The sequence below is a fragment of the Lysobacter sp. Hz25 genome (assembly GCF_046097045.1).
GTDB classification, from domain to species: domain Bacteria; phylum Pseudomonadota; class Gammaproteobacteria; order Xanthomonadales; family Xanthomonadaceae; genus Lysobacter; species Lysobacter antibioticus_B.
On the sequence record NZ_CP175666.1, the window covers coordinates 728,741 to 784,201 of the forward strand.

Below are 55,461 nucleotides of genomic sequence, written 5' to 3' on the forward strand. Positions count from 1 at the left end.
TTCTTTGGTTACCTTTGACCGAAGGGAATCCAGACGGACTTTTGTTGCTTATGACAAAAGAAAGTAACCCGCCGCTTTAGTGGCGGAAGCTCTTGGCGTTTGATCTAGATATTGACCTTGCTTGAGAGAAGCGCCGCGAGACCATCGCAGCGCGGTCGCGGCTTGCGCCGCTCCTACCCAGAGAAGCAGCCGCGGCCCGGTGCCCCCTCCTTGGTCACTAGACGACCGGTCTAATTGAGGCTATCGTGCCGCCCATGAACGCTACCCCCGCCGCCACCGACGTCCGCCGGCACATCCTCGAGGTGGCCCACCCGCTGTTCCTGCGCAAGGGCTTCACCGCGGTCGGGCTGTCGGAGGTGTTGGCCGCGGCGCAGGTGCCGAAGGGCTCGTTCTATCACTACTTCGGTTCCAAGGAAGCCTTCGGCGAAGCGGTGCTCGAGGTCTATTTCGCCGAATACCTGGGGCGGATGGACGCGTTGTTGTCGCAGCCCGGCACCGGGGCGCAGCGGACGATGGCCTTCTTCGAGGACTGGCTCGATTCGCAGGCCGGCGAGGAAAGCCAAAGCCGCTGCCCGGTGGTCAAGCTCGGCGCCGAGGTCTGCGATCTGTCGGAAAGCATGCGTGCGGCGCTGGCGCGCGGCACGCGTGGGGTCGTCGATCGTCTGGCCCAGTGCATCGAGGCAGGGCGTGTGGACGGCTCGCTCGCAGGTATCGCCGATGCCTCGGATTCGCAAGCGACCGCGGTCGCGCTCTACCAAAGCTGGCTCGGCGCCAGTCTGCTGGCCAAGATCGCCCGCGACTGCAGCGGCCTGGACATGGTCATGGCCGGCACGCGTGAGCGGCTGGGCCTGACCCAGGACGCCTAAGCCGAGGCGGGAGCGTGCCTGCGTTCCCGCCTTTGTTTTGCCTGTTTTATAGACGACCGGTCTATTTGTTGTGTCGGCCGATCGCCACCACCCTGCTTATGAGCCATCCAACCCACCCCAGCGCTAAAGGAATGCACTCATGTCGCAACGCGATACCGTCAACCGCCGCATCGTCCTGGCCAACCGCCCGCGCGGTTTGCCGACGGCCCAGGATGTCCGCATCGAAGAAACTGCCGTGCCGACGCCCGACGAAGGCCAGGTGCTGCTGCGCACCCTGTACCTGTCGCTCGATCCCTACATGCGCAATCTGATGGACGAAGCCGGGACCAGTTACGCGCCGCCGGTGGCACTGGGCGCGCCGATGGTCGGCGGCACGGTCAGCCGCGTCGCCGCCTCGCGGCACCCGCAGTTCCGCGTCGGCGAGGTGGTGCTCGGCAATGCCGGCTGGCAGGACTACGCCCTGTCCGATGGCAAGGATCTGCAGGCGCTCGGCGACATGCCGCAGCCCTCGTTCGCCCTCGGCGGCCTCGGCATGCCGGCGTTCACCGCCTACGTCGGCCTGCTCGACATCGGCCAGCCGCAAGCCGGCGAAACCGTGGTCGTGGCCGCGGCGACCGGTGCGGTCGGCTCGGTGGTCGGGCAGATCGCCAAGCTCAAGGGCGCGCGCGTGGTCGGCATCGCCGGCGGCGCCGACAAATGCCGCCATGCGGTCGAGGAACTCGGCTTCGACGTGTGCCTGGACCGCCACGACCCCCGACTGGCCGAACACCTTGCCGCGGCCTGCCCGGACGGCATCGACGTCTATTTCGAGAACGTCGGCGGCGCCGTGTTCGACGCGGTGTTGCCGCTGCTCAACATCGGCGCACGCGTGCCGGTGTGCGGCGTGATCGCGCACTACAACGGCGCTGAGCATGCATCGGGCCCGGACCGTTTGGCGCAGACGATGACCGCGCTGCTGCAGAAGCGCATCCGCATGCAGGGTTTCATCATCCTCGACCATTACGGCGACCGCTTCGAAACGTTCAGCCGCGACATGAGCCAGTGGGTCGCCGAAGGCCGGGTCAAGTTGCTCGAGGATGTCGTCGACGGCCTGGAGAATGCGCCGACGGCTTTCATCGGCCTGCTCGAAGGGCAGAACCTCGGCAAGCGCGTGGTGCGAGTCGCCGCGGCCTGAGGCGAGGTTCGGCCCGGACTGCGCGGGTAAGGTTCGGGCCGGACGCCCGGCGCGCATGCGAGCGGCGTCCTCGTGGCTTGCATGCGTGCGACGGATTCAATCCACGTCGGCGCCGGGCCGTTGCGCGATCGCGTACACCGCCTGCACCACCTTGGCCATGCGTGCGTAGTCGAGCTTGTCGTAGGTGTCGCTGGCTTGATGGTAGGTCGTGCTGCGCAGGAAGGCGGTGTCGCTGACCATGAAGGCCGGATAGCCTTCATGCCAGTAGCTCAGGTGGTCGGAGAAATCGATGCCCTGCAATAGCGGCGGGGCATTGATCGAGTGCACCGGCAGGTCGGTCGCCCCGGCCATGATCGCCTTGAGCCGGCGCAGGTGGCCGAAGTCGCCCAGCCTGCCGACCAGGATCACGAAGTCGCCGCGGTCCGGGTACAAACGGTCCATGCCGCGCAGCGGATAACGCTGGCTACCGGGGCGGTCGCTGAAGCGGCCGATCATCTCCAGCGACAGCATGAACTCCACTTCGCGCCCGCTCGCCTTGAGCGAACGCGCATGCCAGGCGCTGCCCATGTGCTCGCTGCGGAAATGCGGCGGCTCTTCCAAGGTGTAGGCGACCAGTTCGACCGCATGCGCGGGCGGGTTGCGGCCGAGCAGGCGCGCCAGCTCCAGCAGACCGGCGACGCCGCTGGCGTTGTCGTCGGCGCCCGGCGTATGCGTGCGCGGCGAATAGCCGCGGGGATCGTCGTTGTCTATGCCGACATCGGCGAAGGAGTCGTAATGCGCGCCGATCACCCGCACCGGCCCGCTGTCGGGGCCGAAGCGCACGATCACGTTGCGGTAGGTGCTTTCTTCGACCGTTACGTCCTGATAGGAGACGCGGCCGCCGCTGTTGGCGAATTCGCCGCGGATGAAGTTCGCGGAGCGCTCCAGGCTGTCGGGCTGGTCGTAGCTGCGCGGGTACAGATCGACCGAGAGGTGCTTGACGTCGGCCTTCAGCCGCGCCGCGTCGACGATGACCGGCGGCGATGGCAGCGGAGTGACGTAAGGTTGTACGACTGCGGCTACGGTGCCCGCCGCGACCAGCGCCGTTGCGCCGGCAAGAATGAGCAAACGGCGAACCAACATAGAGAGCGACTGCCTTGTCCGTGGGCTGGCCAAGGGCCCGGCCAGGCAGGCAGATATACCAGCGAATGCGGTCGGTTTGCGACTGTGTCCGATGTGCCGTGGACTCCGTGGGCCGGTTCCCGGTGCCGGTCGGCGTTTCCAACGGCAGGCATGGTCGCGATTCTCGGCCTTGCAGGCCTGTATGTGGCGGCAACCGCGAATGCGGCGGTCGCGAGCCTTACAGTTTCAGGCCTTGATTGTCGAACCCGTCCGGACTCTCTTTCATCGTCGACTCGGTGATGCTGGAAGCGCCGCGTCCGGCCAGCGTGTTCGCCACCCCCAGGGCCAGATCGATCGCGACGGCGGTCTGGCCCAGCAACTTACGCGCGCCCTCGGTGGGTTCGAGGAAGTCGTAGCCGGCCATGACCGCTCTGATCGCCACTTCCTGGTTGGCCATGAAGGCCGCGATCGGTACCGCATTCGTCGCTGGCGCTGCGCCCGTGGTACTGGCGAGGGAGCGGTTGTACGTGCGGGCGAGCTCTTCTGCGGCCGCTGCCCTCTCGCTCTCGGGCAGTGTCCAATAGTTGATCACGACACGTGGAGTCGGGGCCGAGGTCGAGCCGGCACTGGAACCGGTACTGGAGATGGAAGCGGTAGTCGGCACGAAGTTGGTGAGGCTGACCGGCGCCGGAGGCGTGTAGTTGGTTGACTGATCGATGAAGTCCCGGTCGGCTTTCACCGCGGCCATCAACGATCCCGTGTCGAAGCGGATCAGCCGCTCCCTGGTCCAGCCGGCGAGCACAAGATAACTGTGGGTGTTGACGAGCGATTCGTCGAGCTGCCGCAGCAAGAGCGCCGGGTGGGCCGGAACATCGCTGCCGCCGATACTGCCGCTGGTGCTGCCGCTATCGCTGTCGCTGCTGTCGTCATTTCTCAGCGATGCCCGGTCTGTGCCCATGTCTTCGTTGTAGTTCAAGACTCTGCGAAACTGCTCCAGGATCTGCGATTGGCGCTCCGTACCCATGCCGATCTGCTTCACCAAATCCCGCACCATCTCGTACCAATGCACGCGATGCAGTATGTCCATCGCCGCCCAATCGTCGGATCGCATCGGGGCTTTGAGGAGATGGCGGATGATGCCGTCCAGGGTCACCGCATCGATGCCGTCCTGGGGATCGACTTTCGAAAGCGCGAACAGATCGCTGATGGCTTTGGCTTTGGCTTTGGCGTCGGCCTGTTCGGCCTCTTTGGGCGGCTTGTTTCCCATGAGGCGGATTCCTGCGGGCCGAATGGCGGGATGTTTAACGAAACGCCGCAAGCGGATCGCCGTGAAACCCGATCGGCGAAGGGTCGGTCGTAGCCGCCGTACGCATTCGCATAAGCCCGACTGCGGCAGGGCGATGGCCCCGGCCTTGCGAGGACGAGGCCATCGGGCCGGCTCAAGGCCCGGTGTAGTCCTGGAGCTTCAACCACTTCTCCGGCTTCTCCTGGGTGCGCAGCTCGATAGAAGGCACCTTCACCGGCGACATGACCAGCAGTTCCTTCGGTCGTGGGGTCCAGATCACTGCGATCTTGGTCGCCCTGTCGAGGTCGTTGTTGTCGAGGTAAAGCTTCATCTTCGCGACGTCGCCCTGTCCCAGTACCGACCAGGGTTGCAGGACCAGTCCTGTGATATCGAAACGATAGAAGTATTGGTAGGTGTCGTAGGCGGTTGCTTCGTCGAGCCCCGAGCTGAAGAACCAGCCGTTCTCGCGTTTCTTGCCCAAGCACCAAAGCTCGGCTTGGACAGCCAGTGTACCGTTGGCGACCAACTGTCTGAGGTTGGCCCGGCTGGTCTCGATGCTGTCCGATTTCCACGGTTTGAAACCGCCGGCCTTTTTGACGTCCCCCGGAGTTCGCCCGGGTTTGCCCCCGATGGGGCCGTCTTCGCCGCGATAGGCATAAGTCATTGCATGTCTCCGTTTCGATGGGGTGAGGGCGGACGCGCGCTGTGTACGCAGCCGCGGTCGACCGCGGGCGCGGCGCCGGCCGTACCCGCATCGGAAACGAACGTTGTCGGAGGAGTCAGTGTGAAAGGCCGCTAGGCAGGCGCATATGCTGCCGCCGCGGGCGTGTGCCCGTTTATGCCCGTCTCGCGACTTCGCTCGATGAAGTCGCGACAAGCTCGGGCTTCGACAGCCAATCGTCTGATTGCACCAAGACCGCCTCTGGATGGCCCCGGCCTTGCGTGGCTGGGAGCATCGCGCCGACTCAATTTCCGTTGTAGTCCTCGAGGGGCAGCCACGCGTCCGGATTCTTGCCGATGCGCAGATCGATCCGGTTCACGCCGACCGGCGACATGACCAGCAACTGCATGGGGCTGGCCATCCAGATCACCGCGATCTTGGTCGCCGTGTCGAGGTCGTCGCTGTCGAGGTACAAGTGCATCTCCGGCGCGCCGATATCGCCCAACACCGTCCATGCCTTCTGGGTCAGGCCGCTGATGTCGAAGCGGTAGAAATAGGGAGAGGCGCGGTAGTCCGTCGGTTCATCCAACTGCGAGCTGAAGAACCAGCCGTCCTTGCGGTCTTTTTCGCCGCACCAGCGCGCGGCTTCCAGAGCCAGGGTACCGTTGTTCACCAACCTGCGCAGGTTGGCGCGGCTGATGGCGAGGCTGTCCGAGTTCCACGGCTTGAAACCGCTGGCCAGCTTGATCTCGGACGGGATCACGCCGGTGGCGCTCTCACTGGGGTTTTCCGGGCAGAAATAGGCGTGGGTCATTGCGGTCTCCGTTTCGGTGGGGGCGGTCGAGCGGTTCCTTGCGCAGCAGCGACCGTGCTCGCATCGGAATCAAGGTTCTGCACAGGAGCTCGCGCTAAGTCGTTGCCGGCAGCGCTACCCGAGTGTTCGACGTGGCGACGAGCCGGTTTGCGATGCGCTTGCCGATGCGGATGCGGGCTCTTTGACGTCGCGATAAGTGAGCGGCCAGGAACCAGGGCTGGGCGGCCAAGGCCAGCGACAGCATCGCGAAGTACGGCCATACCTGATGGATATCGACCATGCGGATTCCGGTGCGCAGCGGGGTGTGTCCGCCGAGACTAGCGGCGTCGCCGACGGGCTTCCGGTCGTTGGATCACGCTTCCTCATGCGCCGCGCGGCGGATGTCGGGACTCGGAACGGGGTTGTCGTTCGAGCGGATATCGGTCGCATGCGCCGTGCTCGTGCGCAGGCATCGGCCTAGCGCGTAATCTCTCGTCGACACCCCGGTATTCAAACCGGGCCGCGATGCGCTGGCGCTGCCGGCAGCGCGCCGCAGGCTCCTTTCGCATGACGGATGATTCGATGACCGCTTTGGACACACGTGAGACGCCTTGGCTGCGCTGGCTGTTGCTGGCGCCGGCGATCGCCTTGTCCGCCGTCTGGGGCGGGCTGGCCTTGTGGTATCGATTGCCGCTGGCGGTGGCGTTCAAGGGCGCGATGGTGGCGGCCTTCGTCGTCAGCGCGCTGGCGGCGTTGTTCGCCGTGCGCCGCCTGCGCAAACCGGCGTTATGGGTCTACCTGGTGGCTTTCGCCGGCGTGCTGCTGTGGTGGAGCACGCTGCGTCCGTCGCAGAACCGGGCGTGGGCCGACGACGTGGCCCGCCACTTGCACGTGCAGGTCGACGGCGACCGGGTTCGGCTCGACAATGTGCGCAATTTCGATTGGCGCAGCGACGACGACTACACGCCGCGTTGGGAGCGCCGCGAATACGACCTCGATCGTCTGCAGTCGGCGGATCTGGTGTTGTCGTACTGGATGGGGCCGGCGATCGCCCACACCCTGGTGTCGTTCGGGTTCGACGACGGCCGCAAGCTGGTGTTCTCGGTGGAGATCCGCAAGGAGCGCGGCGAGCAGTTCTCGACCCTCGGCGGTTTCTTCCGCGAGTTCGAGACCACCCTGGTCGCGGCCGACGAGCGCGACATCCTGCGGGTGCGCAGCAACGTGCGCAACGAGGATGTCTATCTGTATCGGCTGCGCTTGCCGAAGGCGGCGCTGCGTTCGCTGTTTCTCGGCTATGTCGCCGAAGCCGGCAAGCTCGAACGGCAGCCGAGCTTCTACAACACCCTGACCAGCAACTGCACCACCATCGTGTTCGACCTGATGCGCCAGATAGCGCCGGGCCTGCCGCTCGATTACCGATTGCTGCTGTCGGGCTATCTGGCCGAGTACGCCTACGACCAGGACGGCTTAGTGCCGGGTTACGACTACCGCACCCTGCACGATCGCGGACGCGTGACCGATCGCGCGCGCGCAGCGGGCGACTCGTCGGCGTTCTCGGAACTCATTCGCGAAGGCGTGCCGGGCGTGGCGGCCGATCGGGTCGGCGCGCGCTGAGGCCTCCGCGCGCGAATCGAGACGCTGTGGACTGGGCTCACTCTACGCGCGACAAGCCGAAACCCTGCAGGTACTCGTCGGTGACCTTGGGCATGCCGGGGCCGCTCCACACGAACGAGAAGATCGCATCCTCGCGGATGGTGTCGGTGATCTTCGGTGCGGTGACGCCCGGCACGCCGTCCAAGGCGGCCACGCCCAGATCGGACATGGGCACAGGCGACAGCTTCGGATTGCCGTTACGCCTCAATCGGATCGACAGGCGCATGGCCTTCCCCTGGGTGGTGGACGTTGTGTGCGATACAGACTAGGCGGTGGGCCGTGACAGCCCCGTCAGCTCTCGGAGGCTGCGGGCATAGTTCGCATGCGGCGGGATGCGGCAATGCAGGTCGACCCATGAGCGCATGAGTCCGAAGTCGGCCAGATAACGGTCGTTGAGATCCGGCTCGGCGCGCAGACGCCATGCGAAAGACACGCACACGCAGGCCGAGGTTTGCCAACCGATTTCGGGTTCCGCCGAGCCGGGCATAGCGTTGATGGCCTGCAGGGCGAGTTCCTGCAGCGGCACGGCGAGGAACCGCGGATCCAGCGTCCGCCTCAGTGCCGCGACCCAGCGCGATCCCATAGGCCGATCGGTCGCCGCGCGATAGGCGCCGAAGCCATGCGCATGCTTGTCGTCGGGCTGGATGCGGTCGTCGGGCTCGTTGGCACTGCTCATGGCGCGCATGACCAGCGGATACTGCGTGAGGTTGCTGTTGCCTGGCCGTCCGATCGGTAGCTGCATGGTCGTCCCCTGGGCGGAAGTGTGCTTTCCATGGCCAGCATGGGCGCGCCGGGTGACTGCCACCTAACCCCTGCGATGGCGGTTCAGTTTGAGCGTTCGCGCCTGCGCCGCATCGCGGTCGGTTCGGGACGATCACCGCCGTTCGAGCGATGCCGCGCGCCGCTCATTCGGCGGTGGACTCCAGCATCGTCAACAGCTCCGACAAAGCATCGTCGAGCGAGCGCAGGCGGGCCGGCGCCAGGCTCGCCATGATGCGGCGCTCGTTCTCGATGTGCGCCTCGACGGCCCGGTCGATCAGCGCCAGGCCGGCCGGCGTCAGTTGCACCAACAAGCTGCGCGCATCGCTCGGGTTGGCCCGGCGTTCGATCCAGCCGGCCGCTTCCAGCCGTTGCAGGCGGTGGGTCATGGTGCCGGAGGTGATCATCAGCGCCGAGAACAGCGCGGTGGGCGCCAGGCAATGGGGCGCACCGGAACGCCGCAGCGTGGCCAGCACGTCGAACTCCCAACTGGTCATGTCGAAGGTCGAGAAGGTCTTGTCCAGCCGGCGCTGCAGCAGGGCCGCGCAGCGCTTGACCCGGCCGATGGCGCCCATCGGGCTGGCGTCGAGGTCGGGACGCTCGCGGCGCCATTGGTCGAGGATCGCGTCGACCGAGTCGGGCTGTCGTTTGCTCGTGGCCACGAGGGCTCCCTGATTTTGTCTTGACTTCAAGATAAATTGTCTTCAGGCTGGGATCTTATCTTGAATTGAAGATAGTTTCATGAGCGCAGCCTCGCACCGCCCGGTCTGGATCGACATGCTCCTGACTGCCCTGGCCCCCGCCATCTGGGGTTCGACCTACATCGTCGCGTCCGAGCTGTTGCCGCCGGACCGGCCTTTCACTGCCGCCCTCATCCGCACCTTGCCGGCCGGCCTGTTGCTGGTCGCCTTCATGCGGCATTGGCCGGCGCGCGGCGAATGGCTGCGTCTGCTGGTCTTGTCGGGCTTGAACATCGCCGTCTTCCAGGCGCTGCTGTTCGTCGCCGCTTACCGCCTGCCCGGCGGTCTCGCCGCGGTGGTCGGCGCGATCCAGCCCTTGCTGGTGATCGCCCTGACCTGGGCGGTCGACCAACGCCGGCCGCTGCAGTTCACCGTCTGGGCCTGTGTGCTCGGCGTGGTCGGCATGGGCGTGCTGCTGCTGTCGCCGGACACGGTCTGGGAGCCGGTCGGCATCGCCGCGGCCCTGGCCGGCGCCGCCTGCATGGCGACCGGCAACTACCTGACCCGGCGCTGGCGCAGCGACCTGCCGGTGTTCGCCCTCACCGGTTGGCAGTTGCTGCTCGGCGGCCTGATGTTGGCGCCGGTCGCCCTCGCCATCGATGCGCCGCTGCCGCGCCTGAGTCTGTTGCAGGTATCGGCCTATGCGTATCTGTCGATCGCCGGCGCCTTGCTGTCGTACGCCCTGTGGTTCCGCGGCCTGGCGCGTTTGCCGCAGGTGGCGGTGTCCTCGCTCGGCCTGTTGAGCCCACTGACCGCGGTGATCCTCGGTTGGGCCCTGCTGGGGCAAGCCCTTACCGGCGTCTCTCTGCTCGGCCTGCTGGTCGTGCTCGGCAGCGTCCTGGCCGTGCAGTGGCGCAGCAGCCGGCCGGCCTGAACTCGACCGTCTCTGTCCTCCGATCTTTCCCGAGAAGCGCCATGAACCATCCGATCAGACAACTCATCGAATCGCGCGTGTCGGCCAACCGTTACGACCCCGACCGGCAGATTTCCGACGACGACATCGCCGCCCTGGTCGATCAGGCCACGCGCGCGCCGTCGGCGTACCACTTCCAGAACTGGAAATTCATCGCCGTGCGCACGCCGGAGGCGAAAGCGCGCCTGAAAGCGCTGTCCTACGGCCAGCAGAAGATCGCCGACGCCTCGGTGGCCTTCATCGTCTGCGGCACGCTCGCGGCGCACGAACACTTGCACCGGGCGCTGCAACCCTCGGTCGAGGCCGGGATCATGGCGCAGTCGATGGCCGACGGTTGGGTCGCCCAGGCGACGCGTGCGCACGCCGACGATCCGTCCTTGCAACGCGACGAAGCGATTCGTTCCGCGTCGCTGGCGGCGATGACCTTGATCCTCGCCGCCGAAGGCATGGGCTGGGCCACCGGTGCGATGGGCGGGATCGATTTCGCGGGCGTCGCGCGCGAGTTCGCCCTCGCCGCCGACGAAGTGCCGGTGCTGGTCGTCACCGTCGGTCATCCGCTGCCGGGCAACTGGCCGCAAAAACCGCGCAAGCCGGTGCACGAAGTCATCGCGTTCGCCTAAGCGGGGCGTTCGCCTGAGCGGAGCCGGTAGCGGCCCGATGCATGCCGGCGCGGCCTTGCGCATCGCCGCGTCGACCGTCGCCGATCGGGCACCGCCGACGCATTCCCGGTACGCGCCGGGCGGGTACTATCCGAGGCGCAGGGGGCGATATCTGAGGATGACCGCGATGACATCATCGGGGCAGAGCTTGCCGCGCGTGGCCTTGCTGGAAGACGACGCGCTGCTGCGCGAGCGGGTGTTGGTGCCGGGCCTGGCGAACTTCGGTTTCGCGGTGACCGGCATGGACACGGCAGCCGCGCTGCACCTGCATCTGGCCGCGGCGACGTTCGACATCGTCGTGCTGGATGTGGGCCTGCCCGATGCCGACGGCTTCGCAGTCGCGCGCGAGGTGCGCGAGGCGTTTCCCGGCATCGGCATCGTCATGCTGACCGGACGCGGCGACACCTTGGATCGCGTGCGCGGATTGAGCCAGGGCGCCGACGCTTATCTGACCAAGCCGGCCGAGGTCGAAGTGCTGGCGGCGACTTTGCACAGTCTGGCGCGTCGCTTGCGCGGTGCAGCACCGGTGCGCCGCCGCTGGCAGCTCGACGCCGATGGCTGGTGCCTGCTGTCGCCGTCCGGTGGCGCGGTGGCACTGACCCGTACCGAGCGCCGCGTCGTCGAGCGACTCACCGCTGCATCCGGACAGTTGGTGACGCGCGAGCAACTGGTCGCGGCGCTGACCGACAATGTCTACGACTTCGACATGCACCGCCTCGATTCGCTGGTCTATCGCTTGCGTCGCAAGGTCGCCGACGCCTGCGGCGAACCCTTGCCGCTCAACGCCGTGCACGGCGAAGGCTACGTACTCGGCGGCGCGCACTGAACGATCGGTCCGACGCAGTCGTCAGGCCATGGCCTCGGCGTTATCGACCGCCTCGTGGGCCAACGGCAGGCGAATGGTGAACGCGGTGCTTGCACCGGGCGCGCTGTCGACGCGGATGTCGCCCCCCAGGGCCTTGACCAGGTCGTGCACCACCGACAGGCCCAGGCCGGTGCCATGGGCAGCCAGCTTGGTGCTGAAGAACGGTTCGAACACGCGTTCGCGCACGTGCTCGTCCATGCCCAGGCCGTTGTCGGTCAGGCGGATTTCGATCTCGCTGCCTTGCGCCGTCGCGGCGATCGCGAAGCGGCCGCCGTCGGGCATCGCATCGCGCGCGTTCGCGGCGATATTGAGCACCATCAGCTCGAACTCGCTGCGATCCAGACGCACCGGCAATGCGGCGGCGACGGCCGGCAGTTCCAGGCGGACCGCGGCAGGCAGCAGCTGCCGCAGCATGGGCTGCAGGTCGCGCAGCGCGCGCGCCGCATCGAAGGTCTCGATCCGCAGCACGTCGTTGCGGCTGAAGATGAGCAGCTTGCGGGTCACCGCGCAGCCGCGCTCGGCCGCTTCCTCGACGCCCTCGAGGGCGGCGGCCAAGGCCGCGCTGCGTTCGCGCGGGTCCGGCAGGTCGAGCGCGGCATCGCGCTGCGCGGCGAAGCCCTGGATCAGCCCGAGGATGTTGTTGAAATCATGGGCGATGCCGCTGGCCAGGCGTCCGCTGGCCTCCATCTTCTGGGCATGAATGAGCTGGGTCTGGGCGCGTTCGCGCCGGGCCATCTCCAATTGCAGTTCGCGGCCGCGCGCGTTCGATTCGTCCAGGCTTTCGCGCAATGCGGTGACGGCGCGGTCGAGGATCGCGGTGATGATCAGGTAGCTCGCCACCAGCGAGGGCGCGTTGCGCAGGGCATTGCCGATCCATTGCGGGCCCTTGGCGGTGTTGTGGGCATCGGTGGCGAAACCGATGGCGAAGATCGCCAGCAACAACGCGAACACCGTCCACAGCGCGCGCCGGCCCAGCACCACGCCGGCGATGACCAGGGTCAGGATCATCGAGGTCTGGTCGATCAATTGCGCCTGCGTGCCGAGCTTGTGGAAGGCCAGCGCCAGCGAGGTCAACAGCGCGCCGAGGAACAGCATCATCGCCGTGCGGTAACGATCGCGGCGGATCAGCCGCACGCACAACAACGCCAGCGCGGCGGTGGTCAGATCGAGCAACAGGACGATGGCCCAGCCCGCGGGAATCGGCCGCGACGACAGATGCCAGGCCCAGTTGGCCGGCAGGGCGATGCCGTAGAACAACAGCAGCAACTGCATCGCCGGCGCGTTGCGGCGATCGACGGCATCGGCGATGGGGGCGCTGCGCAACCAGTGCGCGAAGGGTTTCCACATGGGCAGGCGGCTCGTCGTGTCGGACGCGGAGGGAGGACGCAGCGGCACGGTCGCACGTCGTCCATGGCGCTGGCGATCCGAACGGCCGCGGCCGTCGGTGAGAACTCGGTGATTATTCGGTGAGATCGCGAGCGTGACAACGCGGAAGCCGGCGTCTTAGGTTCGCACTCAGCCGGTGTCGTCATCCACGCACGCGGCGAATCATGCAGGCGACCGGCCAGGGCGGGGCCGGCCGTTCATCCAACGGCATTCGATGCGACGGCATCGACCGGTCTTCCGGTCGTTCTGGGCCGACGGGCGTCGCATGCCTCCGAAACGACACAGTGGGCGGGAGAGCGATCGATGAACAAGATTTTCAGCCGCGTATGGAGTCACGCCAAGCAGGCCATGGTGGTGACCTCGGAATTGGCCTCGAGCGGCGGCAAGCGCGACGGCCGTCGCCGCCTGGCCGATGCCAGCGCCGGCGTGGCGGCGATGAGCCTGTTGCTGGCATTTGGCGCTCCACCTGCGTGGGCCGATGACGTCGTCGGCACGGCGACGAGCGCCGCGCCGACGGCCCAATCGATCGCCGCCGACGAGACTTGCGCGCGCGCGCAGGCCGACGATGCGGCGGATGGCGACTGCGCCGCGGCCGCACAGGCCGTCGCCGCGGCGAGGCCTATCGTCGATACGCCCTACTTCAAGATCAACGGCCCCGAAGATCTGCCGTGGACGCCGGAAGTCGAAGGTCCGGTCGATGCCATCGCCGACGGCTACAGCGCGATCGCGATGGGCTCCGGCGCCAAGGCCGAAGGCGACTACGCCAGCGCCATCGGCGACAGCAGTTGGGCGGCGAACAATGCCGCCACCGCGGTCGGCGCGCAGAGCGCCGGTGTCGGCATCGGCGCCAGCGCCTTCGGCCAGGGCGCGATGGCCTACGGCGATGCCAGCACCGCCGTGGGCCAGAGTGCGTTCGCCGGCGGTTTCGGCAACACCGCGCTCGGCGCCGGCGCCGAGGCCACCGCCGAACAAGCCGCCACCGCGCTGGGCGCCTTGAGCACCGCCGCCGGCATGGGCTCGGTGGCGATCGGCGGTTATGCCCAGGCCTATGGCAGCGGCAGCCTGGTCGGCGGTTTCAATGCCGGCGCCAACGGCGAAGCCGGTGTGGCGCTGGGCGCGAATTCGCGCGCGGTGGCCGGCGATTTCGGCGTGGCCATCGGCGGCTATGCCAACGCGGTCGGCGGCGGCAGCGTCGGCATCGGCGGCAACAGCCTGGCCTATGGCGCGCGCGCGGTCGCGCTCGGCCATAACGCCGCGGCGAGCGGCGAAGGCAGCATCGCCATCGGCGGCAGCGAATGGGTCGATCTCGATGGCGACGGTGCGCCCGACGTCGGCGAGGCGACCTATGCCGAAGGCCAGAACGCGGTCGCGATCGGCAACGTCGCCAGCGCCAGCGGCATCGGCGCGCAGGCGATCGGCGATCACGCCAGCGCCTTGAACCACAACGCCACCGCCAGCGGCGCGCAGAGCCTGGCTGCGGGCGAGGCGAGCACCGCGACCGGCGCCTACAGCGTCGCCGGCGGCGTCGAGAGCAGTGCTTACGGCTATCAGAGCCAGGCCGCGGGCGATCATGCCACCGCGGCCGGCGGCTCCAGCCTGGCCTTGGGTCAGGGCGCCTCCGCGTTCGGCACCGGCGCCAACGCGATCGGCGACTACAGCATCTCCAGCGGTTATGGCAGCGTCGCCGACGGCGCGAATTCGGTCGCTCACGGCAATGGCGCCCAGGCCCAGGGCGGCGGCGCCATTGCCCTGGGCAACGCCAGCGTCGCGATGCACGGCAACGGCATCGCCATCGGCAACCAGAGCCTCGCCCAGGGCTTGGGCGCGACCGCGATCGGCGGTCTGGCCGAGGCCAGCGGTTTGTTCGCCACCGCTCACGGCATGTTCGCCTGGGCCAACGGACGCGAGAGTTCGGCCTTCGGTGCGGCGGCGACCGCCAACGGTTGGAAGGCGAGCGCGCTCGGCGTGGGGGCCTGGGCCGAGGGGCTGTTCGCCACCGCGCTCGGCGCCGATGCGCAGGCCAAGGACGTATCGGTCGCGGTCGGCCAGGGCACGCTCGCCGACATCGCCTCCACCGCCGTCGGCGTGCAGGCGCGCGCCGGCGAAGGCGGCGTTTCGGTCGGCAACAACACCCTGACCTCGCTCAACAGCGTCGCCGTCGGCCGCGAAAGCTGGGCCACCGGCACCGAAGCCACTTCGGTCGGCTACAACAGCTACGGCAATGGCGACGGCGCCGCGGCCCTGGGCTCGAACGCGTGGGCGATGGCGGGCAACAGCACCGCGGTCGGCTCCTACACTTCGGCAACGGCCGACAACAGCGTCGCTCTCGGCCATGGCTCCAGTACCGGCGAACGTGCCAACACGGTGTCGGTCGGCGCCGCGCAAGCCTGGACCGATCAATACGGCAACACCTTCGCCGCGATCGACCGGCAGATCGCCAACGTCGCCGCCGGCACCGAGGCGACCGACGCGGTCAACAAGGCCCAGCTCGATGCAGTCGCCGACAGCGTCGGCGATGCCAACGATTACCTCGCCGCCGATGGCGCCGGCGACGGCAGCGATGCCGCCATCGCCGATGCCGAACATGCCAGCGCGGTCGGCGCCAACGCCGTCGCCGGTGGCGTCGAGAGCACCGCGGTGGGTTATCAAAGCAATGCGGTCGGCGATCATTCGACCGCGGTCGGCGGTTCAAGCCTGGCCCTGGGGCAGGGCGCATCGGCGTTCGGCACCGGCGCCAACGCGATCGGCGAACAGAGCACCGCCAACGGCTACGGCGCGGTCGCCAACGGCGCGAACAGCGCCGCGGTCGGCAGCGATGCCCTCGCCGACGGCGACGACAGCTTCGCCGGCGGCAACGGCGCGCAAGCCAACGGCGGCGGCGCGGTCGCGCTCGGCGCCGGTTCGGTGTCGAACGGCGCCCTGGGTGTGTCGATCGGTTCGGGCGCGCAGAACAACGGCTTCCTCGCCACCGCAGTCGGCGGCCTGGCGCTCGCCGATGCGCCGTTCTCGACCGCGCTCGGCAGCTTCGCGACCGCGTCGGCCTGGCAATCGACCGCGGTCGGTTCCGGCGCGTATGCGCAGGGTTGGAACTCGACTTCGGTCGGCGCCAACTCCAGCGCGGGCGGCGGTGGCGTCGCCGTCGGCGTCGGCGCCAAATCCGGCTACTGGCAGTTCGACGAGAGCACCGGCGAGAACGTCTACATCGCCACCAGCGGCACTGCGGTCGGTGAGAACGCCGCCGCGACCGGGCAGTACAGCACCGCCCTGGGCGGTTTCTCGGCGGGCTCCTTCAGCTCCGCCGGCGCGAGCGGTCTGTACAGCACCGCGCTCGGCGCCGGTGCGTATGCCGGTTCGTACTGGGACAGCAGCCTGGTCGGCGACTACACCACGGCGGTGGGCGCCGAGAGCTGGGCGATCGGCGGTTCCTCGACCTCGCTGGGCTTCAACAGTTTCGCCCAGGCCGAGCACGCGACCGTGCTCGGCGCCAATGCCTGGACCACGCCGGAGGCGGCCAATGCGGTGGCCTTGGGCGAGGGCTCGCTGGCCGACCGCGCCGACAGCGTATCGGTGGGCGCCGCTCGCGCCTGGACCGATGCCGGCGGCACCGTGCACGCCGCCATCGATCGCCAGATAGCCAACGTCGCGGCCGGCACCGAAGCCACCGATGCGGTCAACAAGGCGCAGCTCGATGCGGTGGCCGGCGGCGTCAGTCAGGCCAATCACTACTTCAAGTCCAGCGGCAAGCAGGACGGCAGCGACGACGCCAGCATCAACGGGCAGGGCGCGTTGGCCGCAGGCGCGAGTGCGGTCGCCAACGCCAACGGCAGCACCGCGGTCGGCGCCAGCGCTCGCGCCAACAAGGTCAGCGCGTCGGCATTCGGCAGCAATGCCCAGGCCGCCGAAACCAACGCCACCGCCCTGGGTGCGAACAGCCAGGCGATCGCCGCGACGGCGACGGCGGCCGGTTCCAATGCACAGGCGCGAGCCCAAGCGTCCACCGCGATCGGTTACGACGCGCGTGTCGCCGACGCCGCGCAGGACGGCACCGCGCTCGGTGCGCGTGCGCGGGTCACGGCCGCCAATGCGGTGGCGGTGGGTGCGGGCTCGGTCGCCGACCGTGCCGGCACGGTCGCTGTCGGCGCCGCCGGCAAGGAACGCCAGATCGCTCATCTCAAGGCCGGCAGCGCGAACACCGATGCGGTCAACGTCGGCCAGTTGAACGCGGCGGTCGGCGAGATCGACGAAACACTCGCCACCACGGTCAAGTACGACGATGACGGCAAGAGCGCACTGACTCTGGAAGGCGCGAACGGCACCGTGATCGGCAACGTCGCCGACGGCCGGCTCGCCGGCGGCAGCCGCGAAGCGGTCAACGGCGGCCAGTTGTTCCAGCTCGGCGACAGCACCGCGCAGATGCTCGGCGGCGGCGCCTCGATGGGGCCGAGCGGCATGATCGGGCCGACCTACGCCATCCAGGGCGGCAGTTACTACAACGTCGGCGATGCGCTCGGCGCGCTCGACGGCGCCATCGACGGACTCGATGCGCGCGTCGATCAGCTCGAGCACAAGCCGGGCAACGGCAATGGCAATGGTCACGGCAAGGGCAAGGCGGCTAGCGCTGGAGAAGGCGCGGTTGCCTCGAGCGAGCTGACCGACAGTGCTCCAGTCACGGCCGAAGCCAATGCGGTCTCGGTCGCCAGCGCCGGCAGCGAACGCAAGCTGAGCAACGTCGCCGCCGGCGTCGGCGCCACCGATGCGGCCAACGTGCAACAGGTGCAGGCCGCCAATGCGCAAGCGGTCAGCAGCGCCAATGCCTATACCGACAGCGCCGCGACGCGCACCTTGTCGTCGGCCAACGCCTACACCGACAGCCGCTACCAGGCGTTGAGCGATGAGTTCACCGGTCTGCGCGACGAACTGGGCCTGCGTCTCAACAAACAGGACCAGCGTATCGACCGCCAGGGCGCGATGAGCGCGGCGATGATGAACATGTCCATCAACGCCGCCAACAGCCGCAGCCCGCGCGGACGCATCGCCGTGGGCGCCGGCTGGCAGAACGGCGAAAGCGCCTTGTCGGTCGGCTACTCCAAGGCGATCGGCGAGCGCGCTTCGATGAGCATCGGCGGCGCCTTCAGCAGCGACGACTCGTCGGCCGGTATCGGTTTCGGTTTCGATCTGTGAGCCGGTCGCCGTTGCCGTAACGCCTCGCTCTTTCCTGCGCCGGCCCGCCTGCGCAGGAAAGACACAGGTCGGCGCAACGTCAGTCCGCTTCGCGCTTATCCACCCACAAAGCAGCGAGCGCCGCGACCGGATCCCCCGCAACGGTCGCCTTGCCCGCATCCGAATCGCACTTCCCTGGGAGAGAGAAATGAAGAAGAGCACGCGCATCCTCTGCAACGGCGCGCTGGCCACCGCCGTCATCGCCGGCCTGTCGGCCTTCGCTTCGGGCTACCTGACCGGTGCCGCGCCGTGGCCGGCGTCGGGCCTGACCGCGCTGGCGACGGCGACCGGTCCGGTCGCCGGCGCGCCATCCGTGCGCAAGACCTTGCTCGGCAGCGCGCCGGCGCAGGCGCGCTTCGATCGCATCATCGTCCGCTACCAGGACGCCGCACAGACGCGCAGCCGTCCGGCCTCCGTGCTCGGCGCGGTGAATGCCGCGGCGACGCGTGCCGGCCTGGCCGGATCGCGTGCCCTCGCCGGCCACGGCGCGTCCGTACTCGACGTGCAGCACGTGCGCCGATTGGCGACGGGCGCCGACGTGCTGCGTTTGTCGCGCGGCCTCGACCGCGGCGAAACCGATCGGCTGCTGGCGGAACTGCGCGCCGATCCGGCAGTGAAGTACGCCCAGCCCGATTACCTCAAGCAACGCCTGGACTTCGTCCCCGACGACCCGCGTTTCGACCTGCAGTGGCACTACACCCACCCGAGCGCAGGCATCGACGCACCGGCCGCCTGGGACACCAGCCACGGCGATGGTGTCGTGGTGGCGGTGCTCGACACCGGCTACCTCGATCATGCCGATCTCAACGCCAACATCGTGGCCGGTTACGACTTCATCCACGACCCGGACGTCGGCGGCGACGGCGACGGACGCGATGCCGACGCGCACGATCCGGGCGACTGGGTCGGCGGCAATCCGAGCTCCTTCCACGGCACCCATGTCGCCGGCACGGTCGCCGCGCTGACCAACAACGGCGTCGGCGTGGCCGGCGTGGCGTTCGCCGCGAAAGTGCAACCGGTGCGCGTGCTCGGTCACGGCGGCGGCTACACCTCGGATATCGCCGATGCCATCGTCTGGGCTTCCGGCGGCCACGTCGACGGTGTGCCGGACAATGCCGATCCCGCTGAAGTGATCAACCTGAGTCTCGGCGGCAGCGGTTCCTGCAGTCAGGACCCGGTAACGCAGGAGGCCATCGACGGCGCGGTCGCGCGCGGCGTCACCGTGGTCGTCGCCGCCGGCAACGACAATGCCGACGCCGGCTTCTTCTCCCCGGCCAGTTGCAAGGGCGTGATCACCGTCGGCGCGAGCGGCATCGACGGCGCTCGCTCGTGGTTCTCCAACTACGGCGCCACCGTCGCCGTCACCGCGCCGGGCGGCAACGCCACCAGCGGTTCCGATCCCGACGATCGCTGGATCTGGTCGCTCGGCAACGCCGGCACCCAGGCACCGTTGCCGAGCCCGGAGGGCGATCGCCTGATGGGCATGATCGGCACCTCGATGGCGAGCCCGCACGTCGCCGGCGTGGTTGCGTTGATGCAAGCCGCGGCCACCGAGGCAGGGCGTCCGCCGCTGACGCCGGCGCAGGTGAAGGCCTTGCTGCGCGGCACGGTCAAGCCGTTCACCGTCGTGCCGCCGGCGAGCAAGCCGCAAGGCCCCGGCATCGTCGACGCGGCCGCTGCGGTGCATGCGGCCACCCAGGAAATTCCGGTCGACCAGGGCGAACTGCTGAGCAACCGCGTCGCCATCGCCGGCCAGACCGGTGCGGCCGGCGATGCGCGGTTGTTCAAGATCGTGGTGCCGGCCGGAACGCGCAGCCTCAATCTGCGCAGCTACGGCGGCAGCGGCGACGTGTCGATCTACGTCGCCTACGAGCGCGTGGCGACACCGACGCTGTTCGATCGCAAGTCGGCCAAGCCCGGCACCGGCGAAGCGGTGGTGATCACCCAGCCGGCGGCGGGTACGTATTACCTGAGCGTGGTCGGCGAGAGCGCCTTCAGCGGCGTCTCGGTGCTGGGGGTGTATCAGTAAGGCCGGGGCAGCGTACAAGGAGGCGGGCCAAGTCCGCCTCCTTGTTGCGGCTCAGGGCTTCGGATGTGCGAGAAAGAAATCCCAGGTGAGGTTGCTCGCATCGGGGCCGGAGGGATCGCCGTAGAGGCTACAAGGGCAGCCGCCGGGATAGGCGTGTCCGGCGCCGTCGATCAGATAGGACTCGATCAGGGACGGACCCGCAGCCGAGGCACGATAGACCTTGTGCGTATAGGAGCGGCCGCCTGGGACCTGGCCGTGCACGACCTCCTCGGCGATGGTGTCGATTCCGCCGATGGTGGCCCACTGACCGACGATGCGCTCGGCGGTGGCCGGGGCGACGACGAGGTCGGCGCTGCCCTGGAAGATCAGCGCGGGCACGGCGCGGCGACGGCTGCCCATCTCGGCGATGGCTTTGTTCCCAGAGGTTTCGGGCGACTGCAGTTGCAGGATGTCGCAGTCGTACTCGCAGCCGGCGAGGATGCTGGCGGCGGCATAGAGGTCCGGATAGGTCACCGCCATGATGTTGGCCATGACCCCGCCGGCGGACACGCCGGTGACGTAGATCCGCCGCGGATCGACGCTGTAGCGCGAGCGCAGCTTGTTGGTGATGCCGGCGATGATCGACGGCTCGCCGAGGCCGCGATGCTGGTTGCTTTCCAGGTACCAGTTCCAGCAGCCGAGCGGATTGGCGAGGTTGTTCTGGTCGGGAAAGACGACGATGAAACCGCGTTGCTCGGCGAGCTGGGTCCAGCCGGAAAGCAGTTCGAAACCGACGTCGTTTTCGGTGCAGCCGTGCAGGGCCACCAGCATCGGCATCGGCACGCCGGGGCGGTAACTGGTCGGTACGTAGCCGTGGTAGTCGCGGGCGCCGGCCAGGCTGACGTAGAGGTCGCGGAAATAGCCGGCTGCGTAAGCGGGCGCCGGGACCGACGAGACGAACAACAGCGCGGCGAGTGCGCACAGGAAGCGGCGGCGCAGGGCGATGGACGATAGCGACATGACAGTCTCTCCTGGCGGTCGGACGACCGCGCGGTCTTCGCGTTGTAGCCGCTCGCATCGGGCCGGGTTTCACCGCGGGCGCACCAAGTCTTGACCACGGCCGATCGCTTGCGCGAAGTGCGGGCCGCGGTCGCGAATCCGGTCGGACCTCGCCGCCGCGCGCGATCGTCGCGCTAAGCTGGCGCACACTTCACCGCATCGGCCAGGGAGTCTCGATGAGCCAGCGTTATACCTTCGACAACCTCGGCGAGCACGTGGCGAAGGAGCTCGGCGTGTCCGCCTGGCAGACGGTCGATCAGACGATGATCGACCGATTCGCCGAGACCACCGGCGACCGCCAGTGGATTCATGTCGATGTCGAACGCTGCCGCAGGGAGAGTCCGTTCGGCGGCACCATCGCCCACGGTTTCCTGTTGTTGTCGCTGCTCGCGCCGCTGCAGATGCAGCTCGGCATCTTGCCCGAAGACATTTCGCAGGCCCTCAACGCCGGTCTCGGCGAGGTCAGGTTCCAGGCGCCGGTGCTGGCCGGCGAGCGCGTACGGGTGCGGGTCACGTTGGCCGCGGTCGAAGCGAAGGGCGAGGGCCGCCTGCTGATGATCACTCGCAACGTCATGGAAATAGACGGCAAGGACAAGCCGGCGCTGGTCGCCGACATGGCGGCGATGCTGTATCGCTGACCCCGCAGGTGCGTGCTGGCCGGCGTGCCGTGCTCAGTGGCGGCGCAGTTCGCTCGGCGAAACCCCGAACTGCTGGCGGAACACTCGGCAGAAATTCGACTGCGAACGAAAGCCGTTGCGGTAGGCGATTTCGGAGATCGGCAGCTTGGCCAGGGCCGCGTTGGTCAGCATGTCGTGGGCCTTGCCCAGGCGCAGGGCGCGCAGCCGCTCCATCACCGACTGCCCGCTGTCGCGGAACAGGCGGTGCAGATAGCCTTCGGAGATGCTGCAACGCTGGGCGATCATTTCCGCCGACAAGTCCTCGTTCGAGTAGTGCGCCTCGATGAAATCCAGCGCGCGCTGCTTGTGCGCGGCGGCCAGCGAGCGGTCGTCGCAGAAGGTGCGCGAATCGCCGCGCAGCATCAGGGCGACCAGGTCGCACAACTGCGTGGTCAGGACCTGCGCCTCGCCTTCGCCGAGCTGTTTGGCCAAGCGGTCGATCTGCCGCGCATAGGCGCCGAGCAATTCGGCGCGCGGGTCGGTGCCGTCCAGCGGCGCCGAGAACACGGTCGGCAGATGCGACACGCGTTGCTGCAGCAGATGCGTCGGTATCAGGGTGTTGAAGCTTTTGTAGCAGCCTTCCGGCTGTACTTCGCCGACCACCGCGGCCGAGATCAGGTAAATGCGGTCGGGCACCAGGATCACGTCGTGGCCGCCGACGAGGTTGCGCGAGCTGCCGGCGGCGGGCAGGGCGAGCACGTAGTTCTGCGCCAGTCCCGACAGATGCTGCGGGGTGCGGCGCATGTGCAGTCCGCTCAGGGCGATGTGGTTGAGTTGCAGCGCGCCGACCGATTGGCTCGCCAGCCAGCCCATGCGTCCTTCCGGGCGGGTCAGTTGAACGTCGGCGCTGCCGAAGCCGGGCGAATGCACGGTCGACCAGCCGCCCATCGCGATCCGTGGAGTCGCCGCGGCCTTGGCGGGGAATGCAGTCGGCGCTGCAACCTCGGTTGCGAACATGGCGATCCCTCGGTGAACTGTCGATCGGCATCTTAGGAGCGATGCGGCTCGCGCTGCATGTTGCGACGCAGCACGTCTGTGCACTCAGGGTCAATGCGGTGTGCTCCCGCGGTGGAACCGCCGCGACCTGTCGCCGCTATGTTGCAGCCATGCCGTCATTGCGACGACGGCGATGCGCGCAGGGGAACGGACAGGATGAGACACAGGCTTTTGAGCGTGGCGATCGGTGTGGCGATGTCGATGCAGCTGTCGGCGGTGCGGGCGCAGGAGGTGCAGGGGGCATCGACCCAGACCCGAACCGAGGCCGAAGCGGCGCCGGGGGAATCGGAAAAGAAAACGACCCAGTTGGAATCGATCACGGTGACCGCGCGCAAACGCGAGGAAACCCTGCAGGACGTGCCGGTCGCGGTCAGCGCCTTCACCGCCTCGGCGCTGTTCAAGCAGAACGTGCAGACCCTCGCCGACCTGCAGGGCAAGGTGCCGTCGCTGCAGGTGTATGCGGCGCGTGGTTCCAACACCACCCTGACCGCCTACATCCGCGGCATCGGCCAGTCCGACCCGACCTGGGGCTTCGACCCGGCCGTGGGCGTGTACCTCGACGACGTCTATCTTGCGCGGCCGCAGGGCGCCTTGCTCGACGTGTTCGACGTCAGCCGCATCGAAGTGCTGCGCGGCCCGCAAGGCAGCCTGTACGGCAAGAACACCATCGGCGGCGCGATCAAGTACGTATCGAGCCCCTTGCCCAAGAGCACTCAAGGTTCCATCGAGGCCACGGTCGGCACCCACGGCGAACGCGGTGCCAAGGTCAGCCTGGGCGGTGCCAGCGACGATGGCGTCTGGCGCGCCCGCGTCGCCGTGGCCAGCATGCACAACGACGGCTACGGCAAGAACCTGGTCCAGGACAGCCGCAACGGCAACAAGAACACCAACGCCGCGCGCGCCACCTTCGGTTACTTCCCGTCGGATACGTTCAACGTCGAACTCGCGCTCGACGGCATGCACGACAACTCCAATCCGCGCGGCGCCAAGATGCTGAAGGCGAACAAGTACTATCCCGCCTACCAGCCGCTCGACAGCGACTTCGACACCCGCAGCGCGATGCCCCAGGTCAACCACAGCGAACTGGAAGGCGCGGCGTTGACCGTCAAGTGGATCGCCAGCGCCGACTGGGCGTTCAAGTCGATCACCGCCTACCGCAGCTCCTCGACCCAGAGCAATATCGATTTCGATACCTTGCCGGAACGCATCGGCGAAGCTTCCGGCGGCTACAGCGACCATCAGTTCAGCCAGGAACTGCAGGCCAATTACGATGCCGGCGGCAAACTGCACGGCGTGTTCGGCCTGTTCTACTTCAAGGGCGCGGCCGGCGGCATCAACCGCAGCACCTTCCTGGGCTCGCCGCCGTACACCGCGCTGCGGCTGTCACAGTACGCGGTCAGCAGCGGCCGCATCGGCACCCGCAGCATCGCCGCCTACGGCGATTTCACCTGGGACCTCGACCCGCAGTGGAGCCTGGACCTGGGGCTGCGCCTGACCGAGGAAACCAAGGACGCGCTGATCCAGAACTACGCCTTCGCCGACGGCGCCTTCCAGGTGCCGATCGCCGAGCTGGCCGACTTCACCGGCTCGAACACCTCGCGCAACGTTTCGCCGAAACTGACCCTGTCCTGGCGCGCCAACGATCACGTCAATCTGTATGCCAGCTATAACGCCGGCTTCCATTCCGGCGGCTACAACATCCGCGCCAACTGCGCGGTGATCCCGGCCTCGTGCCGGCCGATCGACGACGAGAAGGTCCAGTCGTACGAGCTGGGCAGCAAGATGACCTTCTTCGACGACCGCCTGATGATGAACACCTCGTTGTTCCACAACGACTACAGCAACATCCAGTTGTCGGTGTTCACTTCCTACACCTTGCCGAACGGCAGCCCGGGCTTTTTCGGCGATTTCACCAACGCCGGCAAGGGCACCATCCAGGGTCTGGAACACGAGTTCGCCTGGAAGCCCTCCGAGCATTGGACGCTCAGCGGCAACGTCGCTTACCTGCGCAGCAAGTACGACGAGTACCGCAGCGGCGGCGTGGACATCGCCGACAGCCAGCGCTTCACCAACGCACCGAAATGGTCGGGCGGGCTGAGCCTGGACGCGCTGTATCCGCTCGCCAACGGCGGCAGCCTCGGTGGGCGCATCAATTACAGCTACCAGAGCAAGACCTATCCCGAGACCACGCTGTCGCCGTTGATCGCGCAGCCGGCCTACGGATTGTGGAACGCCGGGCTGATCTGGCAGATCAACCAGCCGTGGACCTTAAGCCTGCAGGGCAGCAACCTGGGCAACAAGTCCTATCGCAGCACCGGTTACCACATCGCCGCGCTCGATATCGTCACCGGTTTCTACGGCGCGCCGCGCACAGTGAGCCTGTCGGCGTGCTACGAGTTCTGAGCGCAAGTCCATCCGACGCTGGCCGCGAACGGCGCAGCGCGCGTTTCGGTCGGCCCTCGATCGGCACATGCTCGGGGGCCGACCACACTTTCGTTGGCACAGGAATCCCCACCCACCATGTCGGCCGAACCTTACGACGCACTGCATTGGCATAGCCGCGACGGACTGCGGCTGTACGCCCGCGATTATCCGGGGGCGGTCTACGCCGACGCGAGGCCGCGCTGCCCGGTGATCTGCATTCCGGGATTGACCCGCAACTCGGCCGATTTCGACGAGATCGCCACGGTGCTCGCCGCGGCCGGGCGGCGCGTGCTGGCGGTGGATCTGCGCGGCCGCGGCCGCTCGCAGTACGCCGACGACCCGTCCAGCTACAGCGCCGACCGCTATGCATTGGATATTCTCGATTTGATGGCCGCGCAATCGATCCCGCGCGCGGTCTTCATCGGCACCTCGCTCGGCGTGTGGGTGACCATGACCGTGGCGGTGAAGCAGCCGTCGGCGGTGGCGGCGGCGGTGCTCAACGACGCCGGCCCGCAGGCGCCGAAGTCGGCGCTGAAGCGGATCGCGCGCTACGCCGGCGTGCCGGTGCCGCCGATGACGCGCGAGGACGCGGCGGCCTATATCGAACGCATCGGCAGCGCCGCCTATCCGAAGTACACGCGCGCCGACTGGGCGCGGATGATCGAGCGCATGTTCCGGGTTCGCGACGACGGCCTGCTGGTGCTCGACTACGACCCGAAGATCATCCGCACGGTCAGCCCTACCAAGCTGTGGCTGCTGCGCCCGTTGATGTGGCACCTCTATCGCAAGCTCGCCGCCGGCCGGCCGATCCTGCTGCTGCGCGGCGCCTTGTCCGACATCCTCGAGGCCAAGACCGCCCGGCGCATGGCCGCGGTGTCGCCGCTGGTGCGCCTGGTCGAGGTGCCCGATGTCGGCCATGCGCCGTCCTTGTCGGAACTGGATGCCCGAATCGGCATAGAAACCCTGCTCGACGTTGCGGATTGAGATCGCGGCCCAGTTTGCGCACGTCGATGCCCTCAATCTGGGCGGGCGGCGGCGCGTACCGATCCCTCTGCCCTGACCGAGCCTTCCCGCGACACGGAGACCCTTCCATGTTGGATGCACCGCAACCGTTGCTGCCCGAAATCTTCGCCCTGCACGGCCGCTGGCGCGCGCGCTCGCCCGCGCTGGTCGCGCCGCAGCGGACCCTGGACTGGCAAAGCCTGGACCGCAGCACCAACCGCATCGCCAATGCCCTGATCGGCGCCGGTGCGCGCCACGGCGACCGCGTCGCGCTGCTGATGTCCAACTGCATCGAGATGGCCGAATTGATCGTCGGCATCATGAGGGCCGGTTGCGTCGCCGTGCCGCTCAACACCGCGATCAGCGCCGACAGCGCGGCGAGCATGTTGGCCGATTCGGGAGCCGTGTTCGTATTCGCGACGGCCGATCACGCCGCTCGCGTCGGTGCGGTCGCCGGCATCGCCCGCATCGAGGTCGTCGGCGAGGGCGCCTCGGCTACGGCCGGTTGGCGTGCGTATGCCGACTGGCTCGGCGGCGCCGACGCGCATCCGCCGACGGTGCCGGTGTCCGCGACCGACCTGTGCAACATCATCTACTCCTCGGGCACCACCGGCGAGCCGAAAGGCATCGTCCACAGTCACGGCACGCGCGTGGCCTGGGCCTACGACGCGGCCCTGGCGCTGCGTTATCACTCCGGTGCCCGCACTCTACTGGTCACCGGGTTGTACTCGAACATCACCTGGGCGGCCTTGCTCGGCACTTGGCTCAGCGGCGGCACCGTGGTGCTGCGGCATGTCTTCGACGTCGCCGACACCCTGGCGACCATCGCCCGCGAGCGCATCACCCACACCGCGATGGTGCCGGTGCAGTACCAGCGCCTGCTCGATCATCCGCAGTTCCACACGACCGACCGTTCTTCGCTGCAGGCGATCATGAGCGTGGGTTCGTCTTTGCCGCTGGCGACCAAGGCCGGCCTGATCGAGACCTGCCGTTGCGACGTGATCGAGGTCTACGGCACCACCGAAGGCATCATCACCGCGCTCGATCCGGAGGACGCCGAGAGCCATCTCTCCTCGGTCGGCAAGCCCTTGCCGGGCGTCGACCTGCTGATCCTCGACGAGCACGACCGCCCACTCGAGGCCGGCGAGGCCGGCGAAATCGTCGGCCGCAGCCGTTTCGCCATGGCGGGATATTGGCGACGGCCCGAGGCCACCGCGCAGGCCACCTGGATCGACGAGGCCGGACGCGCCTGGCTGCGCACCGGCGACATCGGCCGCCTCGACGAGGAGGGTTATCTCTACATCCTCGACCGCAAGAAGGACCTGATCATCTCCGGCGGTCAGAACATCTATCCGGCCGATATAGAAGCCGTTCTGATGCAGCACGCCGCGATCGCCGAATGCGCGGTGATCGGCGTGCCGAGCCCGGTCTGGGGCGAATCGCCGCTGGCCCTGGTGATCGTCAAGGAGGCCCAGGCCGGCGACGGCGAAGCGATCAAGCACTGGCTCAACGAGCGGGTCGGCAAACAGCAGCGGGTCGCCGCGGTCGAGATTCGCGACCACCTGCCGCGCAACCCGACCGGCAAGCTGCTCAAGCGCGAGCTGCGCGCGCCGTATTGGCCGGGTGCCTGAGACGCGGCGTCCGACCCGCCGGCTCACGCCGGTTGCGCGACCGGCGTCGGCCGAGGCTTGAACAGAAACCCGCCGATCGACTGCACGGGACGTTCGAGCCAGCGATACGAAGCGATGCCGACCGCCAGGCATAGCAGGATCGCCACGACCACCGAGGCTGCGTGCAGGCCCTGCACCTGGCCGATGGCGGTGTTGCGCCACAGCCGGCCCGTCAACGAGATTACGAACGGGTGCGCCAGGTAGATCGAGTACGAGGCGTTGCCGAGGATCAGCAGCCAGCGCGGAATGCGTACCGGGCCGGCGCTCTCCCACGCCACCGCGCCGAGGACGATGACGGTGCTGGCCGAGCCGAACACCACAGTCCGCAGCATCGGCGAAGGCTCGTGGGCACCGGCCTGGGCCAGGACGAACATGCTCGCTACGAAAGCGAACGCACCTAGCGACAGACAGGGCAGGCCGTAGCGCGCCGGCAGCCGCCGCCAGTGCAGCCCGACCAGGGCGCCGGCGATGAATTCCAGCACCATCGGGCTGGACGCGACCGTCAGCCACGGCGGCGCATCGGCGCCGGCCGTGGCGTGGACCGCCATTGCCGCGACGCCCCAACCGGCCAGAAAGGTCCCGGCGTAACGCTCCGGCAGCAGTGCGATGGCGACCGCCATGGCCAGATAGAAATACGCTTCGAAGATCAGGGTCCAACCGACCATCAGGATCGGGAGCGAGGCCTGCGGCCACAACAGGTACGAGGTCGCGATTTTGCCGTAGCCGTGCGAGGCGTCGAGGACGCCGGGCATCAGCAGCATCGGCGCGACCAACAGGCTGGTGTAGAACCAATAGGGCGGTACGATGCGCCAGGCCCGGCGCAACAGGAAGCGCCCGGCGCCTGCCGGCGAGCGGTAGCTGCCCGCGGCCACCGAGACCATGACGAAGCCCGAAATCACGAAGAACAGGTCGACGCCGCCGTAGGCGAATTCGAGCAGACTCGGCAAGATCTGCCGGCCTTGCCCGTGCAGGTCTTCCATCGAGCGCAGATGGAACAGGACGACCAACACCGCGGCGATGCCGCGCAAAGCCTGGATCGAAGAAAAGAATGCGGCCCGCGGCCGTACCGTAGTGCTGGGTTCTGTCACTGCGCCTTCTCTGAGCTGCCGATTCGCTTGCGTTCCGACAGGCCGGTCGCGCAACGCGCCGGGCCTCAGGAGACGCAAGAGCTTTCGCGTCACGCGCGAGTGGGCAGTAGAGAGGGAGCCGTCGAAGATTTCTCCGCCGCTTGAAACGGTTGAGAACTTTGAAACATTTCTTGTCGAGCGGGTTCAGTGCGGGTTTACGCACCAGCCTGGTATCGGTCTGCGACGACTCGATGCCTTGGCATGAGGGTGACGCCTCTGTTCTGGTCGCGGTTTGCGGGCACGCGGCCGCGTCGAAGAGGGGACGCGCAGGGATTACGGAATGTCCGCAATCAGGCGCTCACCGAAAGGCCTCGACGATCAGGGCATGAGGCTGCTCGAGATAGTTGTGCCAGAACTCGTCGTCCCTGACGCTGCGGCCGTTTTCCGACAGGGTCGGCAGGTGCCATTGCACGTGGTCGAAGCCGGCCTCGCGGAAGGCGCGGTCGTGGGCGTCGCGCGACCAATAAAACGCATCCAGGTCGAGCGTATGCTCGCCGAACCAGGCATGCAGGTGCACCGGTGCGCCTTCCTTGCGGCCCTGTGCGGCGGTCAAGGTCATGCCGTAATGCCGGTACCACTGCTCGTCGGTGGAGAACTCGGGGTTCAGCACCGCCGCGACGAAACGATCGCCCGGGCCGGACAAGGCTTCGAAGGCGGTGCGGCAGATCGCGGTGAGGCCTTCGCGGGATTCGGCGTACGGCAACACGTACACCGCCGTGACCAGGTCGAAACGTTCGCCCAGGTCGTCGGCGACGGTGCCCGGATCGCGCGCGGCATCGCGCCGGTGGTAGTGGATGCCGAGCGGGGCCAGGCGCTCGTGGGCACGGGCGTGACTGATCATCCCGGCCGACACGTCCATGCCGACCACGCGGCGTGCGCCGCGCTCGGCGATGGCGCGGGTGTAGAGCCCGCTGCCGCAGCCCAGGTCGAGCACGCGCAGGTCGCGGGTGTCGCCGACCACGCGCAACACGCTGTGCATTTCGATGTGGCGGCGAAACGGCATCTCGTCGATGCTGCTCTCGTAGGCATCGGCGAGCGCATCGAACTGGCTGTCCATCGTTTGCATGGGAACCTCGATAAGGTCGGTGGGCGGGTCACCAGGCGACCGGCAGGCTGACCGGCCGAATGAAGAGAATGTTTTTCTCCCAGGGAATCTCGCTGGCGGGAACGGCCAGGGTGAGGCTCGGGAACCGGGCGAACAGCAGGCGATAAGCGACTTCCAGGAACATCCGCACCAGCGCCGAGCCGAGGCAAAAGTGCGGGCCGGCGCCGAAGGTCGCGGTGCCGTCGGTCGAGCGGTGGATGTCGAATTTGGCCGGGTGCTTGTAGTACTTCGGGTCCCAGGTCACGCCGAGCATGGTGGCGCATACCGCTTCGCCGCGGCGGATCAGGGTGTCCTTGAGCGCCACGTCCTCGGTGGCCACGCGCGGCAGGCCCAGCACGCCGTTGTGGTGATAGCGCAACACTTCTTCGATCGCCTTGGGCCACAGAGTGGGATCGTCGATGCACTGCTGCAGCTGGGGGCGATGCTCCAGCAAGGTCAGCACGCCGGTCGACAGCGGCGGGATCAGCGGCTCCGAGCCGGTGACGAACAGATAGCAGACCGTGCCGACGAGTTCGTCTTCGTCGATCAAGCCTTGCGTGCGGGCTTCGATCAAGGCGCCGATGGGACCGGCGTGGCCCGGGTGCTTGCGCTTGAGGGCGATGATGTCGCGCGAGAAATCCAGGATCTTGGCCGTGGCCTGCGCGACTTCCTCCGCCGTCGCCTGATAATTGGTCTGGGTGTGGAAGTACGCCAGGTACTGCTCGCGAAAATCCACCGGCACCTGCAGCATGTCGCAACTGCTGTGCAGCGGCAGTTGGGTGGAATAGGCCTGCATCAGATCGGCCGGGTTGTCGCCGTCGGCCATGGCGTCGAGCAACTGCGTGGCATGCCGTTCGACCAGCGGACGGAACCGCTCGACGCCGGTGCGAGTGTAGAAATGCCCGATGACTCGGCGCACCCGGGTGTGATCGGGCGGGTCGAGGTTGAACAGGCCGCCGGGCACCGCGGTGAAATCCTCGCCGACGAAACGCGGCGCGCCGGAGTAGGTCAGGTCGCGCGAGAAACGTTTGTCGGTGAGGACCAGGCCGATGTCGTCCTTGTTCGTCACCATCCAGGCGCGGGTGCCGCTGGGCAGGCTGATCGGGCACACCGGCCGGTGTTTGCGCGCCCAGGCGATGGTCTCGGGCGGCGTGCCGAGCGGGCCGATAGCGAACGGATAGCTGAGAACGTCCTGGGCTTGATCGAGCGGGCTGGGCATGACGACTCTCCTGTCGCTATTCGAACGAGACGAATCCTTGGCCATCGGTCCGCGCTAGCGCAGCGTCGCTCCCGATGGACAGCGAGTGGACCAGAGAGATCGGCCGCGGGTAGGCGAAGACCGAGCTGCATACGCCGTAGATCGCCGGGCTGTCGACGAAGAAGGGCAGCTCGGCGAGCGGGTAATGCACGGCCTGTGCGAGGCGCCTCTCGTCTGGCCGCTGGCCCATGGCGCCTTCGACCGCTGTGATTGCGGCGTTGCGGCAGGCCTGGCGCACCGAGAAATCGTCGCCGTAGGTACGCCGTACCTGCTGCCGCAAGGCCAGGTAGGAGCGGTTTTCGAGCAGTCGCGTCCAACTGTGGATGCGTTGCTGCGGATGCTCGACGTCGTGGTCCTGCAGGCTGCGCAGGCTGGTGTTGCGCAGCCGCAGCAATTCGCGCCTGAGCTTGCGCGTCGCCTCGATCGGAGCGAGGCCCGCGGCGGTGAGCGTATAGATCGCCTCATAGCCCGGCAGCAGCACGTCGACCTTGCGGAAGTGCCGGCAACCCCAGGCGATCATGCGCTGGATCGCGGTGGCGCTGAAATAGCCGTTGAACGGGCTCAGTCCGATCACGACATGTTCGGCGCGTTCGAGAATATCGGCGCAGGCGTCCGTATACGGCCGCGCGCGCAAGCGGCCGCAGACGTCGTCCACGATGGGCGCGCGTTGGCGATCCGGCGTTTCGGTAACGATCGATAGCGACATGATCTCCACTCCTCCTTGAGCCGATCAGGACGATGCCATCGAAGCCGCGGCCGGCGAAGGCGGTGCATCGAACGCCGCGACCCATTCGCGATACCGGCTGCGAAGCTTGTCGACACACCGCCGAGCCGGCTTGCCTCCGGTACTCTGCGCGTCTACGGTGGCGAGCGGCGCTGCGGCAATGCAGGCCAACCCGGAAGCTCGGCCGGCACTCTACGCCGATCGGCGCTCGACGACGTTACCTCGGTCGCGTTTATGGATATCGTCGGCACTGAAGCAAAGGACTGCAAACGCCCGTCACTTTTCAATGTGCTTTGTGTCGTCAGGGGGCGCGGATGATACGCGGTGAACCTTCGTGAATGTCGTACCGAACGCGGTGAAAGTCCGTGCGGGGTACTGTGGAAAGCCGGTTCTACCGATGGGGTCAGACCATCCATGAAACTCAGACATCTGTATCTGTTGCTGTGCGTGCCCGGTCTGTTGCTGCCGTATGCGCAATTGCTGCCGTGGTTGAACGAGCACGGCCCGGACCTGCCGCGCTTGGTTGCCGAACTGTTTTCCACGCGCATCGGCGCTTTCTTCGGCATGGACGTGCTGGTGTCGGCGCTGGTGCTGTTGGTGTTTATCGCAAGCGAAGGGCGTCGCTTGGCGATGCGCCGTCCATGGGTGGCGGTCGTCGCGACCCTGCTCGTCGGCGTGTCGCTGGGGCTGCCGTTGTTTCTCTACCAGCGTCAGGCGAAACTCGATGCCGGCAGGCCCTGATCGTTCGACCCGGCCCGGTGCAGGAGGCGCAATGAGCCCGTATCCATCCGATGAGCGTTGCCCGCGGTGTGGTCTGGCCGACGCGCTGGCGCCTAAGCTGCTGTTGATCGACGAGGCCTGGGTGGCCGCGCCGGGCAAGGACCCGCGGATGGCGTATGCGGCCGATCTTCGCGTCGACGACGTCCTGCCCTCGCAGGTGCGAGAGGCGCCGTTGCAACAGTTCGTAGAGGGGTACTACTGCCGGAGCTGCGGCACGGGCTTCGTATCCGAGCAGGCGCTCAAGGCCGAGCGCCGCCGTTATAAGTGACGCGGCCTGCGGGCCGGTTCAGGCTCCGCTCCCGGCGGGAGCGGAGCGGCGCCGGGAGCGACGCCGGTGCAGCGTGATGCAACCCGCCGAGACTCAGAGCTCGATGCAGTCGAACTTCACGTCGGGGTCGACCTCGGCGTCGTAGTCGACGTCGCTGCGCTCGAAGCCGAACAGCTTGAGGAACTCGTGCTTGTAGGCGGCGTAGTCGGTGAGCTCGAACAGGTTCTCGGTGGTCACCTGCGGCCACAGCGCCTTGCAGGTGTCCTGGACGTCGTCGCGCAGTTCCCAGTCGTCCAGGCGCAGGCGATGCTCCGCGTCGGTTTCCGGCGCCTGGCCGTCCTCGCGGTAGAGGCGCTCGCGGAACAAACGGCTGAGCTGGTCGACGGTGCCTTCGTGCAGCCCCTTTTCCTTCATCACCTTGAACACCAGCGAGATGTACAGCGGCATCACCGGGATCGCCGCGCTGGCCTGGGTCACCACCGACTTCAGCACCGCCACGTTGGCGCCGCCGCCGATCTTGCGCAGGCGCGCATCCAGGCGCTGCGCGGTCAGGTCCAGGTCGACCTTGGCCTTGCCGAGCGCGCCGTGCCAGTAGATCGGCCAGGTGATCTCGGTGCCGATGTAGCTGAAGGCGACGGTGCGCGCGCCCGGCGCCAGCACGCCGGCGCGTTCGAGCGCGTCGATCCACAGTTCCCAGTCCTGCCCGCCCATCACCGTGACGGTGTCTTCGATCTCCTGCTCGGTGGCGGGCTCGACCGTGGCCTGGATGATGGTGTCCTTGTTGGTGTCGATCGCGGTGGAGACGTAGGGCTCGCCGATGGTCTTCAGCGCCGAGCGCTTGAGCTCGCCGGTATCGGGCAGCTTGCGCACCGGCGAGGCCAGCGAATACACGATCAGGTCGATCTGCCCGCCCATCTCGTTCTTGATCAGCTCGATGGCGGTGTCGCGCGCTTCATTGGAGAAGGCGTCGCCGTTGATCGACTTGCTGTACAGGCCCTCGGCCTTGGCGAACTTGTCGAACGCGGCCGAGTTGTACCAGCCGGCGGTGCCGGCCTTCTTGTCGCTGCCGGGCTTCTCGAAGAACACGCCGAGAGTGTCGGCGCCGAAGCCGAACGCGGCGGTGATGCGCGCGGCCAGGCCGTAGCCGCTGGACGCGCCGATCACCAGCACCTTCTTCGGTCCGTCCTTGCGTACGCCGCGCGCGCGCGTGGCTTCGATCTGCTCGCGTACGTTGAGCTCGCAGCCGAGCGGGTGCGTGGTGGTGCAGATGAAACCGCGAACCTTGGGGTGGATGATCAACTGGTCTACCTCGTCATCGATGGGGCGTCCGCGGCAGCGCGATGCGCGCCGCGGGCTTGAGAGTCCTGCTGTCGCGGTCGAAGGCGAGCCGTGGCGCGTCCGTCGCGAGCGGCCGTCCGGCCGCGGCCGGGCCTTGCAGCGGGGCACGGACGGGTACCGGGATGGCGCGATGCCGTCGACCGGCCATGGCGAAAAGTATGCCTCGAACGGGTGCGCTCGCCCAGCCGAGGCCGGCCGGGCGCGTGGCCGCTGTTTCCGAACGGTGGCGTATTGCGCATCATGGGCGCCGCTGCGCACGACGTGCCTGCGGCGGCCCGGGCTCCGGCATCCACCCGCCTCCGACATTCATCGGACATCGGGAATGCCAGCATCCGTCGACTGCGTCACTTGCCGGCGCACCCGGGCCGGCGCACGCGGGCGCAGGGAAGGCGCGATCGGCCTCGGTACAATGCCGGCGCTTCGCGTTGCGGGCGTTCGCGGCGGCACGACGTCGCTGCGCGACCCTGCTTCGAGACCACGCTTCGAGACCACGCCACCCTCACCGATCACGCGATGACCACGACCCTGCACAGCGCCGCGCTACATCGAGTCGCCAGACGCAACCAGACCGTCCTGTTCTGGGTGCTGGCGGTGCTGGTGCTCGGCGTCGGACTGGGCCTGCGCGATCCCTGGCCGGCCGACGAGCCGCGTTTCGCCCTCGTCGCCAAGCAGATGATCGAGAGCGGCGATTGGCTGTTCCCGCATCGCGGCCACGAGTTGTATTCGGACAAGCCGCCGTTGTTCATGTGGCTGCAGGCCGCCGCCTATCGGGTGTTCGGCGAGTGGCGCATCGCCTTCCTGCTGCCGTCGCTGCTGGCCTCGCTGGGCACGCTGTGGTGCGTGGTCGATCTCGGCCGCCGCCTGTGGACGCGTCGTGTCGGCCTGTACGCCGGCTATGCGCTGTTGTTCGCCCTGCAGTTCACCTGGCAGGCGAAGAAGGCCCAGATCGACCCGCTGGTGGTGTTCTGGATCACCCTGGCCAACTACGGTCTGCTGCGCCACGCCTTGCTGAGCGCGCGCAAGCGCGGCCCGGACTGGCCGATGTGGATGCTGGGCTGGGCGGCGGCGGGGCTGGGCACGATCAGCAAGGGCGTCGGCGCGATCGCCCTGTTGATGCTGATCCCGGCCGGCATCGCCTCGCTGCGCGGCTGGAACGCGAAGCTGCATGCCAACAGCGCGAAGTTCTGGCTCGGGCCGCTCGCCTTCGTCGCCGCCACCGGCATCTGGCTGGTGCCGCTGGCGATCGCCGCGCTCGGGCCGGACGGCGGGCAGTACACGGCCTATCTCAACGACATCCTGGTGCGCCAGACCGCCAAGCGCTACGGCGCGTCCTGGGATCACGGCCAGCCGACCTGGTACTTCCTGGAAGTGATGGCGACCATGTGGTTGCCGACCATGCTCGCCTTGCCGTGGGCGCTGCCGGCCTGGCGCCGGCGTCTGCGCCGTCGCGATGCGCGCTATCTGTTGCCGCTGGCGTGGTGGTTGCTGGTCCTGCTGTTCTTCAGCATTCCCGGCGGTAAGCGCGATATGTACATCTTGCCGGCGCTGCCGATGGTCGCGTTGGCGCTGGCGCCGTTGCTGCCGGGCTTGCTGCGCAAACCATCGGCGCAGCGCGTCGCGTTAGGTTTCACCGCGGTGTTGTCCATCGCACTGCTGCTCGGCGGCCTGGCGATGTGGTTCGGCGATCCCGGGTTCGAACGGCGCTTCGTCGCCGAGCGCTCGCTCGAGGACGTGTCCTCGGCGCTGGCCGCCAGCGTCGCCGCGGTCGGCGGTTGGGGCCTGGCCTGCCTGCTGTGGGCCGGGCGCCGACGCGCCTTCGCCGGCATGGTGGCGATGCTGACCGGCTTGTGGGTCGCGTTCGGCCTGGTCATGGCGCCGTTGCTGAACGACTCGTCGTCGGCGCGCGGCCTGATGGCCGAAGTCGGCAAGCGCATCGGCCCGACGGCCGAACTGGGCCTGGTGGCCTGGCGCGAGCAGAACCTGTTGATGGCCGACCGGCCGGTCGCCGAATTCGGCTTCAAGGCGATCTTCCCGGTGCAGATGCGGCGCGCGCTGGAGTGGCAGCGGCAGTCGCCGCAGACGCGCTGGCTGTTGGTGCAGGACATCGCGTTGGCGGCCTGCATCGACACCGCGCTCAGCCAACACCTGGGCCATGCGAACCGGCGCGGCTGGACCCTGGTGCCGGGCAGCGCGACGCTCGGTTGCACCTGGTCGAGCGCCGAGCATGCGCTGAGCATGGACTGGGACGTGTGTCTGGCGCCGGTGGTCGCCGACACCTGCAGCCTGCGCGGGCTCGCCGGAGCGGCGGGCACGAACTCCGGCCTCGGCCGCGAGCTCGGCCGCTGCGCGCGCGCCGCCGCCGTCGAAACGCTGTAGCGGCGCGCGGTCCGCAATAGCCGCAACGCGGCAAGCGTGCGCTGAGTGGCGGAACGAACGCGAGGCGGCGGTTCTGCCAGGACGGATGCACGAAAGTGTGAGGCGCTTCGGAGCGCGCGGCGGGCTTCGAAGTCACCTTCTGTGCAGTTCCAGTCAGCACGCAGGAGGCTCCATGCATCGATATTCCATGGCCGGCGCGGCGGCGGTCCGTACGCAGCGGCAGCGCCGTTTCGTCGCGGGCGTCATCGCCCTGTGTTTCGCCGCATCGGCGCCGACCGCGGCGACGGCGGCCAACCAGAGCAGCGGCTTCTATGTCGACCCGTACTCGAATCCGGCGATCTGGGTGCGCGACCATGCCGGCGATGCGCGCGCGACGCGGATCGGCAGCGCGATCGCGACGCGGCCGATGGCGCGCTGGTTCGGCAACTGGAGCGGCAACATCAATACCGCGGTGGCGAGCTTCGTCGGTGCGGCGCAGACCGCCGACAAGTTGCCGATCCTGGTCGCCTACAACATCCCCGGCCGCGATTGCGGCAGTCACTCCGGCGGCGGCGCCGGCAGTCCCGAGGCTTATCGCGCCTGGATCTCCGGCTTCGCCGCGGGCATCGGCAGCCGCCGCGCGGTGGTGGTGATCGAGCCCGACGCACTGGCCCAACTGGATTGCCTGCCCGCCGATCAGCGCACCATCCGCACCGGTTTGCTGCAGTACGCCGCGAACGAATTCAAGCTGCGCGCGCCGAATGCGCTGGTCTATCACGACGGCGGCAACGCCCGCTGGATCGGCGCCGACGAAATGGCGCGGCGCCTGAACTCGGCCGGCGTCAAAGGCATTCGCGGTTTCGCCCTGAACGTGTCGAACTACTACACCACTGCCGATTCCAATGCTTACGGCGCCGCCGTCGCCGGCGCCTTGCAGCGGCAGTTCGGCTACCCCAAGCCGTTCGTGGTCGACACCAGCCGCAACGGCAACGGCTCCAACGGCGAGTGGTGCAATCCGCCCGGCCGCAAGCTCGGCACGGTCTCGCAGAACAGCGGCAGCGGCGCGGAAATGCTGTTGTGGATCAAGGTGCCGGGCGATTCCGACGGCAACTGCGGCATCGGGCCTGGGATCCCGGCCGGGCAGTTCTCGCCCGACCTCGCGATACGCTTGATCGAGGGGCGTTGAGGGCGCAGCGCTTTAACGGGTAGGAGCGGGGTGTTGGTTCCTGCGAAACCCGCTCGGCGCGGCGCCGGTGGCCTTGCGCATCAGCCGCCGCAGCGCCGTCGCATCTTCGTAGCCGACCTGCGCCGCGACCTGCTCGATGCTCATGCGGCTGCTCTCGATCAAGCGCCGCGCGCGGTTCAAGCGCACGCTTTGAATCAAGGCCAGCGCGGTCCGGCCGGTGGCGGCGCGCACGTGCCGGGCCAGGGTTCTCGGCGACATCGCGAACTCCGAGGCGAGTTCGCTCAGGCTCGGCGGACGCGGCAGCGAGGACTCGATGCGCCGGGTCAGCCGCGCCACCAGTTCGTTGCCGCCGGCGAGCATCGACGGGATCACGAACGGCGCCTGCGCCTGGCGGCCGTCGAGCAGCAGCATCTTGGCGACGACGTCGGCCAGCGCGCCGCCGAAACGCAGGCGCAGCAACTGCAGCATCAGGTCCGATTGGGCGAACGCCGCGCCGGCGGTGCTGACCGGGCCGTCGCAGCAGACCATGCGGTCGGCGTCGACCTTGCAGTCGGGGGCGATGCGTTGCAGCTCCGCGGCCAACCACCACGAGGTGGTGGCCCGGCGCCCCTGCAGCAGGCCGGCCGCCTGCAGCAAGAACACCGCCGAGCACGAGGCGGCGACATTGCCGCCGCGCGCGGCATGGCGGCGCAGCCTTGCGATCGCATGCTGCGCATCGGCCTGGGTCAGGCGAGCGAAGAGTTGCGCAGGCTGGTCCACGCCCAGGCCCGGCACCACCCAGGTCGAGGCGTCGTTGCGCGCGCGCTTGGGTAGGGCATGAGTGTCGATGCGCAGGCCGTTGCCGAGCGTGACGCTGCCGCCGTCGGGCGACAGCACCCGCCAATTCGGTCGCGGCGTTTGCAGTCGCGGCGCGAGCGCGGCCGCGGCGCTGAGCAGGTCTAGGGTGACGGCGACGCTGCTGGCATAGGCGCCGGGCAGGATCAGGACGCTGAAATCGTGCATGGCCGGAAACGCCCGAAACATGTCCAAGCGGACACTCGAAGTCTAGCGCGTGGCGGGTTGCAATGCGGCTGAGCCGATGCCGCGCCGCGTCGGCAGCGCCCGACCAGAGGACACCCACGAATGCCGTCTGCCCCGATCAACCGCACCGATCTCGGCCAGTCCGATCCGCTCGACGACTTCGAGCCGCGCACGATTACCCTCGACGGCGTCGGCAAACGCGTGCACGTCGCCGGCATCGGGCCGGCAGTCATCGTCATGACCGAGATGCCGGGCATCAGCCCGCAGGTGGCGCGCTTCGCTCGCTGGGTCCGGGACGCGGGGTTCACCGTCTACATGCCCTCGCTGTTCGGCCGCGATGGCGCCGTGCCCGCTGTCGAGGAGAGCAAGGCGATCTTCCAGCGCGCTTGCGTCAGCGCCGAGTTTCGCGCCTTCGCAGGGCAGGGGGCCAGCCCGGTCACGCAATGGCTGCGCGCGCTGGCGCGCTTCGCGCACGGCGAATGCGGCGGCCCCGGCGTCGGGGCGATCGGCATGTGCTTCACCGGCAACTTCGCCCTGACCATGATGCTCGAACCTTCGATGTTGGCGCCGGTGTTGGCCCAGCCTTCGCTGCCGCTGGACGAACCGGCCGGGCTGGAGATCGCGCCGGAGCAACTCGCCGTGGTGCGGCAACGCCTGGAACGCGAGAACCTGACGGTCATGGCGTATCGCTTCGACGGCGACCGTTTCTGTAAGGCGCAGCGCTTCGCTGCTTACACCGAAGCGCTCGGCGAGCGCTTCGTCGCGCGGGTGCTGCCCGACAGTGCGGCCAATCGCGACGGCCTGGCACCGTTCTTCGAGCACGTGGTCGCCAGCCCGCACAGCGTGGTGACGGCGCATCTGATCGACGAAGCCGGCCAGCCGACGATCGCCGCGCGCGACGAGATTCTGGCGTTCTTTCAGCGCCGTCTGGCGGCGACGGAATGAGGAGACCGAATGAGGCGAGCGAATCGACAACAGCGAATTCGATAGCAGCGACGGCCGCCTGCGTGAATCTCGATGCAGGCGGCCGTCGAATCTTCGGCGTGCGGGGCGGCGCGGCGGACCAGTGGCCTCGGCTCAGCGCCAACACACCAGCGGATAGCGCTGACCGTTCCAGGTCGTCCATCCCTTGGTGCGGTTGCCGGTCGGTGTGGGCAGATACCAGCGATTGCCGTCGGCATGGTTGAAATACAAGCCGCCGTTGTTGCCGCGGCGCGGATTGTTCAACGAGACCCAGCGCGAACCGTTGTCGGAGAACCGACCCTTCCAGCGGGCGCCGGAGGTGTGAGTGCAGGTCTCGCCGTCGTCTTCGCAGGTGGTTTGACTGTCGTCGACGGCGCTCCATTTCATCTTGGCCGGGCGGCCGTCGATGGTGCAGTTCCAGTTGCCGCCCCACCAGCCCGAGACTTGGCTGGCGGCGACCGGGCTGCAGCCAGCGGCGGCTGCGGCTATGGCGAGGGTGGTCCAAAGTACGGCATGCAACGCGGTGTTCATGATCGGCTACTCCTGTGGCCTGGGTGAGTCGAGTTACGACCAAGCCAACGACAGTCGCCGAGAGAAGAGGCCAGGGCAGGCGCCGCCAAAAACGCAACAAATAAAGATGAACCGGTGGCTGCAAGCTGACTGGGCACGGTTGCGAGTCAGTGAACCTGGTGCGCGGCAGGTCCTGGACGGATGCCGGGCTGGCTTGCGTTATACGCGCGCGACGATCGCCGAACTGCCGGATCGCAGCATCAGCGCTTCGCCGCGACGCGCGCGCTGCTCGCCGGCTTCCTACGCGTCGGCGCGGCCATTGCCTCGACCGAATCGCGGAAGCGGGGTGCCTGCTCGCCGAGATAAGCCCACAGCCGGCTGGCGACCGGGCCATGGGGCCGGTCGCCGCGCCGCGCCGCCACCAGTTCTTCGACACTGCCGGGCAGGTAGCGGCCGGCGATCGAATGCAGGCGCCCCTCGCGCAATTCCTGTTCGATCAGGAACCGCGGCACGTGGCCCCAACCCATGCCCTGCAGGATGATGTCCTTCTTCATGAGCTGGTCGGCGACGGTGCATTGATGCGCGCCTTCGATCATGAAGTAGTCGCGTGGCGGCGAGTGGCGCGCGCTGTCGCGCATGACGCATTGGGTGAAGTCGCGCATCCGCTCGGGCTTGATCGCACGCGAGATCGGGAACGGCAGGAAATCGGCGGCGACCACCGGCACGAACGGCACCTGGCACAGGTCCATCCACTCGATGCGCGGATCGCGCTTGTCGACGCGATGCAGGATCAAGTCGGCGTCGCCGTCGAACAAACGCTCGGTGGGCCCGCTGACCGCCTCGAAATGCAGATGCAGGCGGGTGCCCGGGCAGGCGGCGAAGAAGCGGCTCAACAGGGCCAGCATCTGCGGCCGCGGGCAGAGGTCGCCGATCACCACGCGCAGTTCGCTTTCCTCGCCCATGGCCAGTTGCGCGGCATGAGTGCGCAATTCCTCCATCTCGCGCAGCAAGGCCTGGGCGCGGCGATGGAAGGACTGGCCGGCGTCGGTCGGGCGCACCCGGTAGCCGCTGCGGTCGAGCAGGTCGAAACCGAGCTGGCGCTCCAGCTTGGCGACCGCGGCGAACACCGCCGGATGCGAGCGATGCAAGGTCGCGGCCGCGGCCTGGAAGCCGCCGGCGCGGACTACGGCGTCGAAGCATTGCAGGTCGTGCAGGGTGAAGGCGCTCATGTCGGATATGACTACAAAGAATGTACGAGCTTTGTAATATCCGCCGGGATCGGCCGCAACTAGGATTCGCTCCACGGCGTCTGCCGTTGCAGGAGCGCACCGGGCTGAACGACTGCCCGCGAAGCTCACAAGCGGTCCATCCGAACGGAGCATCGCCATGAACAAGTTGTCTTACCTGAGCGCCAGCGACGGCGTGCGCATCGCCTACCGTCTCGACGGCGCCGCCGATCTGCCGGTACTCGTGCTGTCCAACTCGATCGGCACCGATCTGCATATGTGGGATGCGCAAGCGGCGGAACTCGCGCGGCATTTCCGCGTGCTGCGTTACGACACGCGCGGTCACGGCGCCTCCGAGGTGCCCGCGGGCGAGTACTCGCTCGAACGCCTGGGCCGCGACGTGATCGACCTGCTCGACGCTCTGCGCATCGAGCGCGCGCATTTTCTCGGCCTGTCGCTCGGCGGCATGATCGGGCAGTGGCTAGGCGTGCATGCCGGCGAGCGCATCGACCGCTTGATCCTGAGCAATACCTCGGCCTATCTGGGGCCGGCCGGGCAATGGGCCGAGCGGATCGCCTCGGTGCTGGGCGTCGAGGACATGACCGACACCGCCGAGATGTTCCTCGGCAACTGGTTCCCGGCGGCGATGCGCGAGGCGAACGGGCCGGCGATCCAGGCCTTCCGCGGCATGTTGCTGGCCACCGATCCGCGCGGCCTGGCCGGCAACTACGCGGCGGTGCGCGATCTGGATATGCGCCAAGCGCTCGCGCGGGTGGCGCGCCCGACCCTGGTGATCGCCGGCCGCTACGACACGGTGACCCTGGCCAGCCACGGCGAGGCCATCGCCGCGAGCGTGCCCGGCGCGAGCCTGCTGGTGCTGCCGGCGGTGCATTTGTCGAATGTCGAATTCCCGGCCGAGTTCATGAGCGCTGTGCTCGGCTTCCTGCTCCAGCGTTGACTAGTCGGTGCGCTCCAGCGCCGGCACTTGCAGCTTGCCGGCCAGCAGATCCATGCCGCGTTTGCCGGGGGCCATGGCGATGCCCGAGGCGACCAGCAGGAAGCGTTCGAGCTCGAAGGACACGCAACTGACCACGCAGAAGTCATCGCCTTGCCGATGGTTGATCGCGTGGTAGAGGTGAATGCCCTTGTGCTGCAGCAGGGTCACCATATCGCGCAGCAGGGCCTTGGGCGCCTGGACATCGCGCGTCGGATGCGACCATTCGACCGTCTCGAGCCGCTCGGCCGATACCTGAAAATACGCGCAGTCCCTGAGTTTGCGGTATTCGGCCAGGGCCTCCAGGGCGAGGCGGCTGTACTCGTGCATGCTCGGCAACTGCTCGCGGATGCCGACGCATTGCACGAGTTCGGTCAATGCGCGGATGGCGGCATGGGCCGCGTACAAGGACGCACCGAAGCCGCTCGGGTACACCACTTCGTCGTCGAGAATCCGGTCGGTGGTGGCGATGAAGGCGGGAAAGCCCAGGTCGCTGGTCACCTCGATCAGGACGATGCCGCGCCCGAGCTGAGCGCTGGCGGCCTCGTGGATTGCGGCGACCTGCGGCGGCAGCGACCGCGGATCGATCACGCTGCCGAGGCTGGCCGGTTCGCCGAGATAGTGCGCGACCAGGAACAAGGACCAGGAATCGCGCTCGACCAATTCTCCGATCGCGTGCACCGCGGCTTCTTCGACGCTGGCGCCGATCGCGATGCCGCTGTTGGAGCCATAGCGGATGACGCTGGAGTAGTCGAAGTCGTCCTCGGCCGGAAGTTTGTCCAGGTAGTTCGGAAACGTCAGGAACAAGGGCACCGGCACGTCGGCGGCGTCGCCGAAGAAGGGGCGATAGCTCCGGCACGCCAGGCGCTGCTGCGGGTTCTGCCCGAACGCCGACAGAAACGGCAGCCCGGCATAGCGAGGGTCGCGGAACAGATCGATCGAGCGTACGAAATCGATGCGTTCGCCGGCAGGCGGTGCGTTGGTGTACAGATGCTCGACCGCTTCGTAGATGGCGCCGACCCGGGCAGCTTCGCCGTCGCCCTTGCCGAAGCCGCTGGCGATGACCTCGTCGTCGCCGTCGTGCAGGGTGCAGACGGTGGACTGCAGGCGCTCGCCGTGGGCCTGGGTCTGTATGCGCCAGCCCTGCTCGCTTACGAATCTGCGGATGACGCGTTCGGCGTCGGCCAACGATCGCTCTCGCTCCAGCGGAATCATGCAGTCGCTCCTTGCGGGTGTGCCGGAACGAAGCGGCACGAACCTGGGTTCGTGCCGCCCGTTCGATCGGGATGGAAGCCTTGCTTACTTAGCCAGCTTGTCCAGGATGGCTTTCTCTTCCGGCGTCGGTGCCGGCTTGACGTCCTTGTCCTGCTCGATCTTGTTGGCGAGGAGCAGGTGCGGGACGGACTTGACGATGGTCGTTCCGATGAGCTTCTTCATACGATCCCTTGAGGTGGTGTCGTTGCAGGTTAGTGCGACGCGCCGAGGCGTTTGACGAGGGCGATCCCCGCGAATCCGCCCGCTAGCGGGCCGGCGATACGCAAGGTCCAGGTCGGCGCCGAATCGCTTACTGCGGTCGATGCCTCGCCGCAGCTCGCGGCAGGCAGACGGCGCGCCGGAGTCGGTCGCGCGATGCGGCCCGGTTACTTCGCCAGCTTCTCCAGGAGTTCTTGCTCCTGCGGCGTCAGCACCGGCGTGATGCCCTGGGCCGTGATCGCCTTGGTGGCATCGATCAAGACCGGACGCGACTTGATGATGAATATCTCGATCGTCTTCTTCATAACAATCCCTCGTTGTGATGTGACTTGCGGAAGTTCCATGCAGCAAGCCGGGGCGCTCGACGTTAGCGACCGAGCCCGGCGGCCCGCGCGCCAGCTATACGGGGCGGCTGGGAGCACGGTCAATCTCGGTTCGGGCGCCGATCTCATCGGTTGTGAAACTTCGGACCCAGTTTCGGAAACGCCCGGGCCAAGGCCGGCGTTACGCTGGCCGAGGGTCGGATATCGGGATGGCTGAATGGGCGGGCCGGAGACGAAGGCGGCCGGCCGGCATCGGCGACTCCGGGCATTGCTTGCCCGACATTGTTTGCCGGGTCGCGATCAGGCGCGAATACGCCGCGCATCTTGGGGGCGTCGATTCGCCTTCGATCCGCGCGCACCGCAGGTCCGATGCCATCGGTTCGCGGATGGATGCGTGGCGCTGTCGGTCCGGCTGCATTGCGCAGCTCGTTCGCGGTTCTGAGTGGGTTGGAGTCGCCTCGCGTGCCTGCGACACGCGAGGCGAGTCGGGCGTACTCAGAACGCCGGCAACACCGCGCCGCGGTACTTCTTCTCGATGAAGCTCTTGACCTCGGGGCCGGTCAACGCCGCCGCGAGCTTCTTGACCCGCGGGTCGTCGCGATTGTCCGGTCGGCCGACCAGGAAGTTGACGTAGGGCGAGTCGCGGCCTTCGATGGCCAGCGCGTCCTTGGTCGGGTCGAGGCCGGCGTCGAGCGCGTAGTTGGTGTTGATCAAGGCCAGGTCGACCTGGTCGAGGATGCGCGGCAGCATCGCCGCATCGAGTTCGCGGAACTTGAGCTGCTTGGGGTTGGCGGTGATGTCGCGCAGGGTCGCCAGCGCATCGTTCGGGTCGCGCAGTTGGATCACCCCGGACTTGTGCAGCAGGATCAGGGCGCGGCTGTTGTTGCTCGGGTCGTTGGGGATGACCACGTCGGCGCCCTGCGGCAGCGCGTCGAGCGACTTGAACTTGCGCGAGTAGGCGCCGAAGGGCTCGATGTGCACGCCGACGATGGTGGTGAGCTTCGTGCCGCGGCTGCGGTTGTAGGAATTCAGATAAGGCTCGGTCTCGAAATAGCTGACGTCGAGCAGTTTCTGCGCCACCTGGTCGTTGGGCTGCACGTAGTCGTTGAACACGCGCACCTCGAGTTCGACGCCCTGCTTGGCCAGCAGGGGCTTCACCACTTCGAGGATTTCCGCGTGCGGCACCGCGGTGGCGGCGACGGTGAGCTTCTGCGACGCCGGGTCGTTGCCGCCGCCGCAACCGCTCAGGCCTGCGGCGGTCAGGGCCAGGATGGCCATCAGCTTTTTCATCTTGCGTCCTCGATCGATTCGATAGCTTGGAGCGGCCGCTCAGCGTCGGCTGAAGCGCGCCACGAGTTTGTCGCCGAGCGTCTGCAGCGCCTGCACCAGCAGCAGCAACAGCAGCACCGTCACCACCGCCACGTCGGTATGCGAGCGCAGATAGCCGTCGCGGTAGGCGAGGTCGCCGAGGCCGCCGGAACCGATCGCGCCGCCCATGGCGGTATAGCCGATCAGGGCGACGGTGGTCACCGTGGCGCCGGCGATCAAGCCGGGCAGCGCTTCGGGCAACAGCGCGCGCAACACGATCTGGCGGGTCGTCGCGCCCATCGCCTGGCAGGCCTCGATGATGCCGCGGTCGACTTCGCGCAGCGAGGTCTCCACCAATCGCGCGTAGAACGGCGCCGCGCCGACCACCAACGGCAGGATCGCGCCGCGCACCCCGAGCGAGGTGCCCATCGCCGCGAGGGTCAGTGGGATCATCACGATCATCAGGATGATGAAAGGCACCGAGCGCAGGATGTTGATGACCAGCGACAGCACGCCGTACAGGCGCGGCTGCGCGCGCAGCTGGCGCGGGCCGGTCAGGAACAGGGCGATGCCGAGCGGCAGGCCGATCAGCAGGGTCAGCGGCAGGGCGCCGGCCAACATCAGCAAGGTGTCGAGCGTGGCCTGGCCGATCTCGGCCCACTTGCCGGCGTCGAGGTGTTGCAACCAACCGGGATTCGGGTTCATCGCGCGATCTCCTCGACGTGCACGCCGGCCGCGCCGAGCGCGGCGATGGCGGCATCGCTGTCGCCGCCGACCAGGGCAATGGTGAGCTGGCCGTAAGGCGTGTCCTTGATGCGGTCGATGCGGCCGGCGAGGATGTTGTAGTCGACGCCGGTCTCGCGCGCGACGCGGCCGAGCAAGGGTTCGTAGGTGTGCTCGCCGATGAAGGTCAGGCGCAGCAAACGCCCGGACACCGCGGCGAAATCGCGGTGCAGGCCGCTTTCGTCGACGTGCTCGGCCTCGGAGACGAAGCGGCGCGTGGTCGGATGGCGCGGATGCAGGAACACGTCGGCGACCGGGCCGCTTTCGACCAGGCGGCCGGCGTCGAGCACGGCGACGCGGTCGCAGACGCGGCGGATCACTTCCATCTCGTGGGTGATCAGGACGATGGTCAGGCCGAGTTCGCGGTTGATCTCGGCCAGCAGCGCCAACACCGAGGCGGTGGTCTGCGGGTCGAGGGCGCTGGTGGCCTCGTCGCACAGCAGGATGCGCGGCCGGCAGGCGAGGGCGCGGGCGATGCCGACGCGCTGCTTCTGCCCGCCCGACAACTGCGCCGGGTATTTGTCGGCATGCGCACTCAGGCCGACGCGGGCGAGCAACTCGGCGACGCGCGCGGCGATCTCGGCGCGCGGGGTGCCGGCCAGCTCCAGCGGAAAGGCGACGTTGGCCGCCACCGTGCGCGAAGACAGCAGATTGAAGTGCTGGAAGATCATGCCGATGCGCTGGCGCAGGGCGCGCAGGCCGGCGCCGTCGAGCGCACTGGCGTCTTCGCCGTCGACCAGCACGCGGCCGCCGCTGGGGCGCTCGAGGCCGTTGATCAGCCGGATCAGGGTGGATTTGCCGGCGCCGGAGTGGCCGATGATGCCGAACACCTCGCCTTCGACGATGTCGAGATCGAGCGGCAGCAAGGCCGGCACCTCGTGACCGCCGACGCGGAACGATTTATGGACCTGCTGGAATTGGATCATGGACCGTCGTGGGCGTGGCTGTGCGGGAGAGGCGAGGCCGTGCGGCGCGGCACGGCGCCACTCCGAGGCCGGGCGTCGGACCGCCACACTATCACCCGGCAAACCGTGAGGCGGTCGGCATTGTAAGGCGGGGCAAGGGACGGGACCCGGTGTAACGGTTATGTGCTTATGCCGAATTGCACGAAGGCCGCGGGAACTGCTGGGGAGAGGCCTCGGACGAGGCGGGTCAAAATGTGACGTGATTCGCGTTTTGATGCCTCCCTTATTTAGTGTGCTTCGGTGTCCATATCCGCCGTTGCTGGCCTCGCACGGGGCGGGGCGTTGGCACGATTCGTGTGCATTCCCTCATGCAGGTATCGGCATGGCAGGAGCCAACGGCATGAGTGGCAAATCGGACAAGCAAATTCCGCAAGACGATCACGGGCGTGCGCCGTCGGCCTCGCTGGTGGCCGCCCTGACGGTCGCCTCGATCTTGGCCGTGATCGCCGCCCTCATCGCCAGCCTGGCCCGGGCCTAACGCCAGCCAGCGCAAAGTCAGCGCAAAACTGGCGCGCACCTGCATCTGTCTTCCGTCATTGAGGTTCCCTATGCGTCTGACCCCGCCCAGCTTTCCCATCTTCTTCATTGCCCTGCTGGCCGGCGGCGCCGGCATCGCCGCGCGTCTCGGCTATCTGCCGTTCCTCGCGGGCTTCGCGTTCTGGCTGGCGGCGTTGGGCTTCGTCCTGCTGCTGATCGGTTCTTTGTTCCGCAGTCTTTGATCGACTCGAGGACAGGAGCGGCAAGACGCTCCTGTCCGCGAGTGCCTTCGCTGGCATCGCGCCACTGGCTCCAGCGAAACCGCAGCAACTGGCGCCGTCGTCGTCGCCGCGCGTGCGTACCGTATCCGGCACCGGCCAATCGGCCTCCAGTGCTGCGATGGGAACTCGTCATGTCTTTGTCCACGGCTTTTACGCGGCGGTCGATCGTTGCGAGCTTGCTCTTCGCCGCTGCGTTCCTGCCGGCCCATGCCGACCTGCGCACCCCGCTGACCCCGGAAAACAGCGTGGTGCTGATGGTCGACTACCAGCCGCAGTTCGTGTTCTCGGTGCAGTCGATCGAGGTCGGCAAGCTGATCAACAACGCCGAGGGCTTGAGCAAGGCGGCCAAGGCCTTCGAGGTGCCGACCCTGTACGCGACGATCAGCGCCGAAAAATTCGGCGGCCCGTTCTTCAGACAACTCACCCAGGCGCGTCCGGAGCTGGTGCCCTACGACCGCACCGCGATCGACCCCTGGCAGGACCCGCGCATCCGCGAGGCGGTGCGCAAGACCGGCCGCAAGAAGCTGCTGGTCAGCGGTTTGTGGACCGACAGCTGCGTGACCTTGCCGGTATTGTCGGCGCTGCGCGACGGCTACGAGGTCTACGTGGTGGTCGATGCCAGCGGCGATGTCTCGCACGAGTCGCACGACATGGCGGTGCGGCGCATGATCCAGGCCGGCGCGGTGCCGGTGACCTGGCTGGCGGTGATGCTGGAGTGGCAGGGCGACTGGAGCAAGGGCGGCACCGGCGCGCAGGTGCAGAAGATCGCCCAGCAACACAGCGGCGCCTGGGGCCAGGGCATCGATTATTTCCAGAGCATGATCGCGCCGAAGCCCTGAGCGGGGGATGCGGGCCTGGTGGCGTGCGACGGCGCCTAGGCCTTGGACGGTACCGCCGAACTGCTCTTGCTGAAACGGGGCAGTGGGTCGGTGGTATCGAACCAAGGCAACCGCGAACGGGTCCAGACGTGGTCGTCGACGCCTACCCGTTCCGGCTCGTCGAGGCTGCCGATGCAGACTTGCACGCGATCGGCCAACACGCTTTCGCGCATGCCCAGGGTGCTGCCGCAGTTCGCGCAGAAGCCGCGTTCGGCGTACTCGGAAGAGCGATACCAACTCGGCGGCGAAGCGAGCCAGGCGAAGGCCCCGGCCGGAAAATGCACGAAGGCGAGCGCCGGCGCGCCCGAATGGCGGCGGCACAGGCTGCAATGGCAGATCACCCCGCGCAAGGGCGCGGCGGTCGCGCGATAGCGGATCGCGCCGCACAGGCAGCCGCCTTCGAAGTGGGTATCGGTCATCGTTGGTCGTCTCCTCGCGGGGCGGGCCGACGCAGGCCGGGGCGGTCCGCGCGTCGTCACGGTACGCCAGAATGCGCCGTCGGCATCGACTGCGCTAGGCTGGCGGTCCCGTTGCCGCGCGCTGGATGCTCATGCCGAAACGCTCGTCCACGGCCGACACCGGCAACGGCCCCGGTGCGGACCTGCGCGGTATCGGCCGCCTGACCATCGACGCGATCACCGGCGTGGTCGACCTGGTCGAATCCGTCCACGCCACCATCGTCGCGTTGCCGGGCCCGCTCGGCGCGCCGGTGCGCGATCCGACCCGCGGCATCAGCGGATTGGTTTATCGCAGCGTGCGCGGCATCGCCCGTTTCGTCGGCGACGGCCTCGACCTGGCGCTCGCTCAGTTCGCGCCGCTGCTGGACCGGATCGACTCGCCGCCGCAGCGCGACGGCGTGGTCTGCGCGCTCAACGGCGTGCTCGGCGATCATCTGGCCGCGACCGCCAACCCGCTGGCGATCCGCATGCGCCTGCGCCGCGACGGCACGCCCTTGCGGCTGGGTCGCAAGGCTTTGGCCGCAGCCTGTCCGCAGGCGACCGGAAAACTGTTGGTGATGGTGCACGGCCTGTGCATGAACGACCTGCAATGGCGTTGGAACGGCCACGACCATGCCGCGGCATTGGCGCGCGATGCCGGTTGGACGCCGGTCTATCTGCACTACAACAGCGGCCGCCACATCTCCAGCAACGGCCGCGAGTTCGCCGCGCGTCTGGAGCGCCTGTTGCGCGAGTGGCCGGTGCCGGTGGAGCGTTTCGCCATCGTCGGTCACAGCATGGGCGGCCTGGTCGCGCGCAGCGCCTGCCATGCCGCCGCCGGCGCCGGGCTGCGCTGGCCTGAGCGGCTCGACAGCCTGGTCTTCCTCGGCACGCCGCATCACGGTGCGCCGCTCGAACGCGCCGGCAGTTGGTTCGACATGCTGATCGGCCGCAGCCCCTACACCGCGCCGTTCGCGCGTCTCGGCAAGATCCGCAGCGCCGGCATCCAGGACCTGCGCCACGGCAATCTGCTCGACGCGGATTGGCGCAAGCCTAAGCACGAGAGCGACGGACGCCGCGATGCGCGCACGCCGGTGCCGCTGCCCGCGCACGTGCGCAGTTACGCGGTGGCGGTTTCGACCGACAAGAACGGTGCAGCGAAGGACGCGGGCATCGACAGGCTCAGCGGCGACGGCCTGGTGCCGGTCGCCAGCGCGCTGGGGCATCATCCCGACCCGGCCTTCGACCTGCGCATTCCCAAGTCGCGGCAATGGGTGGGCCATGGCCTGCATCATCTCGATCTGCTCGGCGACCTGCAGGTCTACGAGCGCATCCGGCGCTGGCTGGAGTGAGGCGGTCGCCGCCGGACTGGGCAGACGAATCCATCATCGGGCCGGCAGCGGCCGCCGGAGGTTGCAGTGGTAGACATATCGCGGGAAACGATCGAACAGACCAACACGCGCTTGCTGGTCGTGACCAAGCAGGCGCGCCTGTTGGCGTATCCGGGCACCTATGCTTTTCTCGAGTTCCCCTTGGCCGACTTCCCGGGCGCGGTGCGTGCCGATGCCTTGGCCCTGGTGCGCGACGATGAAGTCTGGAGTCAGCTGGTGCCCTGTACAGACCCCGCCGAGGATCTGTTCGCCTTGTTCCGCTTCCACTTTCCGAGCCGCGTCGACAACAGCGGTTTCGTCGGCTGGCTGGCCTCGCGGCTCAAGCGCAAATTCGGCACCGGCGTGTTCGTGACCTGTGGGCAGAATCGCCGCGACGGCGGCATCTTCGATTACTGGGGCGTGCCGGTGGCGGTCGCGGCGGAGATCGCGGCCGAACTCGATGCCCTGGTGTCGCCGGAGAAGATGGCTCTGGCGCCGTGATGGCGACGGCCGCGGACGTCATCGCCCGGGGCGTCCCGACATCCTGCCGACGGCAGCCGCCCGATCGCGTGCCTGTGGCCGCGGCGGCGGTTGGCTATGCTGTCGGCCCTATCAACGCTTCAGGATCGTCATGGCACAAGGTCGTGCAAGTTTTCTCAAAATTCTTCCGCTGATCATCGTCGGCGCCATCGCAGGACGCGTGCTGGCCTCGATGGCCGGCGGGTCGAGCTTCTTCAACTGGCTGATCGGCCTGCTGGTCCTCGGCTTCGTGGTCTATCTGATCTGGTTGTTCGCGTTCAAGAACCAGGCTACCCGCAAGGCGACGCCGGCGGAAACCGCGGCGGCGCTGAATTTCCAGCCCGAGCCCGGCAAGGGCGTGATCTATCTCTACCGTAAGCAGTTCGTCGCGGTGTTGGTCGGCATGGACGTGGTGCTCGACGGCCAGCCGATCGGCCAGACCCGCGGTTACTGCTTCTATCGACTGGTGCTCGAGCCGGGCCAGCACGTGCTCAGCGGCGACGGCAAATGCAAAGAACCGCTGAGCTTCGAGGTGGCGGCCGGCGAGGTGGCCTACATCGAGAAGGAAATCCTCATGGGCGCGTTCAAGGGCGGCTATCACTACCGCCGCAACGCCGACGTGGCGGCGGCGCAGACCGCGATCCGCAGCTGCAAGCTGCTGTTGCCCAAGGGCTGATCTTTCGTTCGCGATCCGGCGATCCGCACGGATCGGACGGCGCAGCGATCAAGCCGGCGCCGCTGCGGACACCGCAGCGGCGCCGGTTCCGTATCCGCCGTCAGTCCTGGCTGGCCTGCGACTCGCCCAGCTGGCGGCCCAGGAAGCTGCGGATGCGCAGGGCGATCGGCTGCGCGTCTTCTTCGAGGGCGAAATGCCCGGTATCGAACAGATGCACCTCGGCCTTCGGCAAGTCGCGCTGGTAGGCGTGGGCGCCGGCGCTGAGGAAGATCGGATCGTTCTTGCCCCACAGCACCAGCATCGGCGGCTGACGCTCGCGGAAATAGGCCTGCCATTGCGGGTACTTGCCGGGATTGGAGCCGTAGTCGTAGAGCAGACGCAGCTGTATGTCCTGCACGCCCGGCCGGTCGAGCAAGGCTTGGTCGAGCAGCCAGTTCTCCGGCGCGATCGCCGACGGGTCGCGCACGCCTTCGAGGTAATGCCATTTCGTCGAGGCCAGGCTCAGCAGTTTTTCCGCGAGCAAGCTCGAGCGTTGCGGGGTGGGCTCCTTCCAGTAAGCGCGCAACGGATCCCACAACGTACCCATACCTTCGTCATAGGCATTGCCGTTCTGCACGATCAGCGTCTGGATGCGTTCCGGGTGCTCGACGGCCAGGCGAAAGCCGACCGGCGCGCCGTAGTCGAAGAGGTAGAGGCTGTAGCGCTCGACCTTCAATGCCTGCAGCAGTCGGTCGACGCTCTGCGCCAGCCGATCGAAGCTGTAGTCGTACTCGGCCGGCGAGGGCGTGGCGCTGGCGCCGAAGCCGGGGTAGTCCGGCGCGATGACCCGATAGCGGTCGGCGAGCAGCGGCATCAGCTCGCGGAACATGTGCGAGGAACTCGGCAGGCCGTGCAGCAGCACGATGACCGGTGCGTCCTTGGGGCCGGCCTCTCGGTAGGCCAGTTCGGTGCCGTCTACGGCGATGCGGTGGTGGGTGGTCATGGGACGCTCGGCGGTGGGCGGCCGAGTCTCCGCAATGGCGGAAGCTTCGACCGAGAGGGGGAGGAACGAAAGTGCGGTGCCGGCGAGGGCGGCGCTCAGCAGGGCGACGGACAATCGAAGCATGACGGTTCTCGGGAGAGTGGGGGAGATCGTTGCGGTCGCAAGGACCGGCGGATCCAAACGAGGGTGGAGTGCCGCGGCGATGCGCTAGAGGTCCAGCGCCAGATGTTCGGAATGCGCCCGCGACACGCAAATGCACATCAAGGCGGCGCGTTCCTTTTCGGCGGCGCTGAGGGCGTTGTCGCGATGCTCGGGTACTCCGTCGAGCACCTTGATCGCGCAAGTGCCGCAATTGCCCACCCTGCAGTCCGATGGCGTGCTCACCCCGGCCTGCAACAGCGCATCGAGGATGGTTTGTGAGCCGGCGACGCGGATCCGCCGCTCGGAACGGCGCAACTCGACCTCGATGGCGCGGTCGTCGGGCCGGGTGGCCGCATCGAAACGTTCGATCCGCACCTGGTCGCTCATTCCGAGCGTAGCCGCGGTCGCGTTGAGCTCATCGATCAGCCGTGCGGGGCCGCAGGCATAGACGAGCGTATCCGCTGCCGCAGCCGACAACAGCCTGCGCAGGTCGAGACGCCGCCCTTGATCGGCCGGATACAGAGTGAGCCGTTCGCCGAACTCGGCCTGCAAGGCCTCCAGGAACGGCAGTTCGCGCAGGCCGCGGCCGGCGTAGTGGATCTGAAACGGCTGTCCGCGCCGCGCCAGCGTGTGCGCCATGGCCTTGATCGGGGTGATGCCGATGCCGCCGGCGATCAGGACCACGGGGCGCGCGTCTTCGCTCAGCGCGAAATCGTTGCGCGCAGGCTCGCAACGCAGGCGCAGCCCCAGCTCGAATCCCGCGTGCAGGGCTTTCGATGCGCCGCGCCCGGCGTCTTCGCGCAGCACCGCGATCTCGTAGGCATCGCGCCGCGAAGGGTCGGAGCTGATCGAGTAGTGGCGCAGCTCGGTCTTGCCGTCCAGTTGCACCGGCACGCGCAGATGCGCGCCGGCGGCGACCGCCGGCAAGGCATCGCCTTGCGGATGGCGCAGTTCGTAGGCCCGCACCCGTGCGGTGAGTTGCCTGACGCCGGCGACGACCAGTTCCAGCGGGCCCTCGCCCCAGGCCGCGGCCTCGGCGGCGCGCGGTTTTTCCTCCGGCGGCGGCGTCGGCCGTGTCGGCGCGATGCGTTCGATCTCGGCCTCGGTGTAGCGCGGGGTGATGTGTTGCGGGCAATTCCAGTCGCAGGCTTCGACCTCGATGACGATGCCGCGTTCGACCCGGGCGCGGTATGCGGGCACTTCCAGCCGTGCGATCAGGGCGGCGTCGCTGCTTTCGTCGACGATGCGCGCGCGGCCCCAGATCTTGAGCCGGCGCCGGTTCGGGTAGTCCATCAGGATCAGCGAAATGCGGCCGTCGGCGGCGAGGTTGCCGACGCTGAGGTATTGGCGGTTGCCGCGGAAATCGGCGAAGCCGATCGTCTTGGCATCGAGCACCTTGAGGAAGCCGGCCGGGCCGCCGCGATGCTGGACGTAGGGCCAGCCGGTTTCGGACACGGTCGCCTGATAAAAGCTGTCGCGTTCGGCGATGAATTCGGCCTCGCGCTCGCCGATCGAATCGCGCGCATCTTCGGCCAGTTCGAAGGCGCGATTGGCTTCGCGGCTGCCGTGGCGTTGCTGCGCGTCTTTGACGCTGGGGGTGAAGGTTATATCGGCGAATGCGCGGCTCATGGCGTGCTCCAGCCGGCGGCGACGCAGCGCCGCCGGCCCTGGTCCTGGTGATCGTGGTGACGCGCGGCTCGGGGGCCCGCCGCTCAGGCGGCCAAGGCTACCTTGGGGAAGTCGATTTCGACCCGGCTGGCCTTGCCGAGGATGTTGGTCAGCAGGTTCATGCCGACGTGGGTGATGATCTCGACGATGTCGGCATCGCTGAAGCCGGCCTCGCGCACTTCGACGATCTCGGCGCTGGTGACTTCGCCCTGGTGCTCGACCAGCGAGCGGGCGAACTTCACCGCGATCGCGGCCTTGGCGTCCTGGCTGCCGCCGGCGCGGTTGGCGGCGATCTCGTCGCCGTTCAAACCGGCGTTGCGGCCCAGGGCGGTGTGGGCGGACAGGCAGTACTCGCAGGCGTTCTGTTGGGCCAGGGCCAGGGCGATGCGCTCGCGGGTCTGGAGGTCGAGGCTGCCCTCCTTGGCGATGCCGTGCA

52 protein-coding genes and 1 pseudogene (1 of these 53 running past the window's edge) are annotated in these 55,461 nt (G+C 67.8%); 24 read left to right on the forward strand and 29 right to left on the reverse strand.

Annotation, left to right across the window (positions count from 1 at the left end):
- Positions 1-254 precede the first annotated feature (254 nt).
- Together ACKN61_RS03005 and ACKN61_RS03010 are read left to right on the forward strand one after the other, a co-directional pair.
- Complete coding sequence (locus ACKN61_RS03005; RefSeq protein WP_408952247.1) at positions 255-866, forward strand: TetR/AcrR family transcriptional regulator; 612 nt, start codon at positions 255-257, stop codon at positions 864-866.
- 139 nt (positions 867-1,005) lie between these two features.
- Positions 1,006-2,040 (forward strand): NADP-dependent oxidoreductase, encoded by a 1,035-nt coding sequence (locus ACKN61_RS03010; RefSeq protein WP_408952248.1) that lies wholly within the window; start codon positions 1,006-1,008, stop codon positions 2,038-2,040.
- A 96-nt stretch (positions 2,041-2,136) separates the two neighbouring features.
- On the opposite strand, the gene ACKN61_RS03015 is transcribed toward ACKN61_RS03010, so the two are convergent.
- The 5 genes from ACKN61_RS03015 to ACKN61_RS03035 all read right to left on the reverse strand — a co-directional run bounded on the left by ACKN61_RS03015 (position 2,137) and on the right by ACKN61_RS03035 (position 6,181).
- Entirely contained in the window at positions 2,137-3,162 is a 1,026-nt protein-coding gene (locus ACKN61_RS03015; protein ID WP_408952249.1) for a M28 family peptidase, read from the reverse strand.
- 217 nt (positions 3,163-3,379) lie between these two features.
- Complete coding sequence (locus ACKN61_RS03020) at positions 3,380-4,408, reverse strand: hypothetical protein (protein WP_408952250.1); 1,029 nt, start codon at positions 4,406-4,408, stop codon at positions 3,380-3,382.
- Between the two features lie 172 nt (positions 4,409-4,580).
- The gene (locus ACKN61_RS03025; protein ID WP_408952251.1) at positions 4,581-5,090 is read right to left on the reverse strand and encodes a hypothetical protein; all 510 of its coding nucleotides are present in this window, start codon (positions 5,088-5,090) and stop codon (positions 4,581-4,583) included.
- A 301-nt stretch (positions 5,091-5,391) separates the two neighbouring features.
- Complete coding sequence (locus tag ACKN61_RS03030; RefSeq protein ID WP_408952252.1) at positions 5,392-5,901, reverse strand: hypothetical protein; 510 nt, start codon at positions 5,899-5,901, stop codon at positions 5,392-5,394.
- A 94-nt stretch (positions 5,902-5,995) separates the two neighbouring features.
- Entirely contained in the window at positions 5,996-6,181 is a 186-nt protein-coding gene (locus tag ACKN61_RS03035) for a hypothetical protein (RefSeq protein ID WP_408952253.1), read from the reverse strand.
- Positions 6,182-6,462: 281 nt separating this feature from the next.
- Here ACKN61_RS03035 and ACKN61_RS03040 point away from each other — a divergent pair, with 281 nt between their 5' ends.
- Positions 6,463-7,494 (forward strand): DUF4105 domain-containing protein, encoded by a 1,032-nt coding sequence (locus ACKN61_RS03040; protein ID WP_408952254.1) that lies wholly within the window; start codon positions 6,463-6,465, stop codon positions 7,492-7,494.
- A 37-nt stretch (positions 7,495-7,531) separates the two neighbouring features.
- Here the strand turns inward: ACKN61_RS03040 and ACKN61_RS03045 are convergent, their stop codons facing one another.
- The 3 genes from ACKN61_RS03045 to ACKN61_RS03055 form a co-directional block, all read right to left on the reverse strand.
- Positions 7,532-7,702 carry a hypothetical protein gene (locus ACKN61_RS03045; protein WP_408952255.1) on the reverse strand — a complete coding sequence of 57 codons (171 nt, stop codon included), beginning with the start codon at positions 7,700-7,702 and terminating at the stop codon, positions 7,532-7,534.
- Positions 7,703-7,798: 96 nt separating this feature from the next.
- Entirely contained in the window at positions 7,799-8,275 is a 477-nt protein-coding gene (locus ACKN61_RS03050) for a hypothetical protein (RefSeq protein ID WP_408952256.1), read from the reverse strand.
- Positions 8,276-8,438: 163 nt separating this feature from the next.
- A complete protein-coding gene (locus tag ACKN61_RS03055; RefSeq protein ID WP_408952257.1) occupies positions 8,439-8,954 on the reverse strand; it encodes a MarR family winged helix-turn-helix transcriptional regulator in 516 nt (171 codons plus the stop codon).
- A 79-nt stretch (positions 8,955-9,033) separates the two neighbouring features.
- Here ACKN61_RS03055 and ACKN61_RS03060 point away from each other — a divergent pair, with 79 nt between their 5' ends.
- The 3 genes from ACKN61_RS03060 (at position 9,034) to ACKN61_RS03070 (ending at position 11,430) form a co-directional block, all read left to right on the forward strand.
- The gene (locus ACKN61_RS03060; protein ID WP_223620801.1) at positions 9,034-9,906 is read left to right on the forward strand and encodes an EamA family transporter; all 873 of its coding nucleotides are present in this window, start codon (positions 9,034-9,036) and stop codon (positions 9,904-9,906) included.
- A 41-nt stretch (positions 9,907-9,947) separates the two neighbouring features.
- Positions 9,948-10,565: a nitroreductase family protein gene (locus ACKN61_RS03065; protein WP_408952258.1), complete on the forward strand. Its 618-nt coding sequence runs from the start codon at positions 9,948-9,950 to the stop codon at positions 10,563-10,565.
- Between the two features lie 166 nt (positions 10,566-10,731).
- Complete coding sequence (locus ACKN61_RS03070) at positions 10,732-11,430, forward strand: response regulator transcription factor (RefSeq protein WP_408952259.1); 699 nt, start codon at positions 10,732-10,734, stop codon at positions 11,428-11,430.
- 21 nt (positions 11,431-11,451) lie between these two features.
- Here the strand turns inward: ACKN61_RS03070 and ACKN61_RS03075 are convergent, their stop codons facing one another.
- Positions 11,452-12,816 (reverse strand): sensor histidine kinase, encoded by a 1,365-nt coding sequence (locus ACKN61_RS03075; protein ID WP_408952260.1) that lies wholly within the window; start codon positions 12,814-12,816, stop codon positions 11,452-11,454.
- 342 nt (positions 12,817-13,158) lie between these two features.
- On the opposite strand from ACKN61_RS03075, the gene ACKN61_RS03080 reads away from it, so the two are divergent.
- Both ACKN61_RS03080 and ACKN61_RS03085 read left to right on the forward strand, forming a co-directional pair.
- Positions 13,159-18,036 carry an ESPR-type extended signal peptide-containing protein gene (locus ACKN61_RS03080; RefSeq protein ID WP_408952261.1) on the forward strand — a complete coding sequence of 1,626 codons (4,878 nt, stop codon included), beginning with the start codon at positions 13,159-13,161 and terminating at the stop codon, positions 18,034-18,036.
- A gap of 187 nt (positions 18,037-18,223) precedes the next feature.
- A complete protein-coding gene (locus ACKN61_RS03085) occupies positions 18,224-20,104 on the forward strand; it encodes a S8 family peptidase (protein WP_408952262.1) in 1,881 nt (626 codons plus the stop codon).
- 51 nt (positions 20,105-20,155) lie between these two features.
- Here ACKN61_RS03085 and ACKN61_RS03090 read toward each other — a convergent pair whose 3' ends face one another.
- Positions 20,156-21,103 carry an alpha/beta hydrolase family esterase gene (locus ACKN61_RS03090; protein WP_408952263.1) on the reverse strand — a complete coding sequence of 316 codons (948 nt, stop codon included), beginning with the start codon at positions 21,101-21,103 and terminating at the stop codon, positions 20,156-20,158.
- A 215-nt stretch (positions 21,104-21,318) separates the two neighbouring features.
- Between ACKN61_RS03090 and ACKN61_RS03095 the strand changes: the two genes are divergently transcribed.
- A complete protein-coding gene (locus ACKN61_RS03095) occupies positions 21,319-21,780 on the forward strand; it encodes a MaoC family dehydratase (protein ID WP_408952264.1) in 462 nt (153 codons plus the stop codon).
- Between the two features lie 33 nt (positions 21,781-21,813).
- Here ACKN61_RS03095 and ACKN61_RS03100 read toward each other — a convergent pair whose 3' ends face one another.
- Complete coding sequence (locus tag ACKN61_RS03100) at positions 21,814-22,776, reverse strand: helix-turn-helix domain-containing protein (protein ID WP_408952265.1); 963 nt, start codon at positions 22,774-22,776, stop codon at positions 21,814-21,816.
- 195 nt (positions 22,777-22,971) lie between these two features.
- Between ACKN61_RS03100 and ACKN61_RS03105 the strand changes: the two genes are divergently transcribed.
- From ACKN61_RS03105 to ACKN61_RS03115, 3 genes are all read left to right on the forward strand, one after another.
- Entirely contained in the window at positions 22,972-25,218 is a 2,247-nt protein-coding gene (locus ACKN61_RS03105; protein ID WP_408952266.1) for a TonB-dependent receptor, read from the forward strand.
- A 117-nt stretch (positions 25,219-25,335) separates the two neighbouring features.
- A complete protein-coding gene (locus ACKN61_RS03110; protein ID WP_408952267.1) occupies positions 25,336-26,223 on the forward strand; it encodes an alpha/beta fold hydrolase in 888 nt (295 codons plus the stop codon).
- Between the two features lie 107 nt (positions 26,224-26,330).
- Positions 26,331-27,872 carry a class I adenylate-forming enzyme family protein gene (locus ACKN61_RS03115; protein ID WP_408952268.1) on the forward strand — a complete coding sequence of 514 codons (1,542 nt, stop codon included), beginning with the start codon at positions 26,331-26,333 and terminating at the stop codon, positions 27,870-27,872.
- Positions 27,873-27,895: 23 nt separating this feature from the next.
- Here ACKN61_RS03115 and ACKN61_RS03120 read toward each other — a convergent pair whose 3' ends face one another.
- From ACKN61_RS03120 to ACKN61_RS03135, 4 genes are all read right to left on the reverse strand, one after another.
- Positions 27,896-28,999 carry an acyltransferase family protein gene (locus ACKN61_RS03120; RefSeq protein WP_408952269.1) on the reverse strand — a complete coding sequence of 368 codons (1,104 nt, stop codon included), beginning with the start codon at positions 28,997-28,999 and terminating at the stop codon, positions 27,896-27,898.
- Positions 29,000-29,336: 337 nt separating this feature from the next.
- On the reverse strand, positions 29,337-30,104 hold the full coding sequence (locus ACKN61_RS03125) for a class I SAM-dependent DNA methyltransferase (RefSeq protein WP_408952270.1): 768 nt from the start codon (positions 30,102-30,104) through the stop codon (positions 29,337-29,339).
- Between the two features lie 28 nt (positions 30,105-30,132).
- Positions 30,133-31,341 carry a cytochrome P450 gene (locus ACKN61_RS03130; RefSeq protein ID WP_408952271.1) on the reverse strand — a complete coding sequence of 403 codons (1,209 nt, stop codon included), beginning with the start codon at positions 31,339-31,341 and terminating at the stop codon, positions 30,133-30,135.
- Between the two features lie 16 nt (positions 31,342-31,357).
- On the reverse strand, positions 31,358-32,086 hold the full coding sequence (locus ACKN61_RS03135) for a tRNA-dependent cyclodipeptide synthase (RefSeq protein WP_408952272.1): 729 nt from the start codon (positions 32,084-32,086) through the stop codon (positions 31,358-31,360).
- Positions 32,087-32,518: 432 nt separating this feature from the next.
- On the opposite strand from ACKN61_RS03135, the gene ACKN61_RS03140 reads away from it, so the two are divergent.
- Positions 32,519-32,845, forward strand: a complete 327-nt coding sequence (locus ACKN61_RS03140; protein WP_408952273.1) for a DUF2834 domain-containing protein — start codon at positions 32,519-32,521, stop codon at positions 32,843-32,845.
- Between the two features lie 31 nt (positions 32,846-32,876).
- On the forward strand, positions 32,877-33,152 hold the full coding sequence (locus ACKN61_RS03145) for a hypothetical protein (protein WP_408952274.1): 276 nt from the start codon (positions 32,877-32,879) through the stop codon (positions 33,150-33,152).
- Between the two features lie 93 nt (positions 33,153-33,245).
- Here ACKN61_RS03145 and fabV read toward each other — a convergent pair whose 3' ends face one another.
- Complete coding sequence (fabV, locus tag ACKN61_RS03150) at positions 33,246-34,451, reverse strand: enoyl-ACP reductase FabV (RefSeq protein WP_408952275.1); 1,206 nt, start codon at positions 34,449-34,451, stop codon at positions 33,246-33,248.
- Between the two features lie 552 nt (positions 34,452-35,003).
- On the opposite strand from fabV, the pseudogene ACKN61_RS03155 reads away from it, so the two are divergent.
- A pseudogene (locus ACKN61_RS03155) lies at positions 35,004-36,722 on the forward strand (ArnT family glycosyltransferase); the annotation flags it as partial.
- Positions 36,723-37,038: 316 nt separating this feature from the next.
- A complete protein-coding gene (locus ACKN61_RS03160) occupies positions 37,039-38,031 on the forward strand; it encodes a glycoside hydrolase family 6 protein (protein ID WP_408952276.1) in 993 nt (330 codons plus the stop codon).
- 12 nt (positions 38,032-38,043) lie between these two features.
- On the opposite strand, the gene ACKN61_RS03165 is transcribed toward ACKN61_RS03160, so the two are convergent.
- Positions 38,044-39,033 carry a GlxA family transcriptional regulator gene (locus ACKN61_RS03165; protein ID WP_408952277.1) on the reverse strand — a complete coding sequence of 330 codons (990 nt, stop codon included), beginning with the start codon at positions 39,031-39,033 and terminating at the stop codon, positions 38,044-38,046.
- A gap of 120 nt (positions 39,034-39,153) precedes the next feature.
- On the opposite strand from ACKN61_RS03165, the gene ACKN61_RS03170 reads away from it, so the two are divergent.
- The gene (locus ACKN61_RS03170; protein ID WP_408952278.1) at positions 39,154-39,996 is read left to right on the forward strand and encodes a dienelactone hydrolase family protein; all 843 of its coding nucleotides are present in this window, start codon (positions 39,154-39,156) and stop codon (positions 39,994-39,996) included.
- A 132-nt stretch (positions 39,997-40,128) separates the two neighbouring features.
- Here the strand turns inward: ACKN61_RS03170 and ACKN61_RS03175 are convergent, their stop codons facing one another.
- Both ACKN61_RS03175 and ACKN61_RS03180 read right to left on the reverse strand, forming a co-directional pair.
- Positions 40,129-40,545 carry a DUF6006 family protein gene (locus ACKN61_RS03175; protein ID WP_408952279.1) on the reverse strand — a complete coding sequence of 139 codons (417 nt, stop codon included), beginning with the start codon at positions 40,543-40,545 and terminating at the stop codon, positions 40,129-40,131.
- Between the two features lie 239 nt (positions 40,546-40,784).
- Positions 40,785-41,753: a LysR family transcriptional regulator gene (locus tag ACKN61_RS03180; protein WP_408952280.1), complete on the reverse strand. Its 969-nt coding sequence runs from the start codon at positions 41,751-41,753 to the stop codon at positions 40,785-40,787.
- 157 nt (positions 41,754-41,910) lie between these two features.
- Here ACKN61_RS03180 and pcaD point away from each other — a divergent pair, with 157 nt between their 5' ends.
- A complete protein-coding gene (gene pcaD / locus ACKN61_RS03185; protein WP_408952281.1) occupies positions 41,911-42,708 on the forward strand; it encodes a 3-oxoadipate enol-lactonase in 798 nt (265 codons plus the stop codon).
- Here pcaD and ACKN61_RS03190 read toward each other — a convergent pair whose 3' ends face one another.
- From ACKN61_RS03190 to ACKN61_RS03215, 6 genes are all read right to left on the reverse strand, one after another.
- Entirely contained in the window at positions 42,709-43,959 is a 1,251-nt protein-coding gene (locus ACKN61_RS03190; RefSeq protein WP_408952282.1) for a YcaO-like family protein, read from the reverse strand.
- Positions 43,960-44,043: 84 nt separating this feature from the next.
- A complete protein-coding gene (locus ACKN61_RS03195) occupies positions 44,044-44,181 on the reverse strand; it encodes a hypothetical protein (protein WP_408952283.1) in 138 nt (45 codons plus the stop codon).
- A gap of 203 nt (positions 44,182-44,384) precedes the next feature.
- Positions 44,385-44,522: a hypothetical protein gene (locus ACKN61_RS03200; RefSeq protein WP_408952284.1), complete on the reverse strand. Its 138-nt coding sequence runs from the start codon at positions 44,520-44,522 to the stop codon at positions 44,385-44,387.
- Positions 44,523-45,035: 513 nt separating this feature from the next.
- Positions 45,036-45,830 carry a MetQ/NlpA family ABC transporter substrate-binding protein gene (locus tag ACKN61_RS03205; RefSeq protein WP_408952285.1) on the reverse strand — a complete coding sequence of 265 codons (795 nt, stop codon included), beginning with the start codon at positions 45,828-45,830 and terminating at the stop codon, positions 45,036-45,038.
- A 39-nt stretch (positions 45,831-45,869) separates the two neighbouring features.
- A complete protein-coding gene (locus ACKN61_RS03210) occupies positions 45,870-46,553 on the reverse strand; it encodes a methionine ABC transporter permease (protein WP_408952286.1) in 684 nt (227 codons plus the stop codon).
- Complete coding sequence (locus ACKN61_RS03215; protein WP_408952287.1) at positions 46,550-47,557, reverse strand: methionine ABC transporter ATP-binding protein; 1,008 nt, start codon at positions 47,555-47,557, stop codon at positions 46,550-46,552. The genes ACKN61_RS03210 and ACKN61_RS03215 overlap by 4 nt, the downstream gene beginning before the upstream one ends.
- 379 nt (positions 47,558-47,936) lie before the next feature.
- Between ACKN61_RS03215 and ACKN61_RS03220 the strand changes: the two genes are divergently transcribed.
- The 3 genes from ACKN61_RS03220 (at position 47,937) to ACKN61_RS03230 (ending at position 49,193) form a co-directional block, all read left to right on the forward strand.
- Positions 47,937-48,074, forward strand: a complete 138-nt coding sequence (locus ACKN61_RS03220) for a hypothetical protein (protein WP_408952288.1) — start codon at positions 47,937-47,939, stop codon at positions 48,072-48,074.
- A gap of 70 nt (positions 48,075-48,144) precedes the next feature.
- Positions 48,145-48,315, forward strand: coding sequence for a hypothetical protein (locus ACKN61_RS03225; protein WP_161786050.1), 171 nt, complete (start codon positions 48,145-48,147; stop codon positions 48,313-48,315).
- Positions 48,316-48,530: 215 nt separating this feature from the next.
- Positions 48,531-49,193 carry a hydrolase gene (locus tag ACKN61_RS03230; RefSeq protein WP_408952289.1) on the forward strand — a complete coding sequence of 221 codons (663 nt, stop codon included), beginning with the start codon at positions 48,531-48,533 and terminating at the stop codon, positions 49,191-49,193.
- Between the two features lie 35 nt (positions 49,194-49,228).
- Here ACKN61_RS03230 and ACKN61_RS03235 read toward each other — a convergent pair whose 3' ends face one another.
- The gene (locus ACKN61_RS03235; protein WP_408952290.1) at positions 49,229-49,651 is read right to left on the reverse strand and encodes a GFA family protein; all 423 of its coding nucleotides are present in this window, start codon (positions 49,649-49,651) and stop codon (positions 49,229-49,231) included.
- 131 nt (positions 49,652-49,782) lie between these two features.
- Between ACKN61_RS03235 and ACKN61_RS03240 the strand changes: the two genes are divergently transcribed.
- The 3 genes from ACKN61_RS03240 to ACKN61_RS03250 all read left to right on the forward strand — a co-directional run bounded on the left by ACKN61_RS03240 (position 49,783) and on the right by ACKN61_RS03250 (position 52,234).
- On the forward strand, positions 49,783-51,021 hold the full coding sequence (locus ACKN61_RS03240; protein ID WP_408952291.1) for an esterase/lipase family protein: 1,239 nt from the start codon (positions 49,783-49,785) through the stop codon (positions 51,019-51,021).
- A gap of 66 nt (positions 51,022-51,087) precedes the next feature.
- The gene (locus ACKN61_RS03245) at positions 51,088-51,540 is read left to right on the forward strand and encodes a DUF6196 family protein (protein WP_408952292.1); all 453 of its coding nucleotides are present in this window, start codon (positions 51,088-51,090) and stop codon (positions 51,538-51,540) included.
- 130 nt (positions 51,541-51,670) lie between these two features.
- Entirely contained in the window at positions 51,671-52,234 is a 564-nt protein-coding gene (locus ACKN61_RS03250; RefSeq protein WP_408952293.1) for a DUF2846 domain-containing protein, read from the forward strand.
- A gap of 100 nt (positions 52,235-52,334) precedes the next feature.
- On the opposite strand, the gene ACKN61_RS03255 is transcribed toward ACKN61_RS03250, so the two are convergent.
- From ACKN61_RS03255 to ACKN61_RS03265, 3 genes are all read right to left on the reverse strand, one after another.
- Positions 52,335-53,216, reverse strand: coding sequence for an alpha/beta fold hydrolase (locus tag ACKN61_RS03255; RefSeq protein WP_408953748.1), 882 nt, complete (start codon positions 53,214-53,216; stop codon positions 52,335-52,337).
- A 207-nt stretch (positions 53,217-53,423) separates the two neighbouring features.
- On the reverse strand, positions 53,424-54,986 hold the full coding sequence (locus ACKN61_RS03260) for a pyridoxamine 5'-phosphate oxidase family protein (protein ID WP_408952294.1): 1,563 nt from the start codon (positions 54,984-54,986) through the stop codon (positions 53,424-53,426).
- 83 nt (positions 54,987-55,069) lie between these two features.
- On the reverse strand, positions 55,070-55,461 hold the 3' portion of the coding sequence (locus tag ACKN61_RS03265) for a carboxymuconolactone decarboxylase family protein (protein WP_031370075.1). The gene runs 148 nt beyond the window's last position; the window shows 392 of its 540 coding nt (coding positions 149-540); the start codon falls outside the window, past its right edge; its stop codon occupies positions 55,070-55,072.

Excerpts from the sequence above, each read along its gene's own strand:
- ACKN61_RS03005 (WP_408952247.1), top strand. The coding sequence starts at position 255 with ATGAACGCTACCCCCGCCGCCACCGACGTCCGCCGGCACATCCTCGAG.
- ACKN61_RS03010 (WP_408952248.1), top strand. The coding sequence starts at position 1,006 with ATGTCGCAACGCGATACCGTCAACCGCCGCATCGTCCTGGCCAACCGC.
- ACKN61_RS03015 (WP_408952249.1), bottom strand. The coding sequence starts at position 3,162 with ATGTTGGTTCGCCGTTTGCTCATTCTTGCCGGCGCAACGGCGCTGGTC.
- ACKN61_RS03020 (WP_408952250.1), bottom strand. The coding sequence starts at position 4,408 with ATGGGAAACAAGCCGCCCAAAGAGGCCGAACAGGCCGACGCCAAAGCC.
- ACKN61_RS03025 (WP_408952251.1), bottom strand. The coding sequence starts at position 5,090 with ATGACTTATGCCTATCGCGGCGAAGACGGCCCCATCGGGGGCAAACCC.
- ACKN61_RS03030 (WP_408952252.1), bottom strand. The coding sequence starts at position 5,901 with ATGACCCACGCCTATTTCTGCCCGGAAAACCCCAGTGAGAGCGCCACC.
- ACKN61_RS03035 (WP_408952253.1), bottom strand. The coding sequence starts at position 6,181 with ATGGTCGATATCCATCAGGTATGGCCGTACTTCGCGATGCTGTCGCTG.
- ACKN61_RS03040 (WP_408952254.1), top strand. The coding sequence starts at position 6,463 with ATGACCGCTTTGGACACACGTGAGACGCCTTGGCTGCGCTGGCTGTTG.
- ACKN61_RS03045 (WP_408952255.1), bottom strand. The coding sequence starts at position 7,702 with ATGTCCGATCTGGGCGTGGCCGCCTTGGACGGCGTGCCGGGCGTCACC.
- ACKN61_RS03050 (WP_408952256.1), bottom strand. The coding sequence starts at position 8,275 with ATGCAGCTACCGATCGGACGGCCAGGCAACAGCAACCTCACGCAGTAT.
- ACKN61_RS03060 (WP_223620801.1), top strand. The coding sequence starts at position 9,034 with ATGAGCGCAGCCTCGCACCGCCCGGTCTGGATCGACATGCTCCTGACT.
- ACKN61_RS03065 (WP_408952258.1), top strand. The coding sequence starts at position 9,948 with ATGAACCATCCGATCAGACAACTCATCGAATCGCGCGTGTCGGCCAAC.
- ACKN61_RS03070 (WP_408952259.1), top strand. The coding sequence starts at position 10,732 with ATGACATCATCGGGGCAGAGCTTGCCGCGCGTGGCCTTGCTGGAAGAC.
- ACKN61_RS03075 (WP_408952260.1), bottom strand. The coding sequence starts at position 12,816 with ATGTGGAAACCCTTCGCGCACTGGTTGCGCAGCGCCCCCATCGCCGAT.
- ACKN61_RS03080 (WP_408952261.1), top strand. The coding sequence starts at position 13,159 with ATGAACAAGATTTTCAGCCGCGTATGGAGTCACGCCAAGCAGGCCATG.
- ACKN61_RS03085 (WP_408952262.1), top strand. The coding sequence starts at position 18,224 with ATGAAGAAGAGCACGCGCATCCTCTGCAACGGCGCGCTGGCCACCGCC.
- ACKN61_RS03090 (WP_408952263.1), bottom strand. The coding sequence starts at position 21,103 with ATGTCGCTATCGTCCATCGCCCTGCGCCGCCGCTTCCTGTGCGCACTC.
- ACKN61_RS03095 (WP_408952264.1), top strand. The coding sequence starts at position 21,319 with ATGAGCCAGCGTTATACCTTCGACAACCTCGGCGAGCACGTGGCGAAG.
- ACKN61_RS03100 (WP_408952265.1), bottom strand. The coding sequence starts at position 22,776 with ATGTTCGCAACCGAGGTTGCAGCGCCGACTGCATTCCCCGCCAAGGCC.
- ACKN61_RS03105 (WP_408952266.1), top strand. The coding sequence starts at position 22,972 with ATGAGACACAGGCTTTTGAGCGTGGCGATCGGTGTGGCGATGTCGATG.
- ACKN61_RS03110 (WP_408952267.1), top strand. The coding sequence starts at position 25,336 with ATGTCGGCCGAACCTTACGACGCACTGCATTGGCATAGCCGCGACGGA.
- ACKN61_RS03115 (WP_408952268.1), top strand. The coding sequence starts at position 26,331 with ATGTTGGATGCACCGCAACCGTTGCTGCCCGAAATCTTCGCCCTGCAC.
- ACKN61_RS03125 (WP_408952270.1), bottom strand. The coding sequence starts at position 30,104 with ATGCAAACGATGGACAGCCAGTTCGATGCGCTCGCCGATGCCTACGAG.
- ACKN61_RS03130 (WP_408952271.1), bottom strand. The coding sequence starts at position 31,341 with ATGCCCAGCCCGCTCGATCAAGCCCAGGACGTTCTCAGCTATCCGTTC.
- ACKN61_RS03135 (WP_408952272.1), bottom strand. The coding sequence starts at position 32,086 with ATGTCGCTATCGATCGTTACCGAAACGCCGGATCGCCAACGCGCGCCC.
- ACKN61_RS03140 (WP_408952273.1), top strand. The coding sequence starts at position 32,519 with ATGAAACTCAGACATCTGTATCTGTTGCTGTGCGTGCCCGGTCTGTTG.
- ACKN61_RS03145 (WP_408952274.1), top strand. The coding sequence starts at position 32,877 with ATGAGCCCGTATCCATCCGATGAGCGTTGCCCGCGGTGTGGTCTGGCC.
- ACKN61_RS03160 (WP_408952276.1), top strand. The coding sequence starts at position 37,039 with ATGCATCGATATTCCATGGCCGGCGCGGCGGCGGTCCGTACGCAGCGG.
- ACKN61_RS03165 (WP_408952277.1), bottom strand. The coding sequence starts at position 39,033 with ATGCACGATTTCAGCGTCCTGATCCTGCCCGGCGCCTATGCCAGCAGC.
- ACKN61_RS03170 (WP_408952278.1), top strand. The coding sequence starts at position 39,154 with ATGCCGTCTGCCCCGATCAACCGCACCGATCTCGGCCAGTCCGATCCG.
- ACKN61_RS03175 (WP_408952279.1), bottom strand. The coding sequence starts at position 40,545 with ATGAACACCGCGTTGCATGCCGTACTTTGGACCACCCTCGCCATAGCC.
- ACKN61_RS03180 (WP_408952280.1), bottom strand. The coding sequence starts at position 41,753 with ATGAGCGCCTTCACCCTGCACGACCTGCAATGCTTCGACGCCGTAGTC.
- pcaD (WP_408952281.1), top strand. The coding sequence starts at position 41,911 with ATGAACAAGTTGTCTTACCTGAGCGCCAGCGACGGCGTGCGCATCGCC.
- ACKN61_RS03190 (WP_408952282.1), bottom strand. The coding sequence starts at position 43,959 with ATGATTCCGCTGGAGCGAGAGCGATCGTTGGCCGACGCCGAACGCGTC.
- ACKN61_RS03195 (WP_408952283.1), bottom strand. The coding sequence starts at position 44,181 with ATGAAGAAGCTCATCGGAACGACCATCGTCAAGTCCGTCCCGCACCTG.
- ACKN61_RS03200 (WP_408952284.1), bottom strand. The coding sequence starts at position 44,522 with ATGAAGAAGACGATCGAGATATTCATCATCAAGTCGCGTCCGGTCTTG.
- ACKN61_RS03205 (WP_408952285.1), bottom strand. The coding sequence starts at position 45,830 with ATGAAAAAGCTGATGGCCATCCTGGCCCTGACCGCCGCAGGCCTGAGC.
- ACKN61_RS03210 (WP_408952286.1), bottom strand. The coding sequence starts at position 46,553 with ATGAACCCGAATCCCGGTTGGTTGCAACACCTCGACGCCGGCAAGTGG.
- ACKN61_RS03215 (WP_408952287.1), bottom strand. The coding sequence starts at position 47,557 with ATGATCCAATTCCAGCAGGTCCATAAATCGTTCCGCGTCGGCGGTCAC.
- ACKN61_RS03220 (WP_408952288.1), top strand. The coding sequence starts at position 47,937 with ATGAGTGGCAAATCGGACAAGCAAATTCCGCAAGACGATCACGGGCGT.
- ACKN61_RS03225 (WP_161786050.1), top strand. The coding sequence starts at position 48,145 with ATGCGTCTGACCCCGCCCAGCTTTCCCATCTTCTTCATTGCCCTGCTG.
- ACKN61_RS03235 (WP_408952290.1), bottom strand. The coding sequence starts at position 49,651 with ATGACCGATACCCACTTCGAAGGCGGCTGCCTGTGCGGCGCGATCCGC.
- ACKN61_RS03240 (WP_408952291.1), top strand. The coding sequence starts at position 49,783 with ATGCCGAAACGCTCGTCCACGGCCGACACCGGCAACGGCCCCGGTGCG.
- ACKN61_RS03250 (WP_408952293.1), top strand. The coding sequence starts at position 51,671 with ATGGCACAAGGTCGTGCAAGTTTTCTCAAAATTCTTCCGCTGATCATC.
- ACKN61_RS03255 (WP_408953748.1), bottom strand. The coding sequence starts at position 53,216 with ATGACCACCCACCACCGCATCGCCGTAGACGGCACCGAACTGGCCTAC.
- ACKN61_RS03260 (WP_408952294.1), bottom strand. The coding sequence starts at position 54,986 with ATGAGCCGCGCATTCGCCGATATAACCTTCACCCCCAGCGTCAAAGAC.